Raw genomic sequence first — 56,176 nt, 5'->3', positions numbered from 1 at the left:
ATAGAATGGAAACCATGACTGCGCCAACCGAGGACACCAGCGCCCTGAGCTACGAGCAGGCGCGCGACGAACTCGTGCGCGTGGTCGCCGAACTGGAGCAGGGGTCATCAACGCTCGAACAGTCGCTCGCCCTCTGGGAGCGCGGCGAAGCACTCGCGAGGCGATGTGAGGAATGGCTGATCGGCGCGAAGGCCAGGCTCGAGGCCGCCCGCGCCGGCCAGGCCGACGCCGCAGAATGAGTGCCGTAGAATGAGTGCCGCTCGGCGGTCCCCCCGCGTCGTCGCCGAAGTCGGCCGACCTGAAACACCTGACGAGACAGCGGCCAGGAAGGCCGAGGGCTCGAGGCTCTATCGCACGCGCAAAACCGTCAACAACCTCGTACTCTCGCTCCTGGCAGTACTCGCTGCGGTTCTGGTCATCGTGCTGATTGTGCCGCGTAGCGACACACCGCTCACGCGCGACGTCGACTACCACCAGGTCGCCCTGCAGACCCAGCCCAGCGTGGATGTGCCCCTCGCCGACCCCGAGTTGCCCGCGACGTGGCGATCCAATTCGGCCGAATGGCGCACCGGCGGCAGCGGAGGCGTTCCGTCGTGGTACGTCGGATTCCTGACTCCGGCCGACGACTTCATCGGGATGACCCAGGCGGTCGAACCGAACTCGACCTGGCTCGCCGATCAACTCCAGAACCAGCCGGCGACGGAGACCAGCACCATCGAAGGCGTCACCTGGGACGTGTACCGCAACCAGGCGCCAGAAGAGGACCGGGGCAATTTCACCACCGCGCTCGTCACGAGCTCTGGCGACAGCACCTACCTGCTGATCGGCACGGCAGAGCGCACCGAATTTGATGCCCTGGCGAGCGCGCTCGCCGAGAGCATCCTGACGAATGGCGAACGATGACAACAGAACCGACAACAGTCCCCGAACAATCTGTGCTCACATCTCCGGCCAAGGCCTGGCAGGAGATGCGTAGAGGCAACGAACGGTTCGTCACCGGTACACCGCGGCACCCCCGGCAGGATGTGGACCGCCGCAACGAGCTCGGCAGCACCCAGACCCCGCACGCCGCCCTGTTCGGCTGCAGTGACTCGCGCCTGGCCGCCGAGATCATCTTCGACAAGGGACTTGGTGACCTTTTCGTCATCCGTAACGCCGGCCAGGTCATCTCGTCGTCTGTGCTTGGCTCGCTCGAATACGCGGTCGGAGTTCTGAACGTGCCGCTGATCGTTGTTCTCGGACACGACGAGTGCGGAGCGGTCAGGGCTGCCATCGAATCCCAGGCGGCAGATGCGCCGGCGCTTCCGGTGCACATCGACCGCATCATCCAGAAGATCGTGCCCGCCGTTCGGCGGGTCACCGGGGCGACGGATGCGACGCCGATCGACCCGGAGGCCGTCGACGCGACGCTCGTGGGCCGGGTACACCTGCGCGACACCATCACCGAGATGCTGGAGCGCTCCGAGATGATCAGCTCCGCCGTCGCAGAAGGTACATTGGCTATCGTCGGCGCGAATTACAGACTGTTCGAAGGACGCGCAGAAGCCGACACCGTGGTCGGCATCGTCTAGACGAAGGCGCCTACAAAGCGGCACCCGCCGCCAGCAGAACCAGAACGACCAGAACTGAAAGGGAAATCACGCCGTGGTGGAGAACTCCGCAGAAGCCGGGTACCGGATCGAACACGACACGATGGGAGAAGTGCGCGTCCCAGCGCACGCACTGTACGGTGCGCAGACGCAGCGTGCCGTCGAGAACTTCCCGATCTCCGGGTCGACACTCGAGCCCGCCCAGATCGCGGCCCTCGCGCGCATTAAGAAGTCGGCTGCGCAGGCCAACGCCCGGCTCGGCGTGCTCGACGGTGCTATTGCGACGGCGATCGCCGCAGCCGCCGACGAAGTGGCTTCCGGTCTTCACGACGACCAGTTTCCGATCGATGTGTACCAGACCGGCAGTGGCACGTCGTCGAACATGAACATGAACGAGGTTCTGGCAACGCTGGCCACTCGGAGCCTCGGTTCCAGCGTGCACCCCAACGACCATGTGAATGCCTCCCAGTCGTCCAACGACGTCTTCCCCACCTCGGTGCACATCGCGGTCACCAGTGCGCTGATCGACGACCTGATCCCGTCGCTCGACCACCTCGCGGTTGCCCTTGAAGCGAAGGCGGAGCTCTGGGCAGGAGCGGTCAAGTCCGGCCGCACCCACCTCATGGACGCCACCCCGGTCACCCTCGGCCAGGAGTTCGGCGGCTACGCGCGGCAGATCCGTCTCGGCATCGACCGCGTGCAGTCTGCGCTCCCCCGGGTCGCAGAGGTTCCCCTCGGCGGCACCGCCGTCGGCACAGGCATCAATACACCGGCCGGTTTCCCGCAACTGGTGATCGAGCTCCTCGTGGCCGAGACCGAGCTCCCAATCACCGAAGCGAAAGACCATTTTGAGGCCCAGGCCAACCGCGACGGCCTGGTCGACGCATCCGGTGCGCTCCGCACCATCGCCGTCGGCCTCACCAAGATCTGCAACGACCTGCGCTGGATGGGCTCTGGGCCGAACACCGGACTCGGCGAGATCTCGATCCCCGATCTGCAGCCTGGCTCGTCGATCATGCCCGGCAAGGTGAACCCGGTGATCCCGGAGGCCGTGCTCATGGTCTGTTCCCGGGTCGTCGGCAACGACGCGACAATCGCCTGGTCTGGGGCATCCGGATCGTTCGAACTGAACGTCGCCATCCCGGTGATGGGAACGGCGCTGCTCGAGTCGATTCGGTTACTTTCAAATGCGACCCGGGTGCTCGCCGACAAGACCGTCGACGGTCTCGTCGCGAACCTCGAACGCTCCAGGGCCCTGGCCGAGTCTTCGCCATCCATCGTCACTCCGCTGAACCGGGTGATCGGCTACGAGGCTGCTGCCAAGGTCGCCAAGCACTCCGTCGCCAACAGCGTCACGGTGCACGAGGCGGTCGTCGCACTCGGCTTCGTGGAGCGCGGCGAGATCACTCTGGAAGACCTCACGGCGGCGCTCAACGTGCTCGACATGACTCGCCCGCCACAGGCCTGACTCCCGCTGTCGCACGGCGGTTCCGCGTTCAGCCGGTCGTCGCGCCTGCTGCCGCCAGCAATGGAGTGAGCGCGATCGCGACCCAGTAACCGACAAGCAGGAACGGCCCGAACGGGATGCGCGAGCGAGCGTTGGCGCGGCGCACCAGCAGGAACACCAAGCCTCCAACTCCCCCGACGACGAAGGCGAGCACCAGGCCGGCCGCCGCTGACCAGACGCCAAGGAGTCCGAGTGCGACGCCCAGGGCCGCCCCGAGCTTGACGTCGCCCATGCCCATGCCGCCGCCGAGATTCAGTGCGAGCAGAAACAGGAAGTAGCCGGCACCGGCGACCAGGGCGACGACCGGCACCGAACCACCATCCGCCAGCCACTGCGCGGCGACGGCGGACAGGCTGATCGCGAGCGCGGGCACCACCAGGTTGTTCGGCAGGCGGTGGTCGACTACGTCTCGCCTGCACAGTTCTCCGGTGACAACGGCGAGACAGATCGCCGGTAACAGAGCTGGTTGCACACCGACGGATGCCACGGCGAGCGCGGCGAGACCCACGGCGAGCGCAGCCTGCCAGGCGAGCCGAGCCCACCGGATCCCGCCTCTGCCGCCCGGAGCGCTGTCTGCGTATCGAGCGGAGGTCGCTGTGTCTGTCACCCTCGCAGGGTAGCCGCCGGCGGCATCCGTTCGTCAAAGTTATCCACAGGCGCTATCCGGGACGCGCGGCCATCCCTTAACCATTCGACGGAGATTTCACCGATTCGCGGCCAGTGACGCGAGTAAACCGGTCGATGAGAGCAAAATCTCCGTCGAATGGTCAGCGGAAAGACGGACACCGGGCGGACGGAGGGACACCGGGCGGGAGCGTCGGGCACCCGCCCGGTGTGATTCAGGCGAGTTCGTTGCCCTCCAGCATCTCGGTGACCAGGGCGGCGATGGCGCTGCGCTCAGACCTGGTCAGGGTCATGTGCGCGAACAGTGGATGCCCCTTGAGCGTCTCGATCACGGATGCGACGCCATCGAAGCGGCCCACCCGCAGGTTGTCACGCTGGGCGACATCGTGGGTGAGCACAACGCGGGAATTCTGACCGACCCTGCTGAGGACGGTCAGGAGTACATTGCGCTCGAGCGACTGGGCTTCGTCAACGATCACGAACGCGTCGTGCAGCGAACGACCGCGGATGTGCGTGAGCGGCAGCACCTCGAGAATGCCGCGTTCGACGACTTCCTCGAGCACGTTCTCCGAGACCAGGGCGCCGAGAGTGTCGAACACGGCCTGGCCCCATGGATTCATCTTCTCGCCCTGGTCGCCGGGCAGGTAGCCCAGTTCCTGGCCGCCGACGGCGTACAGCGGGCGGAAGACCATGATCTTCTTGTGCTGCTGGCGTTCCAATACCGCCTCGAGGCCCGCGCACAGCGCGAGGGCCGACTTTCCCGTGCCGGCGCGGCCACCCAGCGAGAGGATGCCGATCTCCGGGTCGAGAAGCAGGTCGATCGCGAGGCGCTGCTCGGCCGAGCGGCCATGCAGACCGAACAGGTCACGGTCGCCGCGCACGAGCTTCAGCTCTCCACGCCCGGTGACTCGGCCAAGGGCAGAGCCACGGTCGGAATGGATGACCAGGCCGGTATTCACCGGCATGTCCTGCACCGCCCGAGTCGAGAGCGATTCGTTCTCGTACAGGTCGTTGATCTGGTTCGAGCCCAGGGTGATCTCGTCCATCCCTGTCCAGCCGGAATCGATCGCGAGTTCATGACGATACTCGTCTGCCGCGAGGCCGATCGAGGACGCCTTCACCCGCAATGGGAGGTCTTTCGAGACGACAGTGACGTCGAGTCCGTCGTTCGCGAGGTTCAGGGCGACGGCAAGGATACGCGAGTCGTTGTCGCCCAGCTGCAGACCGGAGGGGAGCACCGACATGTTCGAATGGTTCAGTTCGACGCGCAGACTGCCCCCATCGCCAACCGGGATCGGGAAGTCGAGACGTTCGTGCTTCACGCGCAGTTCATCGAGATATCGAAGCGCCTGGCGCGCGAAATACCCGATCTCAGGGTCGTTACGCTTGGACTCCAGTTCGGTGATCACCACGACCGGCAGCACGACGGCATGCTCGGCGAAACGGAAGATCGACCGTGGATCGGAGAGGAGTACCGAGGTATCGAGCACGTACGTGCGCTCGGCCTGCGAAACTCCTTCCGTCGTCTGGTCCGAAGTCTGGTAGTCGGTCAGATTCGCGGCCACAACCACTCCCACCCCGCGTCTTAACAGACGCGGATTCTTTGGCGAGTCGGCCACTAGCGGATATCGAGCCGTACTTATGTGGCCGTCTCGATCAGGCGCCATACCTGATGAATGTGACGCTACGTCTGGCCGGCATATTCCGCCAGCGCGACACGCCAACGACACCGAAGGTTCACCAAACCGGTCGCCAAGAAGCGATCAAGAGCCACGCTCATGGACGATGTGCTCAGTAGACGGCAGCGGTGGAGTAGGAGGTAAATGCTGCGCGCACCATATCGACGGTGGCGTCGGACAGCGCCGCGTGCACGCTCAACCGCACGCGTCCGCCTCGACTGGTCACTGAGACTCCGTGGTTGCTCAGGGACGCCTCCAGAACGGTCAGCTGCTCGGCGGGTGGTTCGAGTACCACGATGCCCGCGCGTTCCCGTGTGTCACGGGAGGAGACCACTGGGACCGCGAATTCGTCGGCCAGCTCGATGATCCGGGTGACGTTGTCGCTCACCGCCGCCTGCACCCGATCGAGCCCGACCGCGTCGAGCTCCTCGAGGGCGGCAGAGAACCGGGCGAGTGCGACGGGGTCGCCGTCGCTGATCTGGAACGCGCTGGCGTCGGTGGCGGGGGGAACAACCTCGTCCCATGTCAGTCCGAGCCCGGTGCCGGTGAACCCTGAGAAGACCGGCGTCAGCCGCTCGACGGCGTGATCGCTGAGCGCGAGGAAGCCGGTGCCCCACCCCGCCCTGGTCCACTTCTGCCCGCCGGTCGCGACGACGTCCGCAAGTTCGAGGGGCGCATCCACCACGCCGAAGCCCTGGATGGCGTCGACGATCAGAAGCCGATCCCCGATGACCTGACGGATGCCCTCCAGGTCTGCGAGGTATCCCGTGCGTGAGTCGACGAGGCAGACAGCGACGGCGGCAACCGACGGTGTGAGCTGCGCCTTGATCTGCCCGGGAGTCACACGACCGTGGTCAGTCTCCAGCCACACCGGTCCGACCACATGGAGAGCCTCTGCGGCACGCACCGCGGCAAACGGCACGCTCGGGAAGTCTGCGGCGGAGAGCAACACGTCACCGGTCAACCCGAACATCGCCTGCATGAGTCCTGAGCTGGTGTTCGGCTGGTGCACCACCTGGTCTGCGCGAAATCCGGTGAGGCCAGCGACGGCGGTTTGCATCCGTTCCCGTTGAGCCAGGAGCTCGGTGAAGCTGCCGTACCTGGCATGCGAGACCATCTCTGCCAGGCCGCGCTCCTCGGCCAGCACTGTCGCAGAAATCGGGCCGACAGCGCCGTAATCCAGGTAGCCGGGTTCCTCGAGAAAGCCGCCCTGAAAACTCTGCATGCTGATCAACCGGGTGTCCTTCCTACCCGCCGAAGCGGCGTTGTCTCCGAGCGAAGTCACGTAATGCTCGAAGGAAATCGACCTGGCGCAGGTCTGGCCCCAGTGCCTCGACGAAGTAGAACTCGCTGTGGGCGCTCTGCCAGAGCATGAAATCGCTCAGTCGCTGCTCGCCAGAGGTACGGATGACCAGATCGGGATCGGGCTGCCCACCGGTGTACAGATGCTGGCCGATGAGTTCAGGGGTCAGCGTCTCGGCGAGATCGTCGAGCGACCCACCTCCCGCGTTGTGCTTTTCGACGATGCTGCGCATCGCATCCGTGATCTCGGTTCTCCCGCCGTACCCGACGGCGAGGTTGACGTGCAGGCCCGTTTTGGTGGCCGTGCGCGCGTCTGCCGCGTCGAGGGCCGCGACCAGTGGTACCGGAAGACCGGTCTTCGATCCCACCTGCTGCACGCGCCAGTCGCGGTAGTGGGAGAGTTCCTCTGCGAGCTCGGCGATGATCTCGAACAGGTCAGAAAGTTCGTCGCTCTCCCGCTGCGAGAGGTTGTCAGAGGAGAGCAGGTACAGGGTCACGACCGTAATGCCCAGGTCGTCGCACCATTCCAGGAACTCGCGCATCTTCGCCGCGCCTGCCCGATGCCCGTCGGCTGCGGAATCAAAGCCCAGCTGCCTGGCCCACCGTCGGTTTCCGTCGATGATCATCGCCACGTGCTTCGGCACGACTTCCGCCGTCAACCCACGGCGGAGCCTGCGCTGATACACCTCGTAGAGGATGCCGCGTCCGAGTGGAACCTGCCGTTTCTGCACACGATTACGCTAGTCCCAATCCCGGATCTCTGCGCGCAGCGACCGACCCCAGCTGTCGTATGGTTGCCTCATGGGCCCAGCGAGCGAAGGTGGAGCGGAGTCGGGCGGAGTAGAGCCACGCGGAGTGGAGTCGAGCGCAGAGAGCGACATCCCGAGCCTTCCACTGATGGAAGACGCCGTCGCCCACCCGACCGAGGTCAAGCCGACCTGGCGCGGTTGGATCCACGCCGGCACATTTCCGGTGACCATCATTGCCGGCATCATCCTGCTGGTGCTTGCCGACGGCGCTGCGGCGAAGTGGAGCAGCGCGGTGTTCGTGGTGAGCTCGATGCTGCTGTTCGGCAACTCGGCGCTGTACCACCGCTTCAACTGGAAGCCGCGCACCAGGCTGATCCTGAAGCGCATCGACCATGCGAACATCTTCCTGCTGATCGCCGGCTCGTACACGCCGATCACCGTGTTGGCGCTTCCTCCGGGCAAAGCAGTCCTGCTGCTCAGCCTGGTGTGGGGAGGCGCCATCCTCGGCATTGCCTTCCGGGTGTTCTGGATCCACGCGCCGCGCTGGCTCTATGTGCCGCTCTATCTTGCGCTCGGCTGGGGCGCTCTGATGTTCATCGTCGACTTCTTCACGGCAGACGCCCTGATGATGACGCTGATCCTGGTCGGCGGACTCTGCTACTCAGTCGGAGCGGTCGTCTACGGGCTGAAGAAGCCGAATCCGGTGCCAGGCGTGTTCGGCTTCCACGAGATCTTCCACACGCTCACGGTGATCGCGTTCCTCTGCCACTGGGTGGCGATCCTGTTGATCGCGATGCACCCGCTCTACCCGTGAGTCCGCCGAGATGAGCTCGCCGAGAACTACTCGGGCTTCTGATCGTTATGTGTGTCTTCGGCCGCGTTCCGCTCGGCCAGCTCGGCGTCAAGTCGTTCCTTGATCTGCTCACGATAGGTGGTGCGACGGATGCGACGCACCATATCGATGCCAAGCAACACCGTCACCACGGCAACCAGGAAGATCGCCAGGAAGCCGATCGGGCCCGGCGTGACGGTGTCGGCCGGCGGCGGCGTGGCGGCCAGCAGGAATGCGGTGAGCGCAGTCATCCGTTGTCCTCCACACCCGCGAAGAGATCGGACTCTGGCATCTCACTGTTCACTTTCGATTCAACGAGCTGGAAGTCCTCGTACGGCCACGCCTCACGGATCAGCTCGTTCGGCCAGAAGAAGAAGCTGCTGTCGGGAGAAACCTGACTCGCGTGGGCGCGGAGAGCCGCGTCCCTGGCCTCAAGGAAGTCGCCAACGGGAACGTGCGTCGTCGCGAGCTTCGGGTAGTCCTTCATCCAGTCCCGTGCCTCGCCGAGCGGCTCGAGCAACGGCGAATCCGGCTCTTTCGCGGCCAGTGCCAGGTACATCGCGTCGATTCGTTCGAGGTTGAAGATGCGGTCGTAATAGAGCTTGTCGACCTGCCAGGGTGCGCCGGCATCCGGATACTTCGCCGGATCGGCCGCATCGCGGAAGGCGGCGATCGACACCACGTGGGTGCGAATGTGGTCTGGGTGCGGGTAGCCGCCGTTCTCGTCGTACGTGATGAGCACGTTCGGACGGAACCGGCGAATGATGCGCACCAGTGGTTCGGCGGAGATTTCCACCGGGATGTCGGCGAAGGAATTGGCGGGCACGGAACCGTCGTCGTTCATGCCGGAATCCTCGTAGCCCAGCCAGAGGTGATCGACATTCATGTGCCGCTGCGCCTCAGCCATCTCCAGCCGGCGGAGTCCCGTCATGTCGCGGCCGGCCATGGCGTGGTCGGCCATCGAGGCGTTCAGGATGCTGCCGCGTTCGCCGCCGGTGCAGCTGACGACCAGCACCTCGGCGCCCTTCGCGCGGTACGAGGCGTAGGTTGACGCCCCCTTGCTCGACTCGTCGTCGGGATGGGCGTGCACCGCCAATAGTCGCAGTGTCACGTATCTCCTCAGGGAATGCCAGCTAACCTTGGATCAAGCCTAATCGTTCTAACTGTGAGTGTGGAGTCGTCCGTGAGTGAACCCGTGAGTGTGGTCACTGTGACGAATAACGGCGTGACGAATAACGGCGTGACGAATGACGGCGCGACACCTGACGGCGCGACGAACGAGGCCGCCGCGGAGGGGCAGCTGACGGATGCCGCAGGCATCCAGGCCAGGTACGGCCGCACCCCGACGCGAAAGAAGCGCGATCGGCGCATCCTCTGGCTGGGTGCGGCCCTCTTTGTCGTCGTCTTCGGAGCCTGGGTGATCTGGGCGGGAACAGACAGCCCCGATACCCAGATCGACGCCAGAGACATCGGCTACACGATCATCGACGACTCCAGTATCAGCGTCACCTTCGAGGTGTCGGTGCCGGAGGGCACCAGGACGAGCTGTGTGGTGCAGGCGCTCAATGAGAGTTTCACCGTGGTGGGCTGGAAGGTGGTCGATCTGCCGGCGTCAGACCGCTTCACCCGCTCATTCACCGAGGTGCTGAACACCAGCGAGCTCAGCAACACCGGTTTGATTTACCGCTGCTGGCTGTCCTAGACTGATGTATTCGCCCTGACGGAATCGTCGGGGCGTCGACTATATCTGCGGCCCGTCCTTTCGGCTGACTGCAATAGAGGAGAACATCCATGACTACCGACACCACGGTCACCTGGCTGACCCAGGAGGCCTTCGACCGTCTCACGGCGGAACTGGAAACCCTCAGCACGACCGGTCGCGAGGAGATCGCGAAGAAGATCGAGTCGGCGCGCGAGGAAGGCGACCTCAAGGAGAACAGCGGATACCACGCTGCCAAAGAGGAGCAGGGCAAGCAGGAGGCCCGCATTCGCACCCTCACGCAGTTGCTGCGCACGGCGGAGGTCGGCGACGCTCCACAGAGCAATGGCGTGGTGCAGCCGGGAACCGTGATCACCGCCACCATCGCGGGTGACGAGAGCCGCTTCCTGATCGGAAGCCGCGAGATCGCCGGTAACACCGACCTTGATGTCTACAGCGAACAGAGCCCGCTCGGCGAGGCCATCCTCGGCCTGAAGGTCGGCGCGAAGACCAGCTACGCCGCGCCGAACGGCAAGGAGATTGCCGTGAAGATCTCGAAGGTGGAGACCTTCACGGGCGCCTGACACCAACGCACAATACGTGCAGGCTAACGCTGGTCAAACTGCGGGTCGTAGCCGGCCCCGCGCAGGATGTCGACGACCTGCTGGCGGTGTTCGTGACCACGGGTCTCGACACTGATGTCGATTTCGACCTCGCTGATCTGCAGGCCGACCCCGTGCCGGGTGTGGAGCACTTCGATCACGTTCGCACGTGCCTCTGCGAGCAGCTCTGAGATGCGCGCCAGTTGTCCTGGTCGGTCTGGCAGCATGATCCGCAGGGTCAGGTAGCGATCGGATGCCGCCAGGCCGTGACTGATGACGCGCTGCATCAGGAGCGGGTCGATATTGCCGCCAGAGAGGATGGCGACGGTCGGTCCGCTCGCCGTGACCTTGCCTGCGATGATCGCGGCGACCGAAACAGCACCCGCCGGCTCAACGACCAGCTTGGCCCGCTCCAGCAGCACCAGGAGCGCCCGCGCCGTGTCATCCTCGCTGACCGTGACGACCTCGTCGACGGCATCCCTGACGATCTCGAAGTTCAGGTCACCCGGCCTCCCAACGGCGATGCCGTCGGCGATCGTGGGCAGGATCGTCACGTCGACGGCCTTGCCGGCGGCCAGCGAGGGCGGATAGGCGGCGGCGTTGGCTGCCTGCACCCCGATGACCCTGATGGTGCGGCCGTCCCTGGCTGCACGCTGCTTGAGCGCGCTGGCGACGCCGGCGACCAGGCCGCCACCACCGATCGGAACGACAACCGTCTCGAGGTCTGGAACCTGGTCGAGGATTTCCAGGCCGAGTGTGCCCTGGCCGGCGACGACATCCTCGTGATCGAAAGGCGGGATCAGGATGGCGCCGGTCTCCTCGGCGAACTCGGCCGCGGCCAGGAGCGGCTCGGTGACCGTGTGGCCGCGCAAGACCACCTCCGCACCGTAGGCGCGAGTGGCCTGGAGCTTCGGTAGCGCAACACCGATCGGCATGAAGATGGTCGCCTTGATGCCCAGTTCACGAGCGGCGAAGGCAACACCCTGGGCATGGTTGCCGGCTGACGCCGCCACCACGCCACGCGCCTTCTCCTCATCGCTCAGCTTGGACATCCGGTTATATGCGCCGCGGATCTTGTAAGACCCGGTGCGCTGCAGGTTCTCGCACTTCAGGAACACCGGTGCGCCGAGCACAGCCGCAAGGTATCGGGAGCTTTCCATCGGGGTGACCTGGGCGACCCGCGAGACGGTCTCACGCGCCAACTCGATGTCGGCCAGGGTGGGTCCAGCGAGGGTGGTTTCTGTCATTTCTCAGGCTTTCGGGTTGCGGAAGGGACGGCTGGAGTACCCCGGCCGTGCCTGGGGAACGGTTTGCCACAGCGGCGAAGCAATGGCTCCGCCGGCCGGAGGCGGCTGGGCTCGCCAGACCCCGCTGGAGATGTAGTTGACCATGACGTTCACCACCGCCGCGATCGGAACGGCGAAGAGCGCTCCGGGAATGCCGGCGATCAACGCCCCGCCGGCCACGACAAGCACGACGGCGAGCGGATGAACCTTGACCGCGGTTCCCATTATCAGAGGTTGCAGCACGTGCCCCTCCACCTGCTGCACCAGCAGCACAACTCCGAGCATGATGAGCGCGTGCAGCGGACTGTTGAACAGCAGCGCAATGACGACGGCAACGGCCCCCGTAGCCACGGCGCCGACGATCGGGATGAAGGAGCCGAGGAACACCAGAATTCCGATCGGGATCGCCATCGGCACGCCGATCAATGCTGCGCCGACGCCGATTCCGATCGCATCGATCGACGCGACCAGGATCTGCACTTTCGCGAAGTTGCCCAGGGTTCTCCACCCTGCCTTGCCTGCGCCGTCGACCGCTGCGCGGGCGCGTCGAGGGAAGATCCGCACGATCCAGGCCCAGATGCCCTTTCCGTCGATGAGGATGAACAACAGGCTGAACAGGGCCAACAGGATCCCGGTGAGGAAATGCCCCAGGGAGGAACCGACAGAGAGGGCGCCGCTGATGAAAACCTCGCTGTCGGCCTGGATGGCGGTCCAGGCCTGGTCGATGTAATCGTTGATCTGAGTTTCAGTCAGATGCAGCGGGGAGGTGAGGAGATAGTCCTTGAATGATTCGAAGGACTGCGCGAACCTTTCCGTCAGTCCGGCAGAACCCTGTGCGATCTGAGTCGTGGCCAGCGTGATGAGCCCGCCGACGACGGCGAGCGTTCCCACCATCGCCACGGCTATCGCGAGACCCTTCGGCCACTTATGCCGTACGAGGAATGCGACCAGCGGAACCAGCAGGGCAGACACCAGCACGGCGACCAGCAACGGGATGACGATCAGTCGCAGCTGGATGATCAGGAAGATGACGACGGCGAGTACTCCGCCGATGACGAGCATTCGCCACGACCAGGCACCCGCCAGCCGGAGACCGGCCGGAATGTTCTCGTCGACCCCATTGGGAATGGCGTTTTCTACGCGCGGAGGGCGACGTCTGAACAGCCCGCCCCAGCCTGGCTTTTCCGTGGATTCCGTCACGTGTTCAGTCTAGGACCGCAGTTCTGCACGTTGCGTGTCAGGGGCTCTCGCTAGGGTCGAGGGGTGCCACAGATAGTCTCCCCCGCCCTTGCCCGCCGCGTCGCGCTCGCCGCCCAGGGGTTCGGCCGGCGTACGGATGCCTCGGGCGGCATCCGTCGACCCGACAACGATGAACCCGGGGTTCGTCCGACCGGTGTTCGCCAACCCGGTGTTCGCCAACCCGGTGTTCGCCAACCCGGTGTTCGCCAACCCGGTGTTCGCCAACCCGGTGTTCGCCAACCCGGTGTTCGCCAATTGAGTGGCCTCGTCGATCGGCTCGGCCTGTTGCAGATCGACTCGGTGAACGTCTTTGAGCGCAGCCACTACCTGCCCGCGTTCAGTCGGCTCGGTGCCTATGACAAGGCCGAGCTCGACCGGCTCACCTACGGCAAGAAGGCGCGGTTCACCGAATACTGGGCCCACGAGGCCTCCTTCCTGCCGCTTGCGACGTGGCCACTCTTCCGCTGGCGGATGCAGCAGTTCCGCGATCATTCGGCCGCGTCCGCCGATCATTGGTCTCACGCCAATCGACAGATGCTCGACTGGCTGCTGGCCGAACTCGCCGCCAACGGTCCCATGCCGGCGAGCGCTATCGAACACGACGCCAACAAGCGGAGCGGCCCATGGTGGGGCTGGTCTGACGTGAAGACCGGCCTCGAGGTGTTGTTCCGCTGGGGCGCGGTGGTCAGTGCCGGCCGGCAGCGGTTCGAGCGGGTCTATGCCCTGCCGGAACAGGTCTTCGGCCCCGAACTCCTGAACCATGAGGTGTCGAAAGACGAGGCGCATCGTGAGCTGGTGAGTCGATCTGCCCGCGCTCATGGCATCGGAACCGTCAAGGACTTCGCCGACTACTTTCGCTTGAAGACGGTGCCAACCATCGCCGCAATCCGCGAGCTCGAGGAAGCGGGCGAACTGCTTCCGGTGGAGGTGCCGGGTTGGGGCAGGAACGGCAAGCCCGGTGCGGCGTGGCTGCACCGCGATGCCAGGCTCCCCCGCCGAATCGACGCGGCGGCCGTGCTCACGCCGTTCGACCCTGTCGTCTGGGAAAGGGCGCGCGCGGAGCGGATGTTCGGCTTCCACTACCGGATCGAGATCTACACCCCCGCCCCGAAACGGGTGTTCGGTTACTACGTGCTGCCCGTGCTGCTGGGCGACACCATTGTGGGCCGAGTCGACCTGAAGAATGATCGCCAGGCAGGGGTGCTGCGAGTGCAGGCGGCCTGGTCAGAAGACGGTGCGCCGCGCGACACGGCCGAGCGCCTCGCATCCGTTCTGCGAGAGACGGCTGATTGGCAGGGACTCGGCGACATCGTGGTGGCACCCCGTGGCACCCTCGCGGCCGGCCTGGCCGCCGAGATGGCAGCGAACTCCTAGCGCCGCGCCGAGAATCGCTCCTTGCGCCCACAATCGCCGCTCCACCGGCGACCCTCGGCGCAAACGACGACGACGGGCAGCTCTGGATGCGCAAACGGAACGGGCCTAGAAGGTGCGACCCATCGTGTTCAGTCGCTCGACGCGCTCGGCGATCGGCGGGTGGGTGCTGAACAGTCGTGCCATCACGCCCGGCTTCAGCGGATCCGCGATCCACAGGTGCGACATCGATGAGTTCTGCTTGCGCATCGGCCGCCCGTAAGCCTCGAGCTTCTGCAGTGCGCTGGCCAGCGCGTCGGGGTGCCTTGTGGTCATGGCGCTGGTGGCATCTGCCAGGTACTCGCGCTGCCTCGACACCGCCAGCTGCACCATGCTGGCCACCAGCGGGGCCACAATCATGGCCGCCAGCCCGAACACCAGCACGATCGGGTTTCCGTTGTTGTTGTTGCCGCGCCCGAAGAACGCCATCCGCAGGAACATGTCGGCGATGAACCCCACCGCGACGACCAGTCCGAAGACAATCATCGAGACACGGATGTCGTAGTTGCGCACGTGCCCGATCTCGTGGGCCATCACACCCTCGAGTTCGGAGTCATCCATGATCTCGAGCAGACCGGTGGTGGCGGCCACGATCGCGTGTTCAGGGTCGCGCCCGGTGGCGAACGCGTTCGGCGCAGGGTCGTTGATCACGTAGATCTGCGGCATCGGCGTTCCCGTTGTGATCGACAGGTTCTCGACCGTTCGCCAGAGACGCGGATTGTCAGACTTGCTCTCCAGCTTGACGCCGCCGCTCATGGCGATCGCCTGGCGACCGGCCATGAAGTACTGGAGCACGGCATAACCGATCGCGACCACAACGACGGTGATCATGATCCCGTAACCGCCTGGTCCGTAGACGAACTGGGCGAGCCACCCCAGAGCTCCGATGAAGATCAGGAAGAACAGGATGATGAAGACCGTGTTGCGCTTGTTCCGGGCTATCGCGCTATACATGGATGCTCGCCGCTAGAACTGAACGCGCGGCGGCTCCGCAATCGCTGCGGAGTCGGTGACCTCGAAGAAATCACGTTCGGTGAAGCCGAGGTTACGGGCGAAGACATTGTTCGGGAACACCTTGATCTTGGTGTTCAGCTCGCGCACACCGCCGTTGTAGAAGCGGCGCGACGCCTGGATCTTGTCTTCGGTGTCGACCAGTTCGCCCTGCAGCTGCAGGTAGTTCTGGCTGGCCTGCAACTGTGGGTACGCCTCGGCGACGGCAAAGATGCTCTTCAGCGCGGTCTGCATGTGGTTCTCTGCAGCGGATGCCTCGGCCGGGCCTTGCGCAGACAGCGTCTCAGCGCGGGCCTTCGTGACATTCTCGAAGACACCCTTCTCGTGTGCCGCGTAGCCCTTGACCGCCTCGATGATGTTCGGAATGAGGTCGGCTCGCCGCTTCAGCTGCACCGTAATGTCGCTCCAGGCCTCGTCGACACGCACGTTGAGCGTGACGAGCGAGTTGTAGGTGGCCCACAGGTATATGCCAACGATGACGACGAGGGCGACAACGATAAGGACTGGGATGAGCCATTCCATGGCAGCGACTCCTTGTGATTGTGCGGGCTCGACCATGATCTGGAGGCCCGTGCGAGGTGTATAAACATCCTAACCGGGCCACCGGAGGCACTCACCCGCTTCTCATGACACTCAAAGCAAAAGCCGGGTCAACTCAGATCAGGGGAGTCGGCACGCCGTAGGCTCTGGTCATGAGCGAGTCGCCGGCATCGTCACAATCGCCTGAGGCATTCGGGGCATCTGAGGCACCTCAGACCAACGGGGCCCAGCCCCGTGTTCGCGGCCGGTTGCGGGGTCACTCAGGTGCGGCCATTCTCGTCGACGACCTGCGCGTGAAGCGCGGAAAACGGGCCGTGCTGCACGGCCTCAGTCTGAGCGTTCCACGCGGAGGCGTTGTCGGGCTGCTCGGGCCGAGCGGCTGCGGCAAGTCCACCCTGATGCGTGCGATTGTCGGAGTGCAGAAGCTCCAGTCCGGCACCGTCACCGTGCTCGGTCGAAGCGCCGGAACCGCGTCGCTTCGACATCGCGTCGGCTACGTCACCCAGCAGGCGAGCATCTACGACGACCTGACCGTTCGGCAGAACCTCAGATACTTCCGTGCCGTGCTTGGCGCCTCGGCGTCCGACGTCGACCGAGTGCTCGACGCCACCGACCTGGGCGACCATGCCTCGGCTATGGCCGGGTCGCTCTCCGGCGGCGAGCGCAGCCGAGTTTCTCTGGCCGGGGCGCTCCTCGGCTCGCCGGAACTTTTGGTGCTCGACGAACCCACTGTCGGACTCGATCCGGTTCTCCGGGTTGACCTGTGGAGCCTGTTCCACCGGCTTGCTGAAGAAGGCACGACTCTCCTGGTCTCCAGCCACGTGATGGACGAGGCCACCAGGTGCGACCGCCTTCTGCTGATGCGCGACGGAGAACTGCTGGCCGACGACACCCCGGACGGATTGCTGGCGCAGACCGGAGCCACCGATACAGAGTCGGCATTCCTGACGCTGATCCAGCGGCATCCGTCGTCTGCTGAGGGAGGTCTCGAATGAACCCTGGCAGAACCCTCGCCACCGCGGGACGCGTGCTAACCCAGGTGCGGCACGATCCCCGGACGATCGCCCTGTTGCTGGTGGTGCCGAGCCTGCTGATCGGACTTCTCGCCTGGATTTTCGCCGACACCGAGGTCTTCAACACCATCGGGCCTGCGATGATCGCGCTGTTCCCGTTCATCGTGATGTTCCTCATCACCAGCATCACCACCCTGCGGGAACGGCGCACGGGGACACTGGAGCGGCTGCTCTCGATGCCACTCGGTCGAGGTGACCTGATTATGGGCTACACGCTGGCGTTCGGACTGCTCGCGATTCTGCAGTCGGCGATCGCGGTCGGCTTCGCCGTCTGGGTCTGCGGGCTCGAGATCGCAGGCTCCATCTGGCTACTGCTGCTGGTCGCGGTTGCCGACGCTGTACTCGGCACCACGCTGGGCCTGCTCGCCAGTGCGTTCGCGAACACCGAGTTTCAGGTTGTGCAGTTCATGCCGGCGCTGGTGTTTCCGCAGATCCTGCTTGGCGGAATCTTCCTGGCCAGGGACCAGTTGCCGGATGTTCTGCGTGAGATCAGCGACTGGCTGCCGCTCTCCCATGCGATCGATGCCCTCCAGGCTGTGGCCGCTGACTCGCAGGACGCCGCGTGGATCGGCGGCGAACTGCTCATCCTGCTGGCCTGGATCGTCGGTGCCATCGTGCTCGGGTCGATCACCCTCCGCCGCCGCACCCCCTGATACACCGCAGCTCTCATTCCCACCAGGTGATCGCTCGTGGAGGCAGACGGGCGGGCGCAGTCAGGAACGGGCGGCGAGCACGCGCTGAAGCCACCGGTACGACTGCTTCGGCGTGCGCTTCTGCGTCTGGAAGTCGACGTGCACCAGCCCGAACCGCTGGGTGTAACCGGCGGCCCACTCGAAGTTGTCGAGCAGCGACCAGACGAAGTAGCCGCGCAGGTCAACGCCATCCGCCACTCCGCCGGCCGAAACCGCATCTACGGCGGCCACGATGTGACCTGCGAGGTAGTCGATGCGCGCCAGATCGTCGACCTCGCCGTACTCATCGACCACATCGGCGAAGCTCGCCCCACCCTCGGTGATGAACACCGGTGGCAGCGCATCGCCATACCGGTCCCTCAGTTCGGTCAGTGTGGCACTGAGATACTCCGGCGCGATCGGCCAGCCGAACCCGGTGACCGGATGCTCGCCGAACGGTTCCAGATGGAAGGGCAGGCGGGTCAAGGCCTCAGCACGGCCGTCTGGACTCGAGGCGTCCCCGCTGCCGGCCGCCACTCGCGACGGCAGGTAGTAGTTCACCCCGTAGAAGTCGAGCGGCTGGTGGATGGTGACCAGGTCGTCTGGGTCGACTTCGGCGAGCGCCCGCAGCACGCTGTCGAATGGCTCGTCAAGAACTGGATACCGCCCCAGCAGCACGGGGTCGGCGAAGATGCGGTTGTGCAGCACGTCGAACAGGCCGGCCACGACGGCATCCATCTCTCGGTCACTGGCCGGCTGCACCGGCGAGTGTACGTTGGTGATGCCGATCTGACCGCGCACGTCCGCTGCCCGAAGCGCCTGCACTGCAAGCCCGTGCCCGAGCAGCTGGTGGTGCGCGCTCGGCAGTGCGCCCCAGAGCTGCGGCTCCCCCGGCGCGTGGATTCCGAGCGCGTACCCGTTCAGCGTCACGGTCGCCGGCTCGTTGATCGTCACCCAGGCGTCGATGCGGTCGCCGAACGCCTCCCCCATCAGAAACGCAAAGTCGCCGAATCGCTGTGCCGTGTCGCGGTTCAACCAGCCGCCGCGCAACGCGAGCGGTGTGTCCCAGTGGAACAGCGTCGCCATCGGTCTGATCCCCGCCGCGAGGAGCTCGTCGAGCAGCCGGTCGTAGAAGCCGACACCGTTGCGGTTCAGCGCTCCGCGACCATCGGGTTGAAGGCGCGGCCAGGCGAACGAGAACCGGTAGGCGTCGCTGCCGAGGTCGCGTGCAAGGGCGATGTCTTCTGCATACCGGTGGTAGTGATCGGCGGCAACGGATGCGTTGGAGCCGTCCACGATGCGGCCGGGCTGGGCAGTGAACCAGTCCCACACCGATTCCCCACGCCCTCCCTCACGGGCGCCTCCCTCGATCTGAAACGCCGCGGTCGCGGTGCCGACGACAAAACCGCTCGGCAGACGCTCGCCCAGTTCGGCCGCGCGGTGCTGCCAGTCGTTCGATGCGCTTCGGCGGTTGTTCGGGGTGGTCATGGGCCGAGAACTCTTTCCAGGTACGGATTGCTGAAGCGATGATCGGGGTCCAGCCTGTCACGAACGGCGAGGAAGTCGTCGAAGCGCGGATAGACGGCACGGAGGGACGCTGCGTCCTGCTGGTGCAGCTTGCCCCAGTGCGGGCGCCCATCGTGCGAGCGCATGATCGCCTCGACGGCCCGGAAGTACTCGGTGGGATCTTCGCGGAAGTAACGATGCACCGCGACATAACCGGTCGCCCGCCCGCTCGCGGTCGACAGCCACAGGTCGTCTGCTGCCGCAGACCGCACCTCGATCGGAAATGAGATGCGCCAGCCGCGCTCCTCAATCAGCGCGCGCACCTCCCTGAGCGCCTCGGGCACGGCCTCCAGCGGCAGCGCGTACTCCATCTCGCGGAACCGCACGGTACGGTTGGTCACAAACACCCGCGGCGAGGCATCCGTGTAGTCGCGACCGCCGCTCAGGCGTTCCGCCATGCGGCTGAAACGAGGAACCAGCGCAGGGAGGGCCGCGCCGATGCCACACGTGGCACGGTAGAGGCCGTTGGCGAGCAGCTCGTCGTCTAGCCAGCGCCGCACCGGAGAAAGCGGCGAACGGATGCCGTCGGCCGGCAACCGGGTATTGGTCTTGGTGAGCGCGCTGCCGGTGTGCGGAAACCAATAGAACTCGAAGTGGTCGAGGGTCTCCGAGCGTTCCAGCCAGGATTCCAGAACGGCATCGAGGGGCTCGGCGGCATCGACGGCGTGGAGAAGAAACGCGGGAACGCACTGGATCGTGACGTCGACCACAATGCCGAGCGCGCCGAGCCCGAGGCGGGCGGCCGGCAGCAGATCGGGGTTCTCGATTTCACTCACCCTAAGCAGTGCGCCGTCTCCGGTGACGAGGGTGAGGGCGACGATCTGGGTTGCCAGACCGCCGAATCCGGCGCCAGTGCCGTGCGTGCCCGTCGATGTGGCTCCCGCGATGGTCTGGCGATCGATGTCGCCCATGTTCTCGAGCGCGAGACCGTGCGGGCGCAGCAGCGCAGGCAGCCGGTGCAGCGGGGTTCCGGCCGCGAGTGTCACCCGCCCCAATTCCACGTCAACCCTGATCGCGCCGCCACCGCCGTGATCAGCGCCGCTGTAATCTGCACCACGGTCATTGTCAACGCTGTAATTGTCAACGCCGAGTTCGAGGTCGTGCAGGTCGAGCAGCACGTCGGGTGCAACCGCAATGCCGGTGAAGCTGTGGCCGGAGCCGACGGCCTTGATCCGAAGCCCTGCCTGCCCCGCGGCGACGACCGCGCGCTGAACGGCTGCGGCGCTCGACGGACGCTCCACCCGCCGCGGACGCACGTGTTCGGTGCGAGCCCAGTTACGCCACACGGCACCGCTCGCGGTCATCGGGCGACCATCACAGTTCTGCCGATCAGAGGCCTGCCCACCACGGAACTGCCCACCACAGCGAGCGCGCTCACAGGAACGTCCGGCCTTCACCTCGATAGGTCGGAATCGTGTCGACCACGCGCCCGTCCAGGACAATGGCAAAGGTATCGACGTGCTCGCTCAGCTCGCCAGACTTCGTGTGGCGAAACCACACCCGGTCGCCGACCCCGAGCTCGGCCGCGGCCTTCCCGGTGACCGGAGTCTGCACTTCCCCTGCCATCTCGCGCGGCACCAGGCTGAGGCCCTCCGGCCAGACCGGCCGCGGCATCCTGTCGAGTCCTGGTGGGCCGGATGCGATCCAGCCGCCGCCGAGGAGTGCCGCCGTCGACGCGGTGGGCTTCCGCACCACCGAGAGGGCGAAGGCCGCGGCCGGTGCGGGCCTGAAGTGCGAGTAGGTGTCGAACAGGTGGCCGCCGAAAAAGCCGCTGCCTGCCGCGATGTCGGTGACGGATGCGTCGGCATGCGTGCTCTCGAGGGAGCCGGTTCCGCCGCCGTTCACAAACTCCAGGTCGGCGACCTGCCGCACCGCGGCAACGGCAGCTCCGCGCCGCTGGGCCAGTTCGGCGATCGACCGGCGGTGCATCCAGCCGTTCAGCGCGCCCTCGAGAGGTTTGCCGGCCGGACGATCGCCGAGACCGGCGATCTGAGCCTCGTACCCCATCATCCCCACCAGGCTGAAGCCCGGTCGCGACACGATGGCGAGCGCGAGGCGCCGCGCATCGTCTGGAGTGTGAACCGGCGAACGCCAGACTCCGAGGTGGCCGAGCACGGGGGCGTTCCAGGAGGCGTCGAGTTCGATGGCCACCCGGATTCGCTCGCGCTGCTCTGGCGCGACAACAGAGTCGATGAAATCGAGGTGCGCGACCCCGTCGATCATGAGGGTGACCTTCGCAGCGAGATCCGGCGACTGTGCGAGTCTTTTGATGGAGGCCCGGTCGGCGGTCGGGTAACCGATGACGACGTCGTCGATGGTGTCGGCAAGCCAGAGTCCTTCGGCCAGCGTGTATGCGAGCACTCCCTGGTAACCGGGCACGGCGAGAATCGACTCGATCACACTCCGCACCCGCAGCGACTTGGTGGCCACCCGGATCGGAGTCCCCCCGGCACGCCGAAGCATGTCACCGGTGTTGTGCCTGAGCGCGCCGAGGTCGAGCACGGCGACGGGAGTTTCCAGTTCTGAGGTGGCGTCGCCCAGTGCCGGCCAGTACCGTTCCGGGGTGAGCCAGGGAGCGACATCCGTCGTCTGCGCAACATCCTTCACCTGCGCGGAGGGTGCCAGATCGATTCTCATCAGCGCACCGACCTGACCCTGGCGACCGCAAGTGCGCCGGCAAAGGCGAACACTCCGGCGAGGATGAAGAGCCCCTGGAACCCCCCGAGAGCGGCCACCGCGAGGGCGCCGAGCAGCGGTGCGATCGCCTGCGGTACGGCGGTGGCGATGTTCATGATTCCGAGATCCTTGCCGCGCGCGGCCGGGTCAGGCAGCACCTGGGTGGCCAGTGCCTGATCGACCGAGAGGAAACATCCGTAGCCGAGACCGAGGATGCCGGCCGCGACCATCGCGACGGTGAGTTCGGGAATGAACGCCAGCATGAGCGCCGCCACTCCCTGCAGTCCGGACGCCACGAAGACGAATGCCTTGCGGCGGCCGAGCTTGTCGCTCAGGCGCCCGAGCAGGATCGACGACAGGATGACGAACACCATGTAGATGAGGGTGAGGATGATGAGGTCGTCTTCGGCGTTCGCATCGTTCAGGCCGAACATCAAGAAGTACAGCAGCAGCGTGGTTCCGAACGCGTTACCGAAATTGACCAGTACCCGACTGAGCAGGGTCCAGCCGAAGTCCGGATGCTCGCGCGGGCTGATCCACAGGCTCGCGATGATTCCGCGCAGCGTCATCGGTTCGCGCTGGTCGCCTCGCAAGACGGCATCGGGCAGCAGCAGGAAGGGAACGACCAGTACAACCAGCAGGATCGCGACCACGGCGTACCCTGCCAGCTGGCCGGTGAAGAGCATCGTCACCAGGAGCAGGCCGAGGATCGTGCCGACCGCCTGCGGTGCGCTCAACCAGCCGGAGACGAACCCGCGCTGGCCGACCGGTACCTGGTCTGAGATCGTCGCCGTCAAGGCCGCGGTGAGAACGCAGAAGCCGATGAGGGCCAGCGACCAGAACACCCCGATGCCGACCAGGCTCTCCTGCACACCGAGGAGCAGTAGTGCGACGGCGAACAGCACCGCGCCACCAGCGATCCAGGGTCGACGTCGGCCGAATCGCGATGTCGTGCGATCGGACAACGCGCCGGTGACCGGATAGGCGACCAGGGCACACACCCCGGCGATTCCCGAGATGATGCCGAAGGCGACAACGCTGTCCACCCAGTTCTCCGGGTGGAGTTGCCGATCGATCTGGGCGGGCAGCAGGAGCTGCACCGGAGTCAGCTGGGCCATCCAGATACCGAGCCACGCGGTGGCGAAGGCCGCAATCCAGCGGCTGGTGACGCGTCTGGTCGGTTCGGCGAAAACAGCCACAACGGTATCTGTCTGGGTCATTGCGTCCTCGTCATGTCGTCCTCGTCACGTCGTCCTCGTCACGGTGTGCTCGTTCGGGAGTCCTCGCGAACCTGGCGACCGATTCAGCGGCAAAGCTGATGATGTCAGACAATGCGGCGTCGTCCCGGTCAACCAGCCAGCTGATTGTCATGCCGTCGGTGAGGGCGACGAGAATCCGGGCAACCTCGTCAACGGGTCGGTCCCAGACCAGGCCCAGGTGCGTCGCCGCGGACGTGAGGGCGGATGCAGCAAGGGAGAAATAGTGCTCGTACTGTCGCCTGGCCAGGTCTGCCATATCGGCAGAACGCAGCGCGTAGTGGGTGAGCTCGAGCATGGCCTGCTCACGCAGAGGATCGGCGCGAAGGAGGTCGGCGTAGCGCCAGAGCCCGGCGGAGATGACTTCCTGCAGGTCTGAGCCCACAATCGGTTCAGGCAGGATGGCGGCTTCCTCCTGACCGACCACGAAGGTCACCAGGTGCGCCATCAGGTCGTCGCGGGAATCGAATACGTAGTGGAAGCTGGCCAGTGGCATCCCGGCCTCGGCTGCAATGGCCCGGGTTGTTGCCGCGCCAACGCCGCCTTCTGCCACGACGCGCAGGGCAGCCTGCACGAGAGCGTCTCTCCGCTCGGCGGCCGGAATGTGCGCCATCACGCTTCCTCCCCTCCATCGCATCATCGACCCAGGAAGTGGGTCAAATGACCCAGTCGCCAGTATGCCCGATTCCCGGTGACGGAGGAAGCCATGCGTGAGGAAACAGTGTGACAACAGTGTCCGTGGCGAGTTGACTTTGCCACTGTTGACACGTGGAATGGGTGGAGGGGAGGGGGTGAAATGCGCTCCAGAGCACCACGGCACCTCGTGTCTCCGGAACAGACGAGGTCCGATTCGCGACGGTCGGTGTCAGGACCGTCGGTTTCGCGAAGATGGACACGCGGGCTGATCGCCCTCTCTGCGATCCCTCTGCTGGCCTCGCTGCTCGTCGTCGCCGCTCCCGCCGGGGCCCACGCCGAAGAATCCGCGCCGACGTCGCCGGGAGTCGAGGCGGTCGCTCCCACGCCCATTCCCGCGCCGACGTCGCCCTCGCCCGTAACCCCGACTCCCGCCCCGCCCGAGATCACAATCACCGCGCCGGCGGACGGAAGCTTCATCGGAAGCGGGAGCACGAGAGTCAGCGGCACCCGCACCGCCGGGTCTCAAGTACAACTGCTCTCACCAACCGGCGGGGAACCGTTCTGCATCGTCGGCGAGGATGAGGGTCCCGCGACCACGTGGAGCTGCAGCGGCGTTAATGTTCCAAGCGGCCCCAAGATGGTGCTCCGTGCCGTCATCACCGGCTCAGACGGTGTTGCCGACGACGTGACCGTTCGTGTGCTCACGCCACCGGTCGTCACCGGAGGAGCCGGAGGCGCTGGAATCTCTGACGGCCGGGTGCGCGGAACGGCGTACCCTGACGCATCCGTCACCGTTCGAAGCAACGGAGTGGCCTGCACCACGACGGCCGGCCCGTCAGGCGATTGGATCTGCGCTCTCGGTGGACTGCCAAGCGGAACCCATCAGGTGACGGCAACCCAGCAAACCGACTTCAGCGTACCGTCGTCGTCGGACGCGAGCGCAGCGCTCAGTGTGAACTTCGATACCGAGAAGCCGTCTGCACCCGTGGTCACGTCGCCCGTCAGCGGAGCACGGGTCTCAACCGACGGGGCGACATACAGCGGCACGGGTGAAGAAGGGTCGACCGTCACCGTCTTCGCCGGGCCGTATTCGGTGTGCAGCGTCGTCGTCACCGGCGGCGCCTGGACCTGCACCGCCGGCGGCGTTGCGGCCGGTACCTATCCCGTGGTCGCCGTGCAGCAGGATGCCGCTGGAAACACCGGTCCGGGGAGCTCACCGATCGCGGTCTCCTACGCTTCTGCCAGTTCGCCGTCGCCGGCCCCGTCGGAGAGTGACAACGCCGGTCCGAACACCGCGATTCCCGTTCCGCCCGCGAAACCGCGCTCTGACAAGCCGAGTGCGTCACCGCCGAGCGCGTCCCCCGAACGACCCGCGCCGGATCAGGTTCATGCCGCGCCTGCGCCGAACACGCGGCTGCCGGGAGGCTGGAGCGATCCGACCCAGTTCACCAGCGCCGTCATTCCTCCTCCGTGGAACGCGCAGTTCCCCTGGCTGCAGGCGCTGCTCTTCGCCATCGCCGCGGTTGCACTCCTTGTGGTTCCGGCGCGGCTGCTTGCCGGCACATTCACCCGGGCGAGAGGTGGGCGACCGTTCTGGGGTGGTCACCGTTTTGCGGGGCGCAACCGCGCTCGCGAGGAGTTCGACACGGCTCCGGATGTGCGCCTCAATCGCTGGCTTCTCGGCGGAGCGGCACTGATGGCGGCGGCCGCCCTGGTCATGCTCTCCGGCCCGGTCACTGACCAGCCCGCCTACCTTCGCCTGCTCCTGGCGGTGGTGATCGCACTAGGTGTGGTCAATGCGGTCGGGATGCTGGTCCCGCTGTGGTGGAGTACCCGGGTGATGCACACCCCGGCAACAGCCTCTTTCCTGCCGAGGTACCTGCTGCTGGTTGGCGTGACGGCACTCGGCTCCCGACTCTTCGACGTGCAACCCGCGCTACTGTTCGCCCTGTTGGCGAGCGTCGCCGTGCCCGCCGGGACATCCGTTGTCAATCGAGGGCATGTGGCTGCGGTGCGTGCCGCCAGCCTGATCGCTCTCGCGGTGCTCGGTTGGCTGGTTCTCGGGGCCGTTCCCGAAGCGGCAGGATTCCTCGGCATCCTCGGTGCAGAGATCGCGAACACTGTTGTGCTCGGTGCCATCGGATCCGCGGTTCTCATTCTGATCCCGGTCGGCTCAACGAGCGGGCGCAGCATCCTGAACTGGTCGCCGCTGGCCTGGGCCGGCCTGACGGTACTGGCGTTCTCGATCCTGTTTGTGGTCATGGCGCCGGCCGACGGCAGCTTGCCTGCCGGAGGAGCAGTGGCCTGGGTGGCCGCGGGGGCCTTCGCCGCGATCAGCGTCGGCGCCTGGACCTGGCAACGCTTCGTCGCACCGGCACTGCGGTAGTCCACGCCGGGCTGCCACTGCGCTATCGTCAGAACGTGCGCCTCGGAGTCCTCGACGTCGGTTCGAATACCGTCCATCTGCTCGTCGTCGACGCGCACGCGGGCGCCGCCCCAGTGCCGATGGTCTCCGAGAAGTCCGTTTTACGCCTGATGCGGTACCTCACGCCGGACGGTGTGATCACCGAAGAGGGCGCAACTGCCGTTCTCCGTGCTGTGCAGAACGCGGCGGATGTCGCGCGCCGACACTCGATCGACGAGTTTCTGCCGTTCGCCACCTCCGCTCTCCGCGAGGCGGCGAACGGGCGGGAGCTTCTCGACCGAGTCAAACGCGAGACCGGTGTCGACCTGCAGGTGCTCTCCGGTGAAGACGAGGCCAGGCTCACGTTCCTCGCGTCGCGTCGGTGGTACGGCTGGTCTGCCGAGCACATCCTGCTCTTCGACATCGGCGGAGGCTCACTCGAAATCACGTCGGGCGCGAACGAATACCCGGATGTCGCCCTTTCCCTGCCCCTGGGTGCCGGCCGCTCCACCATCAGCTTCCTGCACAACGACCCGCCACTGCCGGAGCAGGTGGACGCCCTGCGTGCGCATGCCGCGTCGGTCCTGGCCGAGGCCGTCGGCGAGTTCGCCGCCCTTCCGGCGCCGCACCACGTGGTCGGATCATCCAAGACCATCCGCTCGCTCGCCCGGCTGGCGGGTTCCACCCAGGACGGCGTCGGCTCCGGCGACCGGATCATGCTGCGTCGCTCTCAGCTCGATGACTGGGTGCCCAGGCTCGCCAAGATTCCCGCCGATGCTCGGCCGGCGCTGCCCGGAATCACCGCAGACCGCACGTTTCAGATCGTCGCGGGTGGAATCGTGCTGAGCGAGGCGATGGCCGCCTTCGGGGTGCGCGAGCTCGAAGTGTCGCCGTGGGCGCTCCGCGAAGGCATCATCCTGCGTTACCTCGACCGCCTCGGTTAAGCGGTGCCCCCGCTGGGATTCGAACCCAGACTGTGACGATTTTAAGTCGTCTGCCTCTGCCGGTTGGGCTACGGGGGCGCGCTCGAGAAGACTCGAACGCTTAAGGATACTGAGGCGACGGCCTACGCAGCCCTATTTGGCGGCGACCGTCACCGACTCGCGCGCCTCAGCCGGCGCATCCGCCTTCTCGGCGTTCTCCTTTTCGGCGGGCTTGGCAGCCGACTTTCGGGGTGCGCGTGCCTTGGTCGGCGCTGCCTTCTCTGACGCTGCAGCAGCGGCCTCCGGCGGCTTCGGGCGGGCGGCGAACTCCTCGAACACGGCACGCGGTGTCTCGACTGCGGAGAGCGACACGATGTCGCGGCCGAGGAAGAAGTTGCTTACCCAGCCGAGCACAACACGGATCTTGCGCTCCCAGCTGGGCATAGCCATGCCGTGGTAGCCACGGTGCGCGAACCAGGCCGGAAGCCCCTTGACCGCGATCTTGCCCGACTGGAAGACGCCGTAGCCGACGCCGAGTCCGGCGACGGCACCGAGGTTCTTGTGCAGGTATTCTTTGGGGCCCTCACCGCGAAGCACCGCGACGATGTTCTTCGCGAGCAGCTTGCCCTGGCGAACGGCGTGCTGGGCGTTCGGAACGCAGAAGCCGCCGACTCCCCCACCGCTGAGGTCTGGCACGGCGCTGACGTCACCGGCACCCCAGGCGCCTTCGATGAACTCGTCTTCGGTCCCAACGCGAAGGTCGGCGCGCACCTGCAGCCGTCCTCGCTCTTCGATCGGCAGGTCGGTGTGGCGCACGATGGCCGGGTTGGCCATGACTCCTGCGGTCCACACGATCAGGTCGCTCTCGAAGCTTTCGCCTGTCGAGAGTTCGACCTTGCCGTCGACAGCGGAGCTGAGCTGAGTATCGAGGTGGATCTCGGCACCACGCTCAGCGAGGTTCTTGATGACCCAGTAGCTGGTCGGCAGCGAAACCTCCGGCATGATGCGGCCCATGGCCTCGATCAGGTGGAAGTGCGTGTCTTCGAAGGAGATCTTGGGGTACTTCTTCAACAGCGAACTCGCGAACGAGCGCAGTTCGGCGAAGATCTCGATGCCCGCGAACCCGCCGCCGATGACAACAAAAGTGAGCAGGCGGTCGCGCTCGGGCCCGGGCGGAAGGTGCGATGCCTTGTCGAAGTTCGTCAGGACGGTGTCGCGGATCGCGACGGCTTCCTCGATGGTCTTCAGCCCGATCGCCTGGTCTGCGACACCCGGGATCGGGAACGTACGTGACACGGCACCGGCCGTCACCACAACGATGTCGTAGGCAAACTCGTACGGTTCCCCCACCGGTGGCGTGATCGTCGCCGTCTTCTCAGCGTGGTTCACGTTGGTGACCTTGGCCGTGATGACGTTCGTCTTGCCCAGGTGCCTGCGGTGCGCGACGACAGAGTGGCGCGGCTCGATCGAGCCAGCCGCGACCTCAGGAAGGAACGGCTGGTACGTCATGTACGGCAGCGGGTCGACGACGGTCACTTCCGCCTCACCAGGGCGCAGCCACTTCTCGAGCTTCCACGCAGTGTAAAAACCGGCGTAGCCACCACCAACAATGAGAATTTTGGGCACGATAAGAAGGCCTCCTACATGATCCGGATATGCGAATTATTCACGAACGACGTCGAATTCGCGCGAGATGCCGAGTGGCCCCGATGCCGAACAGCACCACTAGCGTACCAAACCCGACAAGCACGGCGAGCGGGATGCTGACATACGTCAGCGTGAACTGGTTCGGCAGCCAGGCTGCGGTGAGATTCTGCTCCGGCAGTGGCGGGTCTGGTACCGGGATGCGCGGAATGATCGCTTCAGGTGCGGGAGTCTCTTCCGGAACGGTATCCGCCCTGCGGTGGAGATGGATCCATTCCTTCAGCAGTTCCGTCGGTGTCGGTCCTGTCGCCGCCGGGACATCCGCCGTGACCGCTGCTCCCGCGCTGATCAGTCCGTTGCCGTAGATCGGGCTCGGTACCTCGTGCCCGTTCGGATTCGCCGTGGCGATGATGCGGTTCATCACGTCGGCCGCGCTGAGCTTCGGGTACGCGGCCCGAACCAGTGCCACCAGACCGGAGACGATTGGTGCTGCCGCGCTGGTTCCGTTCCACGACACGTACCCGCCGCCGGGTACGGCGCCGACGAGCTGCTCGCTCGGTGCTGCCACAGAGATCGTGATGCCCTGTGACGATGCGTCGAAGCTCGCTTCCTTGTTCCGATCGACCCCGCCGACGGTGAGCACCCCTGGAATGGTCGCCGGCGCTCCGACTTCAGTCGTACCGCTTCCGCGGTTTCCCGCAGCGGCAACGACCACCACGTCGTTCTCGAAGGCGTAGAGGAAGGCATCATCCCAGCTCTCCGGCCAGTCGAGCGTGTTGCGCGTGAGCGACATGTTGATGACGGATGCCCCGTTGTCGACGGCCCAGCGAATGGCTTCGGCAATCTGGTCGTCGTTGCTGATCGCGGAGTCGCTGGAGCCGAATGCCACGGAGATCGGCATAATCTGCGCCTCTGGAGCCACTCCGATCAGACCGGCATTCGGTCCGGTCCCACGGCCGGCCAGGAGCGAAGCAACCAGTGTGCCGTGGTCCGACTTCTCGCCGACAGGGGTCTGTCCGTTGGGGGACCCGATCCCAGAGACATCCGTGCCGTCGGTCAGCGCCCCTGCCAGGTCTGCCACGGTGCCGTCGACACCGGTGTCGATGACGGCAACGGTGACGCCGGCGCCCTTTGTGGTGTTCCAGGCCTGGGTGAAACCGTAGTCAGCGAGCCAGTACTCGAGGTCGCGAATCTGATCTGCACGGGCCGGCTGTGCGTCGACCAGCACCGAACCGGCCATCAGCGTCACCGCGAGCGCGACGGCAAGGCCGCTTCCGATCCGCCGCCACACGCCGATCACGGATGACCCGTGTCGTCGGTAGCTCTGCCGTCTGTCTGCGTGTTGCCTCTCGAGCCCTCATCCGGCTTCTCGTTCGTGCTGCCCTGGCATTCGCACACCGTCGGTGACCAGGCGGCCCGTGCGAGCGCCAGGTCGCCGATCGGGTTCACGCCGGTGCCGGCGGCCAGCGAGTGCGCAGCAAGCGCGTGCAGGCACTTCACGCGCACCGGCATGCCGCCGGAGGAGATACCGGCGATCTCGAGGGCGGTGCCCACCTGCTCGCGATCGAACAGGAAGCTCTCGTGCGCCTGACGATAACTCTCACGCAGGTCGTCGTCTTCGGCGAGCAACGCGTTGAACTCGTTCATCACCTGCGTCGCCTCCAGGTAGGAAATGGCAGCGGTGGCGGCCGGGTGGGTCAGGTAATAGAAGGTCGGGAATGGTGTTCCGTCGCTCAGGCGAGGCGCCGTGGCAACCACGGTCGGTGCGCCGCACACACACCGGGCTGCGATCCCGACGACGTCGCGCGCCGGTCGGCCCAACTGGGCAGACACGAGGGCGATGTCACGGTCGGTGACCAGGTCGAACGGCGGGCGGGTCATGGCTTCGCCGCTTCCGGTGCGAGACCGGCGGTCATGACCGAGGCGAACACCGACTGCAGCCAGTCGACCTTGGTGTCCTGGATGTCGGTGCTCACCGGCGCGGACTCGGTGATGTCGGCCGTTGTGGGCAGATCGTTGATGACCAGGAAACTGATGTCCCCCGGAAGCACGTACGACAGACGATCGCGCGCCTGCGTGGTGATGTAGGTGCGGTCGTTCCAGCGCTCACGCTCCGACGTCAGTTCTTCGACGTGCTCTTTCGCGTCGTCGACGGAGGCCGCCAGTCGGTCGATCTGCTGGCGCTGTTCAACATAGGTGCGAAGGCTAGGCGCGAGCACCATTACGGCAAGAACCAGGATTCCCATCATCACAAACGAGAAGCCAGAGAAACGGATGCCGCGCAGCCAGCCGCCCGCGACGCTCTGGTCGTCTTCCATCGCGACGGGGGCTCGTTCTGCGGGTTTCCTGGGCACCGGAGCTCCTTTCCGCCGGGTTCGGACGAACAGCGAGGCGTAAGCGGCGTGATCCGTGCCGCTTACGCCCGGCAGGTATTACGCGCTGAACCTCGGGAATGCCCCGCGACCGGCGTAGACCGCGGCTTCGCCGAGCTCTTCCTCGATCCTCAGCAACTGATTGTACTTAGCAACGCGCTCGCTCCTGGCAGGCGCTCCGGTCTTGATCTGACCGGCATCCGTTGCCACCGCGAGGTCGGCGATCGTGGTGTCTTCTGTCTCGCCAGAGCGGTGGGACAGGATGGCCGTGTAGCCAGCGCGCTGCGCCAGGGCGACGGCATCCAGCGTCTCGGTGAGCGTGCCGATCTGGTTCACCTTGACGAGGATCGAGTTGCCGGCACCGGCCTCGAGGCCCCTGGCCAGTCGAATCGGGTTGGTGACGAACAGGTCATCGCCGACGATCTGCACCTTGTCGCCAAGCTGCTCGGTGAGGTGCACCCAGCCGTCCCAGTCTTCTTCCTCCAGCGGGTCTTCGATAGAGACCAGCGGGTAGGCGGCAACGAGTTCGGCGTAGTAGGCGACGATCTCGGTGGCCGAGAGCTGCTTGCCCTCGAAGTTGTATGCGCCGTCCTTGTAGAACTCGGTCGCCGCGCAGTCGAGCGCCAGCGCGATGTCTTTGCCCGGTGTGTAGCCGGCGTTGCCGATGGCTTCGACGATGAGGTCGAGCGCGGCGCGATTGCTTGGCAGGTTCGGAGCGAAGCCGCCCTCATCGCCGAGGCCGGTGGAGAGCCCCTTCGACTTCAGCAGCGCCTTGAGCGCGTGGTAGGTCTCGACGCCCCAGCGGAGGGCCTCGCTGAACGTTTCAGCGCCGATCGGAACGATCATGAACTCTTGGATGTCCACGTCGTTGTCAGCGTGAGAGCCACCATTGATGATGTTCATCAGCGGAACGGGCAGAGTGTGGGCGTTCGGTCCGCCGAGGTAGCGGAACAGCGGCAGGTCGGCCGCGTGTGCAGCTGCCTTGGCGACGGCCAGGCTGACGCCAAGGATCGCGTTCGCGCCGAGGCGCTCTTTGTTCTCGGTGCCGTCGGCTTCGATGAGGCTCGCGTCGACAATGCGCTGGTCGCTGGCGTCGATGCCTTCGATGGCCGGACCGAGCTCGTCAATGACGGCATCGACGGCCTTCAGCACGCCCTTGCCCTGGTAACGCGCCTCGTCGCCGTCGCGCAACTCGTAGGCCTCGAATGCGCCGGTGGATGCGCCGGACGGCACTGCGGCACGACTGACCGTGCCATCCTCCAGCAAGACCTCGACCTCGATGGTGGGGTTTCCGCGGGAGTCGAGAATTTCGCGAGCGTCTACTGCCTCAATGAGTGCCACTACTGTCTCCTGTGTTCTCTGGGGGTTGGGGTGCAGGAAAACGACGGTGTAATCCGCGCACAAGTCTACTGATCGCGAGAGAACGCGTTGAGCGCCCGTGCCATGCGTCAGCCCAGAGGCTTGAACTCCAGGTTGGCGACGGTGCCGATATCGGTATCGGTGTCGGTGGTGGTGTCGGTGGTCACAATCGCGAAGCTGCCGAAGCCGTCGGCCTCGGCGCGCTCGAGGATGCCCTTGAGGTTCTTCGTACGCTTTTCCAGCCGCACGCGTTTACCTGACGCAACCAGTTCTGATTTCAGGGCCACCAGCATCCGCGGGTCTGCGTTCTTATCGTGTACCAGGACAACGGCGTCGGCGACGGATGCCGTTGTGGCGCCCAGCAGGTCGACGATGCGTTCGAAGCCGATCGAGAAGCCACACGCCGGCACATCGGTGCCCAGGAATCTGCCGATCATGCCGTCGTAACGGCCGCCGCCGCCGAGCGAGTAGCCGAGGTCAGGGTGCGCGATCTCGAAGATGGTGCCGGTGTAGTAGCCCATCCCCCGCACCAGTGTCGGGTCGAATTCGAGTGGGATGCCGGGCATGGCGTCGCGAAGGGCGAGAAGGTCGTCGTATGCGGCCTGGTCAAGCCAGCCGGGGATGTCGCCGTTCTCCCCATCTTTCTTGGCGAGGCTCCAGTTTGCCGACGCAAGCGAGGTGAGCGAGGCAGCGATGCCTTCGCTGGCCACCCCGAGGGTGCCAAGTTCGGTGACGACGCCATCGACTCCGATCTTGTCGAGTTTGTCGATGGTGATCAGGGCGCGCTCGGTGAGGTCGGTCGGCACGCCCCAGCTCGCGAGCAGCGTTTGCAGGATTCGCCGGTCGTTGACGCGAATGGTGCATCCTGTCAGGCCGAGCGCGTCGATGGTCGCGGCGGTTGCGGTGATGAGCTCGATCTCGGCGAGCGAGCTGTCATCGCCGATGATGTCGATGTCGCACTGCATGAACTGCCGGTAGCGCCCCTTCTGCGGGCGTTCGGCCCGCCACACCGGCGCAATCTGGATGGAGCGGAAAACCGGCGGCAGCGATGCGCGGTGGGAGGCATAGAACCTGGCCAGCGGAACCGTGAGGTCGAAACGCAGGCCCAGGTCCGCCAGGGAGAGGATGTCGCCGCTGGCGGCTGCGGCTGCGACATCGGTCTCGCTGAGTCCGCGCTTCATGACCGCGAAGGCGAGCTTCTCGTTGTCGCCACCGAGTCCGGCGTGCAACCGGGCGGAGTCCTCCATGACCGGCGTCTCGATCTCGTCGAAGCCGTGGGCGGTGAAACTGTTCCGGATGATGCCCAGCGCGTGTTCCCTGGCCGCCTTGTCGCCTGGGAGGAAGTCGCGCATGCCGCGCGGCGGGTTCACTGGAGCTGCCATGCGCTCAATTCTGCCAGTAACGTCGCGCTGTTCCGGTGCTGGCCGCGCTCGCCCGAGTCGGACAGGTTTGCTGACCAGAGGTGACGACCAGACGTGGCGCTAGAGAGCTCCGCCGGCGGCCGCGGGGGCGTCGGAGTCCAGCCCACCATCGCCGACGGATTCGCGAGCGATGAAGTTCTCGATGTCGAACCAGTTGTCGCCGGCGCGTTGGGCGATGGTGAGCAGCGTGGACATCGACGCGACTTCTTCGACCTGTTCCTTGAGGAACCACAGCATGGCCTGCTCGCCGAGGGCATCGCTGTCTGCGCGTGCGGCCGCGAAGAGCGCCTCGATCTGCGTGGTGACCTGCTTCTCCTGGGCCAGCGCGAGCGCGATCGGTTCTACGGGGTTCGCGAATTCGTTCTTGACGGCCGGGATGCCGGGGATTTCGAGGCCGACGCCGCGGTCGAGGCGGTACTGCACGAGCATCATGGCGTGGTTACGCTCTTCGACCGACTGGCGGTAGAAGTGGGTGGCCAACTGTGGGAGGTCTTGGTTGTCGAACCACACGGCAATGGCGATGTACTGCTGGGATGCGGCGAACTCGTTGCCGATCTGGGCGGATAGAAGCTCGTTGAAAGATGTCTCGGTCATGGTTTGACGCTACCTCTCCCCGGGCCGCTCCGCGAGGGTGGAAAGCCTTACCTCACCACAATGACCGGGCAATGCCGTCAGAGCAAGAAGTGCTCCATCCGACCCGCAGCCTGCACCGTTGCGTACACCTCCCACGCCTGGCTACTCCGACTGCATTTCGAGGCCATCGCCTGACGAGGCCCGCAAGCAGTTGATCTAGAGAAGCCAGATTCCGCAAGCGGAACCCTCAGTGAGACACGTCCAGCAACGCTAACCGCGCCTCAACCCGTGGCTGCGATCGACGTCGACGACCAAGAGTTCGGGGACAAGCGCCGGTTCGAGGGTTTCAGTCATAAAGCCATCGTCGCACCGCCCGCAAGCCGGACGTTCTGCGGGCGCTTTCCGGAGCCTCGATCGAAAGCTTTAGAATCCTGATCTAACCGACAAGGGTTGCCCGCGAGGGAACGCCATGCGGGCGCCTCAGCGTCTATGACGCGTAAGTTACTCCTCTACAAAATGCCCCAACTCATTGGCTACACCAATATTGGGGTTGCTTCCGAGCAAGCGGACAAGCCCGGCCGTTCGCGGATCCTGGAACGAACGCGCCGATTCCTTGTCCATTTCGGCGAACACCTCGAAACGGCGTCCCAGTGCGGTTCCGACCACCCAAAACCGTCGCTTCATTCCCGCAGAAGGAGGGCCTTCAGCCGGACACCGGAGGTGTCCGGAAGCGGATGGCGAGCTCAACCGGTCGGTCGTCAGTACCTGGATGAGAAACCGCCGTCAGCGTGGAGGAGCTGGCCTGAAACCCAGCGGCCCCCCTCAGAAAGGAGGAAGGACACCACAGCTGCTATATCGGTCGGTGTACCGAGTCTGCCAAGGGGGTGATGCGGAACCATGTTCTCGCGCATTTCGGCATCCATCCACCCGGTATCGATTGGCCCCGGGTTGACCACGTTTGCGGAGATCCCTCTCGGACCGAGTTCTCGGGCGGCAGAAATGACGATTCTGTCGAGAGCGCCCTTGGACGCGCCGTAGGGCAGGTTCCCTGTTGTGTGATCGCTTGTGAACGCGACGATCGCACCTCCGCTGTCCGGAACCTGTCGCGCGAAGGCCGCGATCAAAAGCAACGAGGCGCGGGCGTTCACGGCCACGTGTGTATCGAAGCTGGCCGCTGTGGTGTCGAGGATGCCGGATTCGACGTCGTGCGCGTGGCTGAGCACGAGTGCGCTGAGTGCACCGCGCTCTGTGGTGACACGTTCGATGAGCTTTTCGGGGCCGTCCGTGGTTGCCAGATCGCACGGGTAGTCCCCGCTGTCGAGGTCGCTGGTCACGACCTCCCAACCGGCTGAGGCCAACCGAGGAGCGACGACGGCCGCGATGCTATTGGCGCGCGCAGCCCCGGTGACGAGAACCAGACTCATAAGGGCACCGTACACGTCTCTGCCCGTCGGATAGGGCACCGCCCGCAAGGCAACCCTCAGCTGGACATTGGAGGCGTGCGGTAGGGGGATATTTGATGGTGAAGTGCCTTGATGCACTTTCCACAACCTGGAATGTCCGAGCCCGACCTTCCACACACCTCCCTCTCTAGGCAGTTGCCTTGACGCGCGGTTCCGGAAGATAAGCCGTGATGTCGATCGCCTTGGTCGGAGGCAGTGCAATCGCGGCGGGGTCGATGGGTGCTGCGGTCATGGTGTGTTCCTTTCGTATTGGTGTTCGTGGAGGAGTTCGCGGAGTTGGACCCGTGCCCGCTGGTAACGTCCGCGCGCGGTCGACTCGCTGATCCCGAGGATGGTGGCTGCTTCCGGAAGCGTGAATCCATCCCATAGGACGAGGCGTACGAGTTCGGTTTGGTTGTCAGGTATTGCGTCGAGCGCGGCGCGGATGTCGAGGGTTTCCGCGTCGACATGCTCGGTCGGGAGCGTCTCGAGATGCGCGCGCAGCTTGTCCGTGAGGTCGGAATGGCGGGCGGCGTGGCGCGCGGCATTGGCGAGGACGCGCCTCGCGACGCCGAACAGCCACATTCGTGCTTGCTCGGGTTCCAGGGGCATTCGATCGCCGCGCCGCCACGCCACCACGAACGTCTCGCTGAGCAGATCAGCGGCGTCGGCTGGGATGGTCACGCGTCTGCCGAAATAGCTGAGGAGGTCGGGAGCGTTGGCCTCGTAGGCGCTCTCCAGGTGTTCCTGTCGCGCCGATCGACCTGGCCGGCGCGTCATTGCGTGGTGCTTTCAGTCGTGCCCTCGCACGGCCCTGCCGCCGATCCTAATGAGACACCTTGCTTCAGGAAGCCCGCCTGCTCGAACTCGGCAGAGATGCGATCGCTCATGACCTGTGTGGCCGCAATGGAATAGGTTGCGGGCGGTGGGGTGGCGCCGGATGCGATGCTGGCCGGGTCGGTGTACGCCACGCGTCTTTCGACTTCGAGTTGGTACGCGGCCTCGATCTCCTCAATGGTGATCGACGCGATGAGCGGATCCCAGTCGTGTTCCGTGAGGAATGTCCACGCCGCCTCGGTTCGCCGGTCGACTTCATCGTCTGGCACGTCGTGGTCGCGATAGTAGGGTTCCACGCGAATGAAGACTTCGCATAGCCCGAGGTCGGATCCGCCCACGAAGTCGAAGCTGCGCTGCGCGACGACGTCTGGGGTCCAGCCCAGCCAGTCGATCACGGCCGGCCCGGCCGTTGCCGCGGTGACGCCCAAGCAGACGATACCGATACCCAGGGCGGAGCCTGCGATGATCCTGCGAAGGAACGTTGTTCTCCGCGGCGCTTCCACGAGGACGGCGCGCGCAGTCGCTTTCGCGTGGCCGGCCGTGACCGGATCAGCCCCAAGCGCCGGTGGTGCAGCGTGCCGCACCGCCTCATCCAACCAATCCATCGAACTGCCCTTCGTAGAGTGCCTTCACATAGAACATGTCCGGAAGAGCGTCATCCTTAACGCGGTTCGTGATTTGGCCGCGACGGACTGCTCGTGAGTCTTGTGCCGCCCCGTGGGCTGGTGGTGCCACGCATCAGGATCGCTATAGACCTCGAAGACTGATTCAAGGCCGGAAGAAGCCAAGGATGAGAGCAAAAGTCGGCGCGTGGCCGACATCGGATCGGACTTCATCATGGAAGCCATTGTTGTCAATCGCAATGACATCCGAGCGACAGCGGTGCGCAGATTCCCTTATGCCGAACCCTCAGCTGGACCACGTCAGGCCCGGCCAACCCCGGCCCGCATCCCCGACTCGGCGCCGTCCGCGCCTCGATCAGTCGAGGACAGCGTAGGCCTCGAGTTCGACGAGTACATCGGGCTCGAAGAGGAAGTCGACGCCGATGACGGACACGGGCGGCAGCGGCTGCGGCAGTCCCAGCTCGTCGGCGACGAGTTCGATACCGGCCATGAAGTCGCCAAACTTCTCCGGTGCTGACTGGGTCATGAAGAATCGCAGGCGCACGACGTCCGCGAAGGTGGCGCCGGCACCCGCGAGGCCCAGGGCGGTGTTACGGAGCACCTGTGCGACCTGTCCGGAGAGATCGCCCGTCGCGATGAGGTTCGCGTGGCCGTCGCGGGAGATCTGTCCGGCCACGTGCACGTGGCGGGTGCCGGTGCCGATGGCGACGTGGTGATAAGGCACGGGCTGAAACATGTTCTGGGGGGAGAGTGTCTCGACGCTCACGAGGGCTTCTTTCGTTCGTTTATCGAATGTGGTTCCTTCTGTCTACTTGGTGCACGAAGGGAACTTCAACGAGACTAGGTGTCGTGAATGACACCACCTCTCCCAGCTCCGATCTCCTTCAGGTCGACGCGCCGCACCGCGAACTGCTCGACCAGGTACTCGACAAGTGGTCGCTGCACGTGCTCGACGAGTTGTGCGGGCGACCCTTGCGATTCAACGAGTTGCGCCGGACGATCCCAACAATCGGGCAGAAGTCGCTCACGACGACTCTGCGTCGCCTCGAGCGCAACGGAATGATCGAGCGTGTCGTCCTGCAGGCGCGTCCGGTCGCGGTGGAGTATCGGATCGCGGCGGTCGGGAACACGCTCAACGAACTCATCGATGCCCTTTTGCGCTGGACAACCGACAACCTGCCCGAGGTGGAACGCGCACGCGAGCGTTTCGACGCAGAAGACTAGCCGCGCATCCAAATGCCGGGTAAGCGTGCCCGAAAGCCGAACCCTCTGCGGACAGCTCTTGAATCCCGAAAAGGATCCTCTATCGGGAGGCCCATGCCGATGAGCGCCCGGCACCATTCGTCACGATCCGGGGTTTCCGTGCAGGAAGGGGCGGTCGGGGTTGATGCGTGTCGCCGTGGCGACGCCGATGCGCCGGAGAGTCGCCAGATCGTCGGGTTCAAGTGCGTCCATCAGATATTCGCGCACTGCTGCTACGTGTCCCGGTGCGGCCGCCACCACTCGTTCGTAGCCGGCATCGGTGAGTGTCGCGGCGGTCCGCCGGCCCGTGCCGGGCACTCGGCTGCGGGTCACCAGGTGCTTCTCCTCGAGCTTCTTAATCGCATGGGAGAGCCTGGACAACGAGGCGGAGACGCCGGCGGCGATCTCGCTCATCTGCATGGTGCGGTCGTCTTGCTCGGACAGCACTGAGAGCACGAGGTACTCGAAGAAGGTCAGCCCGGCCTCGCGCTGCAGTCGGGAGTCGAGCGCTGCCGGAAGCGTGATCATGATGGCTGCTGTCGCGAGCCACGCTGCACGCTCGTCCGTGTCGAGCCAGCGCGTCTCACCAGTCTCTCGATCATGCGCTTCGGTCATGGCGAGAGTCTATCTTCCGGGTTATTGAAGCTTCAAGAATCGTCTATGGTGGCGTCCGTAGTGTTCGTCGATGAAGGAGAGAAGATGCTCGCTGTACACGTCCCCGGTTCAGGTCAGGCTGCAATACTCGGGGAGATTTCACCTCCGTCGGCGTCGGCAGGTGAAGTTGTCATCCGTGTTCGGGCTGCTGGTTTGAACCCATTCGACAACCACATCGCGCCCGGGGCGCTGGAGCAGCTGATCCCTCACCTGTTCCCGCTCGTGCTCGGCCGCGACGTGGCCGGCGTGGTAGAAGCCGTCGGTGACGATGTGACGGATGTCAGTGTCGGCGATGAGGTACTCGGCCATGTGCCGTTCGCGGCGCCATTCGAGGCCGGAACCCTTGCCGATTTCGCTGCACTGCCCGCGGACCAGGTGACGGTGAAGCCGGAGGGCTTGAGCTTCGTCGATGCAGCAGCCCTGCCCTTGGCTGCTGGTGCCGCACGCATCCTCGTCGACGCAATCGACGCCCGGCCGGGGCAGGTTGTGCTCGTCAACGGTGCTTCGGGCAGTGTCGGGCGATTCGCGGTGCAGTTGCTGGCCCGGCAGGGCGTGACGGTAGTCGCGACTGCATCGCCGGCGAGTACCGACCGGATGCGTGAGCTCGGCGCAACCGAGGTCGTCGATTACACGCACGGGTCGACCAGCGCGCAGGTTCTCGCCCTCTTCCCCGAAGGCGTGGATGCGCTGATCAACCTCCACGGCTGGACGCTAGAGGAAGTTCCGGTCGAAGCGGTTCGGCTAGGCGGTATCGCTCGCACGGTGACGCAGATTCCGGATGACGCGACGCTCGCCGCCCGCGGCCTGACTGGCGGTCAGGTGATGGCTTCGCCAGGCAAGCAGATCCTTAACTCGTTGGCCGAGCAGGCAGCAAGCGGTGCCGTGCAGGTCGATATTGCCCGGACCGTTCCGCTTTCCGGTGCGCTGGAGGCGCTTGGAGACATCGAGGCCGGACGACTGCACGGCAAGGTCGTCGTCGACCTCACCCTCTGAATACCTCCCGTCTGAACGCCTCCACTGGCGCGCCGTGCTATTGCGGGAATCCAGCGCCTGGGGCTTCAAAGCAATGGGCGAATCCCGGGAGGAGCAGATCATCACCCCCGACTGATGACCATGGCGCTCCGCACCGCCTTCCGGCCGCAGGTGGCGGCGACCCTGCCAGCGACCGCCTACGCGGCGCACTTCGGCCCCGCCGAGCTGCTTATCCGGGTAGACGGCCCGCCTTCGACGTGACGCGCGGGGACGGACCGGTCGACCTCGTCGCAAGCGAGGTGCTCCCGCTGTTGCGACTCTGCAACCCTCAGCGGAGGACGCTCCACAGCTTGTGGTTGGCGTCGGGAAAGGGGATCATCCTCCGGAACCAGCGCAACTGAGAGAATTGGGTCATGAGTGCCGAGAGCCACTTGAAGCGGAGGGCTTTGTCCTTCGAGTCAGAGAACCGCGGCACCGGGTGCTCAGAACGATGGAAAAAGACGTTCATGTGCATGTCTTCGAGCCCAAGTCCGAGGAAATCGACAACTACCGCGATCTCGGCGACTGGCTGCGAAACAACAAAGCCGACCGTGCTCTCTACGCGGCCACCAAGAACCAGCTCGCGCAGCAGCAGTGGAGCGACATGAACTACTACGCAGATGCCAAGAGCTCCGTCATCCGACAGATCCTTGGTCGTGCGCGCGAATGGCGCGCGACCCAGCTGGCCTGAGAGGTTTGCCGGTTTGGCACCGCAGAGCATCATCGCGTGCACCCACAAGTGGAAGAACCTCCTGCGGGACGGCGGCTCGAAGCGGGTTCCGCCACGGACGCTGATCACTGATCACTGGTCCCGGCCAATGGCGGTAACAGTACTGCGCGAGTTGCGGTGGCTCGAAGCACGCGTTGAACGTGTGCGCTCGCCCACCCGGGCTCAAAAACTCGGGTACGCAGGAGCCAACGGTGAAATATGGGACCCAATAGAAGTTCTGCGGCCGCGTCCGGGTCATCGATGCTCCCCTCTCGCAGTCTGTCGGAAATGGCCTTGAGCTGAGGCGTCAGGAGCCGATCGCGGTATTGAGCAGCAAGCACCCCATCGGTCTGGATATCGGCGGTGACCGCTCGCAGAAGGGGCTCCTGCGTCGGATCGGTCAACTCGACGATTGTCGCAGCGACGAGCGATTCCAGGTCCGCTACAAGATCACCCGAGTTGGGCACGACGACCACGCCGTCCTCGCTGAGGCTCCGAGCCAGAAGCGCATCGAACAGGATCGCCCCGGTCGACGGCCAGGTGCGGTACAACGTTTGTTTACTCACTCCCGCGCGCGCTGCCACGCCCTCCATCGAAATGCTCCCGAAGCGGTCCTCCCTAGCAAGCGAGAGCACCGCTTCATAGACCAAGGTTCGAGTTCGCGGGCGCGCCATACTCAAACACTACCCCACGAAACGAGACGGTGCGTCCAGTTATCTGATACGGTAAAAACATGACTTCACCCCAAACTTGGATGATCACCGGTGCGAATCGCGGGCTGGGTCGCGCCCTGACAATTGCCGCACTCGACGCAGATCACGCTGTGGTCGCAACCGTGCGAGGCGCACACTCACTCCCTGAACACGAGCGTCTGGTGGTACAACAACTCGACGTCCGCGACCGGCTCGCTGCCTTCGCCGCCGTTGCGCAGGCCGTAGCCGAATTCGGGCGGCTCGACGTACTCGTGAACAATGCCGGGTATGGCCTCATCGGCGCAGTAGAAGAAGCAACTGAGGAAGAAGCGCGCGCCATCCTCGACACTGATCTTCTCGGTCCGCTCTGGCTCAGCCAGGCCGCGATACCGGTCATGCGCGACCAACGAAGCGGGCACATTGTTCAGATCTCGACAGTCGGAGCCGTGGGGACCATGCCGACACTGGGGCTCTACAACGCGGCGAAATGGGGCCTCGAGGGGTTCAGTGAGGCCATGGCGGCCGAGGTCGGTCGATTCGGTATCCGTGTGACCCTCGTCGAGCCCGGAGCAATCGACACGGATTGGGCCGGCGGGAGCATGCGATTCAGCTCACCGATTGCCGCCTACGACGAGCTACGAACCGAATTGTTCGGTACCGCAACTGTGCCTTGGCCGGCAGCGGAAGCCAGCGGGGGAACATCCCCGGAGGATGTAGCGGCCGTGATTCTCGCCCATGTCAGGGAACTTGACGATCCGCGGCTCCGGCTGCTCATTGGCGACGACGCTCCGGGGCAAGTGGAAGCGGCGCTGAAACTCCGTCACGAGGATTACGAGCGAGACCCCCGATTCCACAGTCGCGAGTCCGACGCCTGATGCGGATGCGGACTCGCGAAGGTCTGGCGATGGCCAAAGCGAAGGGTCGCCTGCGGGACCAACAACCCAAGCTCACTGAACCGCAACGACGACAACACCGATGACATGGGACGTGGACTGTCAGATCCACTCCTCATCCATCTCAAGCGTGCCTCGTCATTCCGCGGCATAAAGCAGGTCAGCCGCCGACCTCGGATCGAAGCCTTCCACAAACGCTTGCTCATTCGGCACCCAGACGTCATCCCAGAGTCGGCCATGATCACGGCCATACCCCTCGTCTCTGGCCTTACCTCTGGCGGTTGCCGTCTCGAGGCCGACATCGACCCACACCGTGAGGTCGAAGAGCCCCATACACTCAGGGTGAAACAGGCCGATCGCGTCGACGACCAGGACGCGTCCAGGATCCAGCGCCTCTTCAGCTCCAAGAGTCCTCAGGGACCAGTCGTACCGTCGAAAGCGCGCGGCCTTCCCGTCTCTGAACGGAATCAGCACCTCAGCGGCCAGGCGTTCCCTGTCGACGCCATCCCACTCGCTCGACCTTCGATGTGAACGAACTGGATCAAGGAAGTCATCACCGCGCAGCCGAATGCGCTCAGGGAAACCTGTTATCAGCCGACGCGCAAGCGTCGATTTGCCCGAGCCGCCAAACCCCGAAATACCGACGACCAAACGCGCCTCGGTCTCGCTCAGTCGTGCAATTCGGTCCGACAGTTCTGAACCGGTCACCATCCAACGATGTTAGCGGCCAGCCGCCCACCGGTCCCCCGGCGGCGGCACGCTCACCCTAGGCTGGGAGAACTTCGGCGAGAGGGCGACGGATGACGACATCAGGCACGAGCAGCATCGAGGTTTCCGGCGTCAGCCGATCGTTCGGCCAGGTGCACGCCGTTCGCGACGCCACACTGAGCGTCGCACCGGGCTCCGTCACCGCCCTGATCGGCCCGAACGGGTCTGGCAAGACCACCCTCATGCTCATGCTCGCCAGCCTCCTCGCCCCTGACTCCGGCGCCATCAGCATCGCCGGCCACGACCCGGTTACCGAACCGACCGCCGTACGCTCCGCCATCGGCTGGATGCCGGACGCTCTCGGCTCCTGGCCCACCCTCAGCGTGCGAGCAGCGCTCAGTGTCACCGGCCGCATGTACGGGCTGACCCGATCCGACGCGGCCGCCCGCGCGAACGAACTGATCCTCCTCACCGGCCTCGACGACCTCGCCGACCAGCCCTCGCGAGTGCTGTCCCGCGGACAGAAGCAGCGTCTCAGCCTCGCCCGCGCACTCGTGCACAACCCCTCTGTACTCCTGCTAGACGAGCCGGCCTCCGGCCTCGACCCTGCCGCCCGCATCGCCCTTCGTGAACTCGTACGCCGGCTCGCCGCAGAGGGCACGGCGGTGCTCGTCTCCAGCCATGTGCTCGCGGAACTCGACGAGATGGCGGATGCCGCCGTCTACCTCGCCGCCGGCGTCACCGCGAGCCGCGAACAGGTCGCCAGGGCAAGCGCCAGCGCCAGGGCGTGGCGCATCCGTTCACTCGACCCCGCGGCTCTGGCCGCCAGCCTTTCGGCATCCGGAATTCTGCCTCAACACATCACCGTTGACAGTCTCGGCACCCTGGTTCGAGTGCACAACGAAGCAGCCGCGGCCGAACTTCTCGCCAAACTGGTTGCCGCCGGCGTTCCGGTAACCACGTTCGGACCGGCTGTCGGCGACCTCGAGCACACCTTCCTCGACCTCAATCGTGAGAGCAATCTCCATGAGGATGCCGACACCACCCAGGAGCAAGCATGACCCGCGCCAGATCCGGTGAGTACCTCACCGGCCTGTGGCTGATCGTCACCCTCGAACTCCGCCAGCGCGTACGCGGCGTCGCCTGGTACGTGCTGCTCGGCATCTTCATCGTCCTGGTCGGCGCAGTGACGGCGCTGTTGTGGTTCTCCACATCAGCCTGGATGACAGGAGGCGGCGGCGTCTTCTCTACGATCGTCTTCTTCGTCTTACTGCTCGGAACCCTGGTCTCCCCCGCGCTCAGCGGAAACGCCGTGAACGGCGAACGGGATGCCGGCACCCTGGCAACGACGCAGGTCACCCTGATCAGTACTGGCCAGCTGATTCTCGGTAAGTTCCTTGCGGCCTGGATCACCGCCCTCGCGTTCCTCGCCGCCGCCGTGCCGTTCCTCGTCTTCGCCGTGATCCTCGGCCAGGTGTCTGCCGCAACAATCGCCGTGTCGGTCCTGGTGCTCGCCGTCGAACTTGGCGTCATCGCCGCGATCGGAGTCGGACTGTCCGGCATCCTGATTCGCCCGCTGTTCTCGATCGTGGTGACCTACCTCATCGTCGCCGCACTGAGTATCGGCACCCTGATCTCTTTCGCCCTGCTCGGCACGGCGACCAAGTCGGAGGTGACGACGGTGACCCGGTCTGTCGATGCCACCCAGTTCGACTCGCAGACCGATGAGCAGAGCGACGTCGTGTGTTCTGCCCCGCACACGAACCGGTACGACGTGCCTCGCTTCGACTACTACTGGTGGATCCTCGCTGCCAACCCCTATGTCGTGGTGGCGGATGCCTCCCCTGGTGCGTTCGACGAACGCGGCAACGCACAGGATCTCTTCGGCTGGATCGCGATCGGCGTGCGTGGCGCGCAGACTCCACCGGAACTCCACCAGGAGATCGACTACTGCACCATGGCGACGACCGATCCCGGCCGAGACGGCATGATGTCGTTTGGCGACAATCCGACTCCACGCGAGATCTACGACCGCGCGCTGCCCTCATGGTTCGTCGGCCTCGGCATTCACCTCGTACTCGGTGCCGGCGCACTGTTCTGGGCGTGGCGTCGCACCGACACCCCCGCCCGCACGCTGCCCACCGGCAGCCGCATCGCTTAGAGGTCACGATCGCCACCGCCGAACCGTGAGATAAGCACGCTCCCGCCATGGGAAGGTGCTCAGCTCACGGCTCGGCGCAGCAGAAACCGCCGTGCTGCCTAATCGGTCGTGCCGAACAGGCCCTTCCCGTGTGCCATCAGCGTGTCGAACGCCTCGCCATAGGTATCTGGGACCTCGTCGCCCGGTTTCCCATAACGCGCGACCAGTAGCCCGAGCAGCCCGCTCGCCGGCGAACTCAGCGGCCGGTCCCGGTATCCTTCCTTCGGCTTCGGCTCGGATTCCGGGTTCGGCGGTGTGTAATGCGGGTGGGTATCAGGCCAGTCGGATGCCGGCCGCGGCTTGGTGAGATTCACCACGTTGAACAGGTCGTTGGCTCCGGCATCCCGCGCCGTGAGCGGCTTCAGTCCGTGCAACCGACTCAGCGTGCGGACGAGGGCCGCATGGTGCATCTCGTCATTGATGACGGTGCCCGCTTTTGTATAGGCAGAGATCGCGATCGCCGGAACACGGCAGCCCAGCCGGTCGAACGTGAACCCCATCTCCCCCGGTTCTGCCTTCGGATGCGGCGGTGTCGTCGCCGGAGGCGTGACGTGATCGTAGATGCCGCCGTGCTCGTCGAACGTCACCAGAAGCAGAGTGTTGTTGGCGTTGGAGCCCTTCTGAGACCCACTCTCCTTGATCGCCGAGTACACGTAGTGCAGCAACGCATCTCCGGCGCGCACATCGGAGAGGGCCCCATTGAACACCAGCTCGCCGTCGACGTCACTCTCCCGCAGCTTGCCGACGGGCGGATGCATGTCGTTGTGATTGAACGTCATCCGCGGCTCGATGAACGCATAGGCGGGCAGATTGCCGTTCTTCGCGTCGTCGTGGTACTGCTCCATGGTGCGGAAATTCGTCTTCCAGTACTTCTCAAGCGACGGAGCGTGCAACACCCCGGTGAAGGAGACCAGCTGCGCGGCGTCGTAGTAGACCCGCCAGCTGAGCCCAGCCTCCTCGAGCCGGTTGAAGATGGTCGGAACGGCGTCGGCATCCAGCCATTTGTCGTAGCCACCGCCCTCCTTGTTGCTGACGAATCCATGCGAAGTGGAGGCGTGGAAGAACGACCGGTTGCAGAACGTCTGCGACGGCACGGCGCAGAACCAGGAGTCGTATACGGCGAAATTCTTCGCCAGGGTCGACATGACCGGCAGCATCTCGGGCGAAAAGCTGCCCATGGAGACCCGAAGTTGCTTGGCGGTTGGCGCCTTGCCCCTGAGCCGCCGAAAGTTGATCTCGTAGTCGAGAACAAAGCCTGAGTTGTCTGCAACCTGCCCGGCCTTGGGGGCATTGAACGGATGCTGCGCCGCGTGACCGACATACAGGTCGGCGTTCTCCGGTGGGTCGACAGTACCGAACAACTGGGTGTTGACGTGCGGGTAGACCTCGCCGGGGTCGGGGTTGGGGTGGCTCATGATGGTGTCGGTGGCGCCGGAATAGACGTGCGCTTCGATAACGGTGCCATCCGGCGCGGTATTGCTGTGTGAGCCCATCGCGAGACCGTCGAACTCCTGCCCGTCTGGCAGCGTGTCTGGCGTATACAGCCAGCCGAGCAGGTTGTCGAACGAGCGGTTCTCGTACATCAGTACGACAACATGATCGAACCCGGGCTCGTAACGGGGGTCGAGTGCCCCTTGCTCGTCTTCGTTCCGCCCCGCCGCGACACCGATCACTGCACCGGCCGCTCCTCCAGCGATCCCGCCGGCCGCAAATCCGGCAGCCGCAAATCCCGTCGCCTTGAGGAAGGAACGCCTCGACGAACGCAATTCCTCTGAGTTCGCTTCGGCATCGGCACCTGGCCCATTTTCGCGCGCGTCAGAGGCAGGTGGTTCAGTCGAAGTCATAGGTCATTCTCCCGCGACCGCGATGATGCCTGCGTCAGCAACATCCACCTTTGCCGATTCCGCGGTTCGGATTTCGGTCTGCAAGTCCCGCAATGCCCCGCGCAGCGCACGTTCGGCGTCAAATCCCTGGGCCCGCGCCGACGCCACGATCGCCAGCAACAATGGCCCGAGATCCGCTTCGCTCTCGAGCGGCATCGCCGGCGCGGCATCCGTTTCCAACAGTCCGACCTTCTCCGCCCGCCCCAGCACCTTGTGCGCCAGCGCCAGCGCCGGCATCCCCTGCGGGATCCCGTCGAGAACACTCGTGCGGTGCGGCTTCTCTGCGGCTTTGAACCCATCCCAGGCGGCGACCACGTCGTCTGCGGTCTCGAGGGTGGCGTCTCCGAAAACGTGCGGATGCCTGCCGATCATCTTCGCGGTCATGTGCGCTGCGACATCCTGGATGTCAAAGTCCTCGCCACTGGTGTGGGCGGCGATATCGGCGTGGAAGAGCACTTGGTAGAGCACATCGCCGAGTTCCTCGATCATCTCCTCCCGACTGCCGGCCTCAATGGCGTCGATGAGCTCATAACTCTCCTCGACCAGATACTGCACGAGCGACTCGTGCGTCTGGTCGGCGTCCCACGCGCAGCCGCCTGGCGCTCGAAGCCTGGCCACCGTCTCGATGAGCGTGTCAAGTTCGGTCTGTGCTCCGCCTGCGGATACTGCGGCGGGAGAATCGGGGTTGGTCACGGGGCCTCCTGGGGAATCGTACCCATCGTACGGCTCACGGGTATGCTGGCAACCGGTGAGCCGGGAAGTCTGGTCGGCGGCGGAGGAATCCGTCTCGTCGTCAACCGACCCGTCAGGCACACATGACCTTCATCAGATCCGAACGATTCGCGGCCGGGCTCCTGCTCCTGGCTGCCGTCATCGGGCTCATCGTCGCGAACACCCCCCTCGGCCCCGGGTTCGTTGCCTTCATGGACGCGCATCCCGTTGATGCGCCATTCGGCCTCGACCTGTCCCCCGCTCACTGGGTCAGTGACGGCCTGCTCGCCGTGTTCTTCTTCCTCGTGGCCATCGAGTTGAAGCGCGAGCTGGTGATCGGCGACCTCAACAGCTTCGCCAAAGCGGCGCTGCCGTCGATCGCAGCGCTCGGCGGCGTGGTGGTGCCCGCCGTGATATTCCTCCTGTTCACCGCAGGGACGCCGCTGGCCGGCGGGTGGCCGGTGCCCACCGCAACCGACATCGCTTTCGCCCTCGGCGTTCTCGCCATCTTCGGCCGCGGCATCCCGACCCGTGTGCGGGTGTTCCTGCTTGCGTTAGCCGTGCTCGACGACCTGGTCGCCATCCTGATCATCGCGTTCTTCTTCACCCAGGACGCGCAACTGCAGTTCATCGGGTTCGCGGCGATCACTGCGACCGGATTCGGCCTGTTCAGTCGGCTGCTGAAACCACGCTCGCCATGGGTGCTCGGTCGGAAACCCCAGTGGCCGATCATCGCGGCGCTGTGCCTGCTCGGGGTACTCACCTGGTATTTCACCTACCTCTCAGGGGTGCATGCGACGATCGCCGGAGTGGTGCTGGGCCTGGTGATGGCGCGCGTGCCCGGTGGGCGAACGCACCACATCATCGAGCCGTACTCCAACGGCATTGTGCTGCCCCTTTTTGCGTTCTCGGCGGCCATGGTGGCCATTCCCGCGGTACGGATCGACGGGCTCAGCCCAGCGTTCTGGGGAATCCTGGTTGCCCTGCCGGTCGGCAAGCTCCTCGGCATCACGCTGGCCGGATGGGGGGCCAGTGCCATTGCCACTCGGCGCGACCGGCCGGCCCTGCAGTTGCCAGACATTGTGGTGGTCGCCTGCCTGGGAGGCATCGGCTTCACCGTGTCGCTGTTGATGAACGAACTGGCCTTCCAGCGAGACAACACGGTGACGGATGAGGGGACGCTCGCCGTGCTGATCGGCTCAGGTATCGCTATCGCCGTCTCGGCCGTCGTCGTGAGCCTCCGTGCGCGTCACTACCGCCGATTGCACGCTGCCAGGTGAGCGCTTCGCTGCACAGCGGAGCGTCTACGGGGACTCCACGGGCTTCGGTGCGGGGAAAATAGCGCCGAGCAGCGCGCCGGTCCAGGCGATGAGCTCCGGGTCGCCGAGCGGCTCTCCGTTCGGCCTCGGCATCGGCACCGTCATCGAACCGTTCTGGGTGAAGTAGCGGGCGCCAGGATACATGCGCTGCAGCCGCACCTGGATCGAATCCGCCAAGTCAGCCGGCGCGACTCTCAGGTTCGATCCCATCGCCACCACTTCGCTGAGCCCGGCCTGCTGCGCCTGCCAGCGCAGCCGTGACACAGCAATCAGGTTCTGCACCGCAACCGGTGGTTCGCCATACCGGTCCACAAGTTCGTCGAGCACCAGCGAGATCTGGTCTTCCTTCGCGTTCGTCGAGCTGGCCGTCGAGAGCTTCTGATAGGCCTCGAGCCGCAGCCGCTCGCTGTCGACGTAGTCCTCCGGGATATGCGCGTCGACCGGCAACTCCAGCCTGAGCTCGGTCTGGCCCTCAGCGACATCCCCCCTGAACGTCGACACGGCCTCGCCGATCATCCGCAGGTACAGGTCAAAACCGACGCCGGCGATATGCCCGGCCTGCTCGCCGCCGAGCAGGTTGCCTGCTCCGCGAATCTCCAGGTCTTTCAACGCGACCTGCATTCCGCTGCCCAACTCGTTGTTCGCGGCGATCGTCGAGAGCCGGTCGAGCGCCGTCTCGGAGAGCGGCTTGTTCTCGTCGTAGAGGAAGTACGCGTACGCCCGCTCGCGCCCTCGGCCGACCCTGCCCCGCAACTGGTGAAGCTGGCTGAGACCGTACTTGTCTGCCCTGTCGATGATGATGGTGTTCGCATTGGCGATGTCGAGCCCGGTCTCGATGATCGTCGTCGTGACGAGCACGTCGAACTTGCGCTCCCAGAAATCGACCACCACCTGCTCGAGCACCGACTCCGGCAGCTGACCGTGTGCGACGGCGATGCGCGCCTCCGGCACCAGCTCGGACAGCTGAGCCGCTACCCGGTTGATGCTCGCGACCCGATTGTGCACGAAGAAGATCTGTCCCTCGCGCAGCAGTTCGCGTCGGATCGCCGCTGAGACCTGGCGTTCGGAGTACGGCCCGACGAACGTGAGAATCGGATGCCGGTCCTCCGGCGGCGTCGCCAGCGTCGACATCTCCCTGATACCGGTGACCGCCATCTCCAGCGTGCGCGGGATCGGCGTCGCGCTCATCGCCAGGATGTCGACGTTGGTCTTGAGCTTCTTCAGCTGGTCTTTGTGCTCGACCCCGAACCGCTGCTCCTCATCGATGATGACGAGGCCAATGTCCTTGAAGATGATCGAGTCAGACAGCAGTCGATGGGTACCGATCACGATGTCGACCGTGCCGTCCAGGAGCCCGGCTATGGTTTCTCTCGCTTCCTTGTCGCTCTGGAACCGCGACAGTGCGCGCAAGTGGATCGGGAACCCGGCGAAGCGTTCCTGGAACGTCTCCATGTGCTGGCGAACGAGCAGGGTCGTCGGCACCAGCATGGCCACCTGTTTGCCGTCCTGGATCGCCTTGAATGCCGCGCGCACGGCCACCTCGGTCTTGCCGAAGCCGACGTCTCCTGAGAGCAGCCGGTCCATCGGAATCGCCCGCTCCATGTCGGCCTTGACCTCGTCGATGGTGGTGAGCTGGTCAGGGGTCTCCGCGAACGGGAACGCCTCTTCCAATTCACGCTGCCAGGGCGTGTCAGGTCCGAAGGCATGCCCCCTGCTCGCCATCCTCGCCGAATAGAGCTTGACCAGCTCGACCGCAATGTCACGAACCGCACGTCTGGCCTTGCTCTTCGCCGCCGACCAGTCGCTGCCGCCCATCTTGCTGAGGGAAGGCGACTCTCCGCCGACGTAACGCGTGAGCAGGTCGAGCTGGTCCGTCGGCACGTAGAGTTTGTCGCCGGGGAAGCCGCGCTTCGATGGGGCATATTCCAGCACCAGGTACTCGCGCTTGGTCTTGACCGGATTGCGGCCGCCGCTCGAGACCTCACGCTGCGTGAGTTCGACGAACTTGCCGATCCCGTGCGTCTGGTGCACAACGAAGTCGCCCGGTTTCAGGGCCAACGGGTCGACGACATTCTTGCGCCTGCTGGCGAGCTTCTTGACCTGACGGGCGTCGTAGCCGACGGTACGGCCGTAGAACTCCGACTCGCTGATCAGGCTGAGTTTGGTCGACGGCACTTCAAAACCGTTGTCGACGGATGCCTTCAGCAGGTACGCGATGCCGGCCTCCGGTTCTGCAGGAAATTCGTCGACGATCCGCGCCGGAAGTTCGTGCTCGGCGAGCACGTCTGCGGCACGTTCGACGAGTCCGGCGCCCTGGGCGACAATACCGACGTGCCAGCCGTCTTTCAGGCGAGCGGCCAGGTGGCCGACGGCCCCCTCCACGTTCCCCTGAAAACTCGGGACGGCCTCCGCTTCGATGCGAACCGTGAGCAGGTCGTCCATTTCGCGGTGCTCGGGCAACACCGGTTCAACCAGCGCCTGCTCATCGGTCGGCGCTGCCTGGAAGGAGCTCAGCGTCCACCAGACATTCTCGCTCGCCGGTTCGCCGGGTTTACTGAACTGAACGGAATCGCGCAGGGCGCCGAGGGTGAGGAACTCCCCCGATTCCAGGTCGATCGGTGCCTCCGCGCCGGCGGTCGCCGCGTTCCAGGCGGCAGAGAGGAACTCACGGTTGGTCTCGCCCAGGCTGATCGCACGCGAGGCGACTCGCTCGGGCGAGATGACGGCGATGGCCGCCCCCTCCGGCAGGTAGTTCGTCACCGGTACGAGCCGGTCGACAAGTGCAGGGGCCAGGCTCTCCATGCCGTCGACCGGAATGCCCTCTGCGATCTTGGCGAGCATGCCAGACAGGCTGGGAAACTCGTGCTGCATCTCCCTGGCGCGCTGACGCACCTCCGGGCTGAGCAGCAGCTCGCGACTCGGCGGCAGGCTGACGCTCTCGATCGGCTCGGGGAGGGAACGCTGGTCAGCGACCGAGAATGCGCGGATCTGCTCGACCTCGTCGCCGAAGAACTCGATGCGGTACGGATGCGGTGCGACCGGCGGGAAGACGTCGAGAATTCCGCCGCGCACGGCGAACTCCCCACGGCGGGTGACCATGTCGACGCGCGCGTAGGCGACATCGACAAGTTGCAGCGCGATCTGGGCGAGGTCGTGGCCCCGGCCGCCGGCCGCCAGGGCGATGGGCTCGAAGTCGGTGAGATTGTCTGCGACGGGTTGCAACGCCGCGCGCACCGAGGCGACGACGACGAGCGGATGCCGGCCGACGGCATCCGCTTCTCCCCATTCACGCATGCGGCGGAGGGCGAAGAGTCGCCGGCCGACGATCTCGGCGCTCGGGCTCAGCCGTTCGTGCGGGAGGGTCTCCCAGGCGGGGAACTCGATGATCTCGGCGTCACCGGCGTAGCAGCCGAGGTTTTCGCGCACGGCCTCTGAGTCGCGCCCGGTTGCGGTGATCACCAAGAGCGCCTGGGTCTTGCCGAGCTCGGCGCGCTGCTGCAGCAGGCCGGCCAGGAGAGGCGCACGAAGCCCGTCCGTGAGGGAGAAGTCGGCGTCCCTGGCTGCATAGCCCAGAGCGTTGTGGAATGTGGAGGCGCCAGAAAGCGCACCGATCAAGCCCTGAAGAATCACCGGGTAAGTCTACGCACTGCGCGCCGACACTCGTTCGACGTCCCGCCGTCGACCGTTCGACGGAGATTTTGCGCAGATTCCACGGTTTCGACCTGATTCGGCCGACTTAGGCCGATATCTCCGTCGAATGGTTCAGCTCCGGGCGAGGAGCGAGGCGGGTCAGGCAGGGCTGTGGAACTTCTGCTGGGCAGCGGTCAGGCCCTCTGCGGCGATGAGCTCGACCGCGTCGGCCGCATCAGAAAGCAGGTTCGGCAAAGCAGAACGCTCACTCGATCCGAAGTCGCGCAGAACGTAGTCAGCCGCATCCTGTCGGCCAGGCGGGCGACCGATGCCAACCCGCACCCGGACGAATTCGTTGGTGCCGATCGCGGCGATGATGTCACGCAGTCCGTTGTGGCCGCCGTGGCCGCCACCGGCCTTGAGCTTGATGGTGTCGAACGGCACATCGAGTTCGTCGTGCACGACGATGAGGCGCGAAGCGTCAAGCGAGTAGAACCGCAGAAGTGCGGCGACCGGGCCCCCTGACACATTCATGAACGTGTTCGGCCTGGCCAGGATGAGCTTCGGGCCGCCGGGAAAACTGCGCCCATCTGCGACGGTGGAGTTGGTCTTGTGGGACTTGAAGTTGGCCGACATCCGATCGGCGAGCTCAGCCAGGACCATCTGGCCGACATTGTGCCGGTTGCCGGAGTAGCCGGGCCCGGGGTTACCGAGCCCGGCTACGAGCCAGAGATTGTCGTCCAGGGGAATACTCCTCGCCGGGCGGAACCAGGAGGGAATGGCTACTCGGCCGCCTCAGCAGGAGCGGCTTCGGTCGTCTCCTCGGCGGCTTCGGACTCTTCCTCATCCTCGCCGCGCCCTGCGGACGGAACGATGACGTTCACGACGAGCAGGTCTTCGTCGTCGACGAGCACAGAACCCGAAGGGAGTTCGACATCCTTGGCGTGAATCTGCGTGCCCTCTTCGAGTCCCTCGACGCTGATGACGATGCGCTCAGGAATGTTGGTCGCCTCGGCCTGGAGCCTGAGGTTGTTGAGGTCGAGCATCGCAATGGTTCCGGGGTACGTCTCGCCCTCGAGGTGCACGGGAACCTCGACCTCGACCTTTTCACCCTTGCGGACGACGATGAGGTCGAGGTGCTCGATGATCTGACGAACGGGGTCCTTCTGCACGTCCTTGACCAGGGTCAGGTGGGTGGTGCCGTCGAGGTCGAGCTCGAGGATGGCGTTCGCCTTGCGCAGCAGCAGGCCGACGCGGTGTGCGGGGAGGGCGACGTGCAGCGGCTCTGCGCCGTGACCGTAGATGACGGCCGGGATCTTGCCGTCAGCGCGCAGTCGACGGGCGAAACCCTTGCCGAATTTCTCGCGCAGTTCTGCGGCGACCTTGTTGTTGTCAGCCATGATTCTTCTCCTTGCGGACCGCTCGGGTCCAGGTCTCGTTCCGCGGGAATGCCCGCAGGGGGTGTACTGGTTCAACTCGAACGCATGTCAGCGTGAGGAAAAGCCGAAGTCTTTTCGCCGCGTCGATAACGGATGCCGGATGAAGCGCGGAATCCCTCGCCGAAGTTCAGCTTGTGAGTTTAGCATCCGACGCCCCACGGTTTCGACACGCGGGGCCGGCGAAGGTCACCATTCCGCGAGGGAACCGTCTGCGTGACGCCAGATCGGTGAGCGCCAGGAGCTTCCGCGCGCATCCGCTGCCCGCACGGCCGCTTCGTCTATCTCGATGCCGAGGCCGGGGCCGGTGAGTCGCTCGATGCTGCCACTGGCGAAGTCGAGCGGCGCCGCATCGAGCACGTAGTCCAGAACCTCAGCGCCCCGGTTGTAGTGGATGCCGATGCTCTGCTCCTGAATCAGGTAGTTCGGCGTACCGAAGCCGACCTGCAGGCAGGCGGCCAGTGCCAGCGGACCGAGCGGGCAGTGCGGTGCCAGCTGCACGTCGAACGTGTCGGCGAGGGCGGCGATGCGGCGTACCTCTGAGATACCGCCCGCGTGAGCGAGGTCGGGTTGCGCGACCGCGATGCCGGCCTGCAACACGGGCAGGAATTCCTGACGATTGTAGAGGCGTTCCCCGGTGGCGATGGGCACGGATGTCCCCTGTACCAGCTGGCCGATCAGGTGCGAGTTCTCCGGAACGACTGGTTCTTCGATGAAGAAGGGGCGAAGCGGTTCAAGCAGTGGAGCGATGCGCCGGGCATTGGCGAGAGTGAATCGCCCGTGGAAGTCCACGGCGACGTCGCGATCTGCTCCGAGCACCTCGCGCACCGCGCTCACCCGTTCGAGTACCCCGTCTATCTCCGAGATGGAACCGATGCGGCCCATCTTCCCCGACGCGTTCATCTTCACCGCGGTGAGGCCGGCTTCGATCTGCGCAGCCGCAGCGGCGGCCACGTCGTTCGGTTCATCGCCGCCGATCCACCCGTACACGCGGATGCGGTCGCGCACGGCCCCGCCGAGCAGCTCGTGCACTGGTACCCCGAGGGACTTGCCCCTGATGTCCCAGAGCGCCTGGTCGACGCCGGAGACCGCACTGGCAAAAACGGCGCCGCCGCGGTAGAAACCGCTCTTGGTCAGTACCTGCCAGGTGTCTTCGATGCGCGCTGGATCACTGCCGACCAGGTACTCGGCGAACTGGTCGACAACGGTGCGCACGGCGTCCGAATGTCCTTCCAGGCTCGCCTCACCCCACCCGACCACACCGTCGCTGGTCTCGATTCGCACGAACAGCCACCGCGGTGCGACGAGAAACGTCTCTACCCTGGTGACGGTCACGGCAGTCATCTGTTCAGGCTTTCGATGACGCGGTGCACGATCTGCTCTGGGGTCTCGCCGATGTCGACCGTGATGGCCGCTTCGTCCGCAGTGGGCTCCTCGAGGTCGTCGAACTGCGTCTGCAGCAGCGACGCCGGCATGTACTCGTGATCTCTCTGCAGCATCCGTTCGTGGATGAGTTCTTGACCGCCTTGTGCAAATACCGTCA

Annotated in this window: 56 protein-coding genes and 1 tRNA gene (1 of these 57 only partly in view); 19 read left to right on the top strand and 38 right to left on the bottom strand. The window is 65.2% G+C overall.

The genetic code is table 11. The features are described 5' to 3' along the window. Positions 1 to 14 precede the first annotated feature (14 nt). The 4 genes from K323_RS0118250 (at position 15) to K323_RS0118235 (ending at position 3,057) form a co-directional block, all read left to right on the top strand. Positions 15 to 239 carry an exodeoxyribonuclease VII small subunit gene (locus tag K323_RS0118250; RefSeq protein ID WP_022886704.1) on the top strand — a complete coding sequence of 75 codons (225 nt, stop codon included), beginning with the start codon at positions 15 to 17 and terminating at the stop codon, positions 237 to 239. A gap of 10 nt (positions 240 to 249) precedes the next feature. Continuing rightward, the gene (locus K323_RS0118245) at positions 250 to 903 is read left to right on the top strand and encodes a DUF4245 domain-containing protein (RefSeq protein WP_022886703.1); all 654 of its coding nucleotides are present in this window, start codon (positions 250 to 252) and stop codon (positions 901 to 903) included. After that, positions 900 to 1,571, top strand: coding sequence for a carbonic anhydrase (locus K323_RS0118240; RefSeq protein WP_022886702.1), 672 nt, complete (start codon positions 900 to 902; stop codon positions 1,569 to 1,571). Before K323_RS0118245 ends, K323_RS0118240 begins: the two co-directional genes overlap by 4 nt. A gap of 73 nt (positions 1,572 to 1,644) precedes the next feature. After that, positions 1,645 to 3,057, top strand: coding sequence for a class II fumarate hydratase (locus tag K323_RS0118235; protein WP_022886701.1), 1,413 nt, complete (start codon positions 1,645 to 1,647; stop codon positions 3,055 to 3,057). A gap of 28 nt (positions 3,058 to 3,085) precedes the next feature. On the opposite strand, the gene K323_RS27145 is transcribed toward K323_RS0118235, so the two are convergent. From K323_RS27145 to K323_RS0118215, 4 genes are all read right to left on the bottom strand, one after another. Next, a complete protein-coding gene (locus K323_RS27145; RefSeq protein ID WP_022886700.1) occupies positions 3,086 to 3,703 on the bottom strand; it encodes a prepilin peptidase in 618 nt (205 codons plus the stop codon). A 232-nt stretch (positions 3,704 to 3,935) separates the two neighbouring features. Then, a complete protein-coding gene (gene phoH2 / locus K323_RS0118225; protein ID WP_026851818.1) occupies positions 3,936 to 5,273 on the bottom strand; it encodes an RNA 5'-3' helicase PhoH2 in 1,338 nt (445 codons plus the stop codon). Positions 5,274 to 5,511: 238 nt separating this feature from the next. Next, on the bottom strand, positions 5,512 to 6,624 hold the full coding sequence (locus K323_RS0118220) for an aminotransferase class V-fold PLP-dependent enzyme (protein ID WP_245571024.1): 1,113 nt from the start codon (positions 6,622 to 6,624) through the stop codon (positions 5,512 to 5,514). A 22-nt stretch (positions 6,625 to 6,646) separates the two neighbouring features. Next, positions 6,647 to 7,432: an isoprenyl transferase gene (locus K323_RS0118215; RefSeq protein ID WP_022886697.1), complete on the bottom strand. Its 786-nt coding sequence runs from the start codon at positions 7,430 to 7,432 to the stop codon at positions 6,647 to 6,649. Positions 7,433 to 7,598: 166 nt separating this feature from the next. Here K323_RS0118215 and trhA point away from each other — a divergent pair, with 166 nt between their 5' ends. Further along, on the top strand, positions 7,599 to 8,264 hold the full coding sequence (trhA, locus tag K323_RS0118210; RefSeq protein ID WP_033373602.1) for a PAQR family membrane homeostasis protein TrhA: 666 nt from the start codon (positions 7,599 to 7,601) through the stop codon (positions 8,262 to 8,264). Positions 8,265 to 8,290: 26 nt separating this feature from the next. Here trhA and K323_RS27140 read toward each other — a convergent pair whose 3' ends face one another. Both K323_RS27140 and mca read right to left on the bottom strand, forming a co-directional pair. Beyond that, positions 8,291 to 8,533, bottom strand: coding sequence for a hypothetical protein (locus tag K323_RS27140; RefSeq protein ID WP_022886695.1), 243 nt, complete (start codon positions 8,531 to 8,533; stop codon positions 8,291 to 8,293). Further along, entirely contained in the window at positions 8,530 to 9,393 is an 864-nt protein-coding gene (gene mca, locus K323_RS0118200) for a mycothiol conjugate amidase Mca (RefSeq protein ID WP_022886694.1), read from the bottom strand. The genes K323_RS27140 and mca overlap by 4 nt, the downstream gene beginning before the upstream one ends. A 114-nt stretch (positions 9,394 to 9,507) precedes the next feature. Here mca and K323_RS0118195 point away from each other — a divergent pair, with 114 nt between their 5' ends. Beyond that, positions 9,508 to 9,984 carry a DUF4307 domain-containing protein gene (locus tag K323_RS0118195; protein WP_169515681.1) on the top strand — a complete coding sequence of 159 codons (477 nt, stop codon included), beginning with the start codon at positions 9,508 to 9,510 and terminating at the stop codon, positions 9,982 to 9,984. Between the two features lie 89 nt (positions 9,985 to 10,073). After that, a complete protein-coding gene (gene greA, locus K323_RS0118190; RefSeq protein WP_022886692.1) occupies positions 10,074 to 10,565 on the top strand; it encodes a transcription elongation factor GreA in 492 nt (163 codons plus the stop codon). 23 nt (positions 10,566 to 10,588) lie between these two features. On the opposite strand, the gene ilvA is transcribed toward greA, so the two are convergent. Genes ilvA through K323_RS30910 form a run of 3 tightly spaced genes read right to left on the bottom strand, consistent with a single transcriptional unit; the run spans position 10,589 to position 13,432 of the window. Continuing rightward, positions 10,589 to 11,830, bottom strand: coding sequence for a threonine ammonia-lyase (ilvA, locus tag K323_RS0118185; protein WP_022886691.1), 1,242 nt, complete (start codon positions 11,828 to 11,830; stop codon positions 10,589 to 10,591). Between the two features lie 3 nt (positions 11,831 to 11,833). Beyond that, positions 11,834 to 13,069, bottom strand: a complete 1,236-nt coding sequence (locus K323_RS27135; protein WP_022886690.1) for an AI-2E family transporter — start codon at positions 13,067 to 13,069, stop codon at positions 11,834 to 11,836. A gap of 9 nt (positions 13,070 to 13,078) precedes the next feature. Continuing rightward, complete coding sequence (locus tag K323_RS30910) at positions 13,079 to 13,432, bottom strand: pentapeptide repeat-containing protein (RefSeq protein WP_425402288.1); 354 nt, start codon at positions 13,430 to 13,432, stop codon at positions 13,079 to 13,081. On the opposite strand from K323_RS30910, the gene K323_RS0118175 reads away from it, so the two are divergent. Beyond that, a complete protein-coding gene (locus K323_RS0118175; protein ID WP_245571021.1) occupies positions 13,364 to 14,482 on the top strand; it encodes a winged helix-turn-helix domain-containing protein in 1,119 nt (372 codons plus the stop codon). The two genes, K323_RS30910 and K323_RS0118175, sit on opposite strands and share 69 nt — an antisense overlap. 105 nt (positions 14,483 to 14,587) lie before the next feature. On the opposite strand, the gene K323_RS0118170 is transcribed toward K323_RS0118175, so the two are convergent. Both K323_RS0118170 and K323_RS0118165 read right to left on the bottom strand, forming a co-directional pair. After that, positions 14,588 to 15,472, bottom strand: a complete 885-nt coding sequence (locus tag K323_RS0118170; RefSeq protein ID WP_022886688.1) for a M48 family metalloprotease — start codon at positions 15,470 to 15,472, stop codon at positions 14,588 to 14,590. Positions 15,473 to 15,484: 12 nt separating this feature from the next. Continuing rightward, complete coding sequence (locus tag K323_RS0118165; RefSeq protein ID WP_022886687.1) at positions 15,485 to 16,051, bottom strand: LemA family protein; 567 nt, start codon at positions 16,049 to 16,051, stop codon at positions 15,485 to 15,487. Between the two features lie 170 nt (positions 16,052 to 16,221). Here K323_RS0118165 and K323_RS0118160 point away from each other — a divergent pair, with 170 nt between their 5' ends. Both K323_RS0118160 and K323_RS0118155 read left to right on the top strand, forming a co-directional pair. Further along, on the top strand, positions 16,222 to 17,064 hold the full coding sequence (locus tag K323_RS0118160; protein ID WP_022886686.1) for an ABC transporter ATP-binding protein: 843 nt from the start codon (positions 16,222 to 16,224) through the stop codon (positions 17,062 to 17,064). Beyond that, on the top strand, positions 17,061 to 17,795 hold the full coding sequence (locus K323_RS0118155; protein ID WP_022886685.1) for an ABC transporter permease: 735 nt from the start codon (positions 17,061 to 17,063) through the stop codon (positions 17,793 to 17,795). The genes K323_RS0118160 and K323_RS0118155 overlap by 4 nt, the downstream gene beginning before the upstream one ends. A 60-nt stretch (positions 17,796 to 17,855) precedes the next feature. On the opposite strand, the gene K323_RS0118150 is transcribed toward K323_RS0118155, so the two are convergent. From K323_RS0118150 to K323_RS27130, 5 genes are all read right to left on the bottom strand, one after another. Continuing rightward, the gene (locus K323_RS0118150; RefSeq protein ID WP_022886684.1) at positions 17,856 to 19,301 is read right to left on the bottom strand and encodes a GH1 family beta-glucosidase; all 1,446 of its coding nucleotides are present in this window, start codon (positions 19,299 to 19,301) and stop codon (positions 17,856 to 17,858) included. Then, positions 19,298 to 20,683: a D-arabinono-1,4-lactone oxidase gene (locus K323_RS0118145; protein WP_022886683.1), complete on the bottom strand. Its 1,386-nt coding sequence runs from the start codon at positions 20,681 to 20,683 to the stop codon at positions 19,298 to 19,300. Before K323_RS0118145 ends, K323_RS0118150 begins: the two co-directional genes overlap by 4 nt. A 70-nt stretch (positions 20,684 to 20,753) precedes the next feature. Then, a complete protein-coding gene (locus K323_RS0118140; protein WP_022886682.1) occupies positions 20,754 to 22,016 on the bottom strand; it encodes a type III PLP-dependent enzyme domain-containing protein in 1,263 nt (420 codons plus the stop codon). Continuing rightward, complete coding sequence (locus K323_RS0118135) at positions 22,016 to 23,275, bottom strand: MFS transporter (RefSeq protein WP_022886681.1); 1,260 nt, start codon at positions 23,273 to 23,275, stop codon at positions 22,016 to 22,018. The genes K323_RS0118140 and K323_RS0118135 overlap by 1 nt, the downstream gene beginning before the upstream one ends. A 10-nt stretch (positions 23,276 to 23,285) precedes the next feature. Next, positions 23,286 to 23,924, bottom strand: coding sequence for a TetR/AcrR family transcriptional regulator (locus K323_RS27130; RefSeq protein ID WP_022886680.1), 639 nt, complete (start codon positions 23,922 to 23,924; stop codon positions 23,286 to 23,288). Between the two features lie 249 nt (positions 23,925 to 24,173). Here K323_RS27130 and K323_RS0118125 point away from each other — a divergent pair, with 249 nt between their 5' ends. Then, positions 24,174 to 26,333, top strand: a complete 2,160-nt coding sequence (locus K323_RS0118125; protein WP_157509497.1) for an Ig-like domain-containing protein — start codon at positions 24,174 to 24,176, stop codon at positions 26,331 to 26,333. 35 nt (positions 26,334 to 26,368) lie between these two features. Continuing rightward, positions 26,369 to 27,295, top strand: coding sequence for a Ppx/GppA phosphatase family protein (locus tag K323_RS0118120; protein ID WP_022886678.1), 927 nt, complete (start codon positions 26,369 to 26,371; stop codon positions 27,293 to 27,295). A 4-nt stretch (positions 27,296 to 27,299) separates the two neighbouring features. Here K323_RS0118120 and K323_RS0118115 read toward each other — a convergent pair. From K323_RS0118115 to K323_RS0118050, 12 genes are all read right to left on the bottom strand, one after another. Then, a tRNA-Leu gene (locus K323_RS0118115) sits at positions 27,300 to 27,373 on the bottom strand. Positions 27,374 to 27,427: 54 nt separating this feature from the next. Continuing rightward, positions 27,428 to 28,900, bottom strand: a complete 1,473-nt coding sequence (locus tag K323_RS27125) for an NAD(P)/FAD-dependent oxidoreductase (RefSeq protein ID WP_022886677.1) — start codon at positions 28,898 to 28,900, stop codon at positions 27,428 to 27,430. 40 nt (positions 28,901 to 28,940) lie between these two features. Next, entirely contained in the window at positions 28,941 to 30,218 is a 1,278-nt protein-coding gene (locus K323_RS27120; protein ID WP_022886676.1) for a S8 family serine peptidase, read from the bottom strand. Then, a complete protein-coding gene (locus tag K323_RS27115) occupies positions 30,215 to 30,799 on the bottom strand; it encodes a DUF501 domain-containing protein (RefSeq protein ID WP_022886675.1) in 585 nt (194 codons plus the stop codon). The genes K323_RS27120 and K323_RS27115 overlap by 4 nt, the downstream gene beginning before the upstream one ends. Next, a complete protein-coding gene (locus K323_RS0118095; protein WP_022886674.1) occupies positions 30,796 to 31,272 on the bottom strand; it encodes an FtsB family cell division protein in 477 nt (158 codons plus the stop codon). Before K323_RS0118095 ends, K323_RS27115 begins: the two co-directional genes overlap by 4 nt. A gap of 78 nt (positions 31,273 to 31,350) precedes the next feature. Further along, the gene (gene eno / locus K323_RS0118090) at positions 31,351 to 32,631 is read right to left on the bottom strand and encodes a phosphopyruvate hydratase (RefSeq protein WP_022886673.1); all 1,281 of its coding nucleotides are present in this window, start codon (positions 32,629 to 32,631) and stop codon (positions 31,351 to 31,353) included. A gap of 107 nt (positions 32,632 to 32,738) precedes the next feature. Then, entirely contained in the window at positions 32,739 to 34,031 is a 1,293-nt protein-coding gene (gene hisS, locus K323_RS0118085) for a histidine--tRNA ligase (RefSeq protein ID WP_022886672.1), read from the bottom strand. A 99-nt stretch (positions 34,032 to 34,130) separates the two neighbouring features. Further along, positions 34,131 to 34,664 carry a ferritin gene (locus tag K323_RS0118080; RefSeq protein ID WP_022886671.1) on the bottom strand — a complete coding sequence of 178 codons (534 nt, stop codon included), beginning with the start codon at positions 34,662 to 34,664 and terminating at the stop codon, positions 34,131 to 34,133. 737 nt (positions 34,665 to 35,401) lie between these two features. Then, a complete protein-coding gene (locus tag K323_RS0118070; RefSeq protein WP_022886669.1) occupies positions 35,402 to 36,067 on the bottom strand; it encodes an SDR family oxidoreductase in 666 nt (221 codons plus the stop codon). 267 nt (positions 36,068 to 36,334) lie between these two features. Continuing rightward, positions 36,335 to 36,865 carry an RNA polymerase sigma factor gene (locus K323_RS27105; protein ID WP_022886667.1) on the bottom strand — a complete coding sequence of 177 codons (531 nt, stop codon included), beginning with the start codon at positions 36,863 to 36,865 and terminating at the stop codon, positions 36,335 to 36,337. After that, positions 36,862 to 37,527, bottom strand: coding sequence for a hypothetical protein (locus K323_RS0118055; RefSeq protein WP_022886666.1), 666 nt, complete (start codon positions 37,525 to 37,527; stop codon positions 36,862 to 36,864). Before K323_RS0118055 ends, K323_RS27105 begins: the two co-directional genes overlap by 4 nt. A gap of 373 nt (positions 37,528 to 37,900) precedes the next feature. After that, positions 37,901 to 38,311, bottom strand: a complete 411-nt coding sequence (locus tag K323_RS0118050) for a RidA family protein (protein WP_022886665.1) — start codon at positions 38,309 to 38,311, stop codon at positions 37,901 to 37,903. A gap of 83 nt (positions 38,312 to 38,394) precedes the next feature. Between K323_RS0118050 and K323_RS0118045 the strand changes: the two genes are divergently transcribed. Then, positions 38,395 to 38,769, top strand: a complete 375-nt coding sequence (locus tag K323_RS0118045; RefSeq protein WP_022886664.1) for a winged helix-turn-helix transcriptional regulator — start codon at positions 38,395 to 38,397, stop codon at positions 38,767 to 38,769. Between the two features lie 120 nt (positions 38,770 to 38,889). On the opposite strand, the gene K323_RS27100 is transcribed toward K323_RS0118045, so the two are convergent. Continuing rightward, positions 38,890 to 39,402 (bottom strand): MarR family winged helix-turn-helix transcriptional regulator, encoded by a 513-nt coding sequence (locus tag K323_RS27100; protein WP_022886663.1) that lies wholly within the window; start codon positions 39,400 to 39,402, stop codon positions 38,890 to 38,892. Between the two features lie 45 nt (positions 39,403 to 39,447). On the opposite strand from K323_RS27100, the gene K323_RS0118035 reads away from it, so the two are divergent. Both K323_RS0118035 and K323_RS29545 read left to right on the top strand, forming a co-directional pair. Then, complete coding sequence (locus K323_RS0118035; protein WP_022886662.1) at positions 39,448 to 40,434, top strand: NADP-dependent oxidoreductase; 987 nt, start codon at positions 39,448 to 39,450, stop codon at positions 40,432 to 40,434. 331 nt (positions 40,435 to 40,765) lie between these two features. Beyond that, entirely contained in the window at positions 40,766 to 41,143 is a 378-nt protein-coding gene (locus tag K323_RS29545) for a GrpB family protein (RefSeq protein ID WP_245571020.1), read from the top strand. 104 nt (positions 41,144 to 41,247) lie between these two features. Here the strand turns inward: K323_RS29545 and K323_RS27085 are convergent, their stop codons facing one another. Next, positions 41,248 to 41,835 (bottom strand): TetR/AcrR family transcriptional regulator, encoded by a 588-nt coding sequence (locus tag K323_RS27085; protein WP_022886658.1) that lies wholly within the window; start codon positions 41,833 to 41,835, stop codon positions 41,248 to 41,250. 59 nt (positions 41,836 to 41,894) lie between these two features. On the opposite strand from K323_RS27085, the gene K323_RS0118005 reads away from it, so the two are divergent. Beyond that, positions 41,895 to 42,728, top strand: a complete 834-nt coding sequence (locus K323_RS0118005; protein WP_026851810.1) for an SDR family NAD(P)-dependent oxidoreductase — start codon at positions 41,895 to 41,897, stop codon at positions 42,726 to 42,728. Positions 42,729 to 42,884: 156 nt separating this feature from the next. Here the strand turns inward: K323_RS0118005 and K323_RS0118000 are convergent, their stop codons facing one another. Next, entirely contained in the window at positions 42,885 to 43,457 is a 573-nt protein-coding gene (locus K323_RS0118000; RefSeq protein WP_022886656.1) for a uridine kinase family protein, read from the bottom strand. Positions 43,458 to 43,546: 89 nt separating this feature from the next. Here K323_RS0118000 and K323_RS27080 point away from each other — a divergent pair, with 89 nt between their 5' ends. Together K323_RS27080 and K323_RS0117990 are read left to right on the top strand one after the other, a co-directional pair. After that, positions 43,547 to 44,515, top strand: coding sequence for an ABC transporter ATP-binding protein (locus K323_RS27080; RefSeq protein ID WP_022886655.1), 969 nt, complete (start codon positions 43,547 to 43,549; stop codon positions 44,513 to 44,515). Next, the gene (locus K323_RS0117990) at positions 44,512 to 45,615 is read left to right on the top strand and encodes an ABC transporter permease (protein ID WP_022886654.1); all 1,104 of its coding nucleotides are present in this window, start codon (positions 44,512 to 44,514) and stop codon (positions 45,613 to 45,615) included. The genes K323_RS27080 and K323_RS0117990 overlap by 4 nt, the downstream gene beginning before the upstream one ends. A 98-nt stretch (positions 45,616 to 45,713) precedes the next feature. Here the strand turns inward: K323_RS0117990 and K323_RS0117985 are convergent, their stop codons facing one another. Together K323_RS0117985 and K323_RS0117980 are read right to left on the bottom strand one after the other, a co-directional pair. Further along, positions 45,714 to 47,498 carry an alkaline phosphatase family protein gene (locus K323_RS0117985; RefSeq protein ID WP_022886653.1) on the bottom strand — a complete coding sequence of 595 codons (1,785 nt, stop codon included), beginning with the start codon at positions 47,496 to 47,498 and terminating at the stop codon, positions 45,714 to 45,716. Between the two features lie 3 nt (positions 47,499 to 47,501). Further along, complete coding sequence (locus K323_RS0117980; RefSeq protein WP_026851806.1) at positions 47,502 to 48,230, bottom strand: nucleoside triphosphate pyrophosphohydrolase; 729 nt, start codon at positions 48,228 to 48,230, stop codon at positions 47,502 to 47,504. Between the two features lie 122 nt (positions 48,231 to 48,352). Here K323_RS0117980 and nhaA point away from each other — a divergent pair, with 122 nt between their 5' ends. Continuing rightward, positions 48,353 to 49,528 carry a Na+/H+ antiporter NhaA gene (nhaA, locus tag K323_RS0117975; protein ID WP_022886651.1) on the top strand — a complete coding sequence of 392 codons (1,176 nt, stop codon included), beginning with the start codon at positions 48,353 to 48,355 and terminating at the stop codon, positions 49,526 to 49,528. A 24-nt stretch (positions 49,529 to 49,552) separates the two neighbouring features. Here nhaA and mfd read toward each other — a convergent pair whose 3' ends face one another. From mfd to K323_RS0117950, 5 genes are all read right to left on the bottom strand, one after another. Beyond that, on the bottom strand, positions 49,553 to 53,197 hold the full coding sequence (mfd, locus tag K323_RS0117970; protein ID WP_022886650.1) for a transcription-repair coupling factor: 3,645 nt from the start codon (positions 53,195 to 53,197) through the stop codon (positions 49,553 to 49,555). 159 nt (positions 53,198 to 53,356) lie between these two features. Next, entirely contained in the window at positions 53,357 to 53,941 is a 585-nt protein-coding gene (gene pth / locus K323_RS0117965; RefSeq protein WP_026851805.1) for an aminoacyl-tRNA hydrolase, read from the bottom strand. A 38-nt stretch (positions 53,942 to 53,979) separates the two neighbouring features. Then, positions 53,980 to 54,597 carry a 50S ribosomal protein L25/general stress protein Ctc gene (locus K323_RS0117960; RefSeq protein WP_022886648.1) on the bottom strand — a complete coding sequence of 206 codons (618 nt, stop codon included), beginning with the start codon at positions 54,595 to 54,597 and terminating at the stop codon, positions 53,980 to 53,982. Between the two features lie 225 nt (positions 54,598 to 54,822). Beyond that, positions 54,823 to 55,977: a galactonate dehydratase gene (gene dgoD / locus K323_RS0117955; RefSeq protein WP_022886647.1), complete on the bottom strand. Its 1,155-nt coding sequence runs from the start codon at positions 55,975 to 55,977 to the stop codon at positions 54,823 to 54,825. Beyond that, positions 55,974 to 56,176: the final stretch of a gluconokinase gene (locus K323_RS0117950; RefSeq protein WP_022886646.1), read on the bottom strand. Its footprint extends 301 nt past the window's final position; the window shows 203 of its 504 coding nt (coding positions 302-504); the start codon falls outside the window, past its right edge — the gene reads right to left on this strand; its stop codon occupies positions 55,974 to 55,976. Before K323_RS0117950 ends, dgoD begins: the two co-directional genes overlap by 4 nt.

The organism is Glaciibacter superstes DSM 21135 (assembly GCF_000421145.1).
Taxonomy (GTDB): Bacteria; Actinomycetota; Actinomycetes; order Actinomycetales; family Microbacteriaceae; genus Cryobacterium; species Cryobacterium superstes.
Note: the sequence above shows the minus strand (reverse complement) of the source record. Positions and strands in the feature narration are given on the sequence as shown.

What these genes read in the sequence shown, in the direction of transcription:
- K323_RS0118070 (WP_022886669.1), bottom strand. Translation starts at nt 36,067, where the DNA reads ATGAGTCTGGTTCTCGTCACCGGGGCTGCGCGCGCCAATAGCATCGCG.
- K323_RS0118170 (WP_022886688.1), bottom strand. Translation starts at nt 15,472, where the DNA reads ATGTATAGCGCGATAGCCCGGAACAAGCGCAACACGGTCTTCATCATC.
- K323_RS0118155 (WP_022886685.1), top strand. Translation starts at nt 17,061, where the DNA reads ATGAACCCTGGCAGAACCCTCGCCACCGCGGGACGCGTGCTAACCCAG.
- K323_RS27130 (WP_022886680.1), bottom strand. Translation starts at nt 23,924, where the DNA reads ATGGCGCACATTCCGGCCGCCGAGCGGAGAGACGCTCTCGTGCAGGCT.
- K323_RS0118080 (WP_022886671.1), bottom strand. Translation starts at nt 34,664, where the DNA reads ATGACCGAGACATCTTTCAACGAGCTTCTATCCGCCCAGATCGGCAAC.
- greA (WP_022886692.1), top strand. Translation starts at nt 10,074, where the DNA reads ATGACTACCGACACCACGGTCACCTGGCTGACCCAGGAGGCCTTCGAC.
- K323_RS0118245 (WP_022886703.1), top strand. Translation starts at nt 250, where the DNA reads ATGAGTGCCGCTCGGCGGTCCCCCCGCGTCGTCGCCGAAGTCGGCCGA.
- K323_RS0117985 (WP_022886653.1), bottom strand. Translation starts at nt 47,498, where the DNA reads ATGACTTCGACTGAACCACCTGCCTCTGACGCGCGCGAAAATGGGCCA.
- K323_RS27105 (WP_022886667.1), bottom strand. Translation starts at nt 36,865, where the DNA reads ATGACGCGCCGGCCAGGTCGATCGGCGCGACAGGAACACCTGGAGAGC.
- K323_RS0118055 (WP_022886666.1), bottom strand. Translation starts at nt 37,527, where the DNA reads ATGGATTGGTTGGATGAGGCGGTGCGGCACGCTGCACCACCGGCGCTT.
- nhaA (WP_022886651.1), top strand. Translation starts at nt 48,353, where the DNA reads ATGACCTTCATCAGATCCGAACGATTCGCGGCCGGGCTCCTGCTCCTG.
- K323_RS0118220 (WP_245571024.1), bottom strand. Translation starts at nt 6,624, where the DNA reads ATGCAGAGTTTTCAGGGCGGCTTTCTCGAGGAACCCGGCTACCTGGAT.
- K323_RS0118035 (WP_022886662.1), top strand. Translation starts at nt 39,448, where the DNA reads ATGGTGGCGTCCGTAGTGTTCGTCGATGAAGGAGAGAAGATGCTCGCT.
- dgoD (WP_022886647.1), bottom strand. Translation starts at nt 55,977, where the DNA reads ATGACTGCCGTGACCGTCACCAGGGTAGAGACGTTTCTCGTCGCACCG.
- K323_RS0118240 (WP_022886702.1), top strand. Translation starts at nt 900, where the DNA reads ATGACAACAGAACCGACAACAGTCCCCGAACAATCTGTGCTCACATCT.
- K323_RS0118250 (WP_022886704.1), top strand. Translation starts at nt 15, where the DNA reads ATGACTGCGCCAACCGAGGACACCAGCGCCCTGAGCTACGAGCAGGCG.
- K323_RS0118160 (WP_022886686.1), top strand. Translation starts at nt 16,222, where the DNA reads ATGAGCGAGTCGCCGGCATCGTCACAATCGCCTGAGGCATTCGGGGCA.
- K323_RS27115 (WP_022886675.1), bottom strand. Translation starts at nt 30,799, where the DNA reads ATGACCCGCCCGCCGTTCGACCTGGTCACCGACCGTGACATCGCCCTC.
- K323_RS0118000 (WP_022886656.1), bottom strand. Translation starts at nt 43,457, where the DNA reads ATGGTGACCGGTTCAGAACTGTCGGACCGAATTGCACGACTGAGCGAG.
- K323_RS0118005 (WP_026851810.1), top strand. Translation starts at nt 41,895, where the DNA reads ATGACTTCACCCCAAACTTGGATGATCACCGGTGCGAATCGCGGGCTG.
- K323_RS0118150 (WP_022886684.1), bottom strand. Translation starts at nt 19,301, where the DNA reads ATGACCACCCCGAACAACCGCCGAAGCGCATCGAACGACTGGCAGCAC.
- K323_RS27140 (WP_022886695.1), bottom strand. Translation starts at nt 8,533, where the DNA reads ATGACTGCGCTCACCGCATTCCTGCTGGCCGCCACGCCGCCGCCGGCC.
- K323_RS27080 (WP_022886655.1), top strand. Translation starts at nt 43,547, where the DNA reads ATGACGACATCAGGCACGAGCAGCATCGAGGTTTCCGGCGTCAGCCGA.
- K323_RS0118135 (WP_022886681.1), bottom strand. Translation starts at nt 23,275, where the DNA reads ATGACCCAGACAGATACCGTTGTGGCTGTTTTCGCCGAACCGACCAGA.
- hisS (WP_022886672.1), bottom strand. Translation starts at nt 34,031, where the DNA reads ATGGCAGCTCCAGTGAACCCGCCGCGCGGCATGCGCGACTTCCTCCCA.
- trhA (WP_033373602.1), top strand. Translation starts at nt 7,599, where the DNA reads ATGGAAGACGCCGTCGCCCACCCGACCGAGGTCAAGCCGACCTGGCGC.
- K323_RS27100 (WP_022886663.1), bottom strand. Translation starts at nt 39,402, where the DNA reads ATGACCGAAGCGCATGATCGAGAGACTGGTGAGACGCGCTGGCTCGAC.
- K323_RS27085 (WP_022886658.1), bottom strand. Translation starts at nt 41,835, where the DNA reads ATGGCGCGCCCGCGAACTCGAACCTTGGTCTATGAAGCGGTGCTCTCG.
- K323_RS0117990 (WP_022886654.1), top strand. Translation starts at nt 44,512, where the DNA reads ATGACCCGCGCCAGATCCGGTGAGTACCTCACCGGCCTGTGGCTGATC.
- ilvA (WP_022886691.1), bottom strand. Translation starts at nt 11,830, where the DNA reads ATGACAGAAACCACCCTCGCTGGACCCACCCTGGCCGACATCGAGTTG.
- K323_RS0118145 (WP_022886683.1), bottom strand. Translation starts at nt 20,683, where the DNA reads ATGACCGCGAGCGGTGCCGTGTGGCGTAACTGGGCTCGCACCGAACAC.
- K323_RS0118140 (WP_022886682.1), bottom strand. Translation starts at nt 22,016, where the DNA reads ATGAGAATCGATCTGGCACCCTCCGCGCAGGTGAAGGATGTTGCGCAG.
- K323_RS0117960 (WP_022886648.1), bottom strand. Translation starts at nt 54,597, where the DNA reads ATGGCTGACAACAACAAGGTCGCCGCAGAACTGCGCGAGAAATTCGGC.
- K323_RS0118165 (WP_022886687.1), bottom strand. Translation starts at nt 16,051, where the DNA reads ATGGAATGGCTCATCCCAGTCCTTATCGTTGTCGCCCTCGTCGTCATC.